The sequence below is a fragment of the Mycobacterium persicum genome (genome assembly GCF_002086675.1).
GTDB classification, from domain to species: Bacteria; Actinomycetota; Actinomycetes; order Mycobacteriales; family Mycobacteriaceae; genus Mycobacterium; species Mycobacterium persicum.
Map to the genome: position 1 here is coordinate 1 of NZ_MVIF01000004.1, position 56590 is coordinate 56590.

Consider the following 56590-nt stretch of genomic DNA (forward strand, 5'->3'; position numbering starts at 1 on the left):
CCTCTCCTTCAACGCCAAACCGCAATCCGGGCACGCTTAAACGACTTAGGCATACCCATAGAGGGCGAACCCGCCCTAGGCCCCACGCAGCCGGGTACACCCGGTTCCGAGCCCCCGCCAAACCAACCGGGTACGCCGCCAAGCCAAGAGCCAGTCCCTCCAGCACAGGAAACACCGCCATTCCCACCGCCTAACAGAATCAACGGAATCACCGATCATGGAGCAGGAAGGATCGCCGGACGCGACGGCGGTCATGGCGTCAGCGACAAGGCAATGCAAGATGCTGTTGCGAATCCTGTTGGGCCGCCCCAGTTTAAAGTAGACGAGCTTGGTAGAGGCGCTTACGTCTACGTTGGGAAAGACGCAACAGTGGTCCTAAACAAAGATGGCCAAGTGGTAACCGCCTGGGCGAACAGCCGGGCTGGATGGAGAAATCCGTGAGCAACGTTCTCGATGCTATTTCACCGGAGCACCGTCCCGTGATCGCGCAAGAATTAGAGAATCGTAATCCCGCTCTCTTCGACGAGCTTCGGCGCACAGAGAAGCCGACCAACGAACAGAGCGACGCTGTTATCGACGTGCTTTCCGACGCCTTGATGAAGACCTTTGGACCTGATTGGGTTCCGAATGATTATGGGTTGAAAATCGAACGAGCAATTGACGCATATTTAGAGACGTGGCCGATATACCGGTAATCGCTTGACACCAACTGTTGCCAGCACCAGGCGCGTACCGGGCATCGGGAGCGCGGTCGGGCTGGCATCCGCGTGGGACTGAAGGAACTTAGGCAGGAACGCACATGACGTACGCAGCCAGGGACGAAACGACGCTCCCCAAACTGCCTGAACAGATGCGGTGGGTGGTACTGGTGGACAAGCGTCAGCTCGCGGTGCTGCTGCTAGAAAACGAGGTACCGTCGCTTCCGCGACGGACACCTTGGAGGCGCGCGGTGATATCGACTACGAAAGCCAGCCGGTCGACGCAGTGGAGCGGCTATGTCGGCGTTTGGCCGACCAGGCGGTGCGTCAGTGGGGTTTTATGCAGGGTCTCAAGCAGAAGCTAGGACCAGGTGTCGACGTGCGGATGAAGCTGGTGGAGTGGAACCGGTGAGCTTAATGCCCCACCTGTGGGGGTAGCTTACGGATTTGCGACCAATCTCAAGTGTCTGTGCCGAAAACATTACCGAACGGCTAAAGACATTTCGCGGCGGCATCGCCGGATGGCGCGACGAGCAGCTGCCCGACGGCGTCGTGATCTGGACATCGCCGACCGGCAAGACATAACGAACGGTACCCGCGGGTGCCAAGTTGTTCTCGGATCCGGCGCCGCGCGGATCGCGCGAGCACACAACCGCAATCACGTTCAACGCCGCGTCAACACCGCCGAACAAGAGTTGCGGCAGGCGCGGAAAGCGGAGATCGAAGCACGCAAGTTTCGAAACCACATGCGCGACATGCTGCTTCTCTTCAAGGGCGAACCGAGCACCAGCCCGTTTTGCACCTGGGTGAATGATCCCCGGGAATCCGAGGAACTCCCACCGGACTGGCGACCACCGCCGGTACCCCCAGTGCCCGACGATCCACCATTTTGACGAGCATTAACCCGGGCCTGGCGGTACCCTCATTCGGCTATGGCAGCTATGACTGAACCGGCACAGGGCGAGCTCATCATTCTCAACGGCGGATCCAGCGCGGGAAAGACGTCACTCGCTATGGCGTTCCAAGACTTGGCCGCCGAATGCTGGATGCACCTGGGGATCGACCTGTTCTGGTTTGCACTGCCGCCGGCGCAGCTGGACCTCGATCGAGTGCGGCCCGAGTACTACACGTGGGACTGCGTGGTCGAAGACGACGGCCTCGACTGGTTCACCGTGCATCCTGGTCCGCTCTTGGATCAGGCCATGCATGCCCGTTACCACGCCATCCGGGCCTACCTGGACAACGGCATGAACGTGATCGCCGACGAGGTGATCTGGAAGCGGGAGTGGCTGGTGGACGCCCTCCGAATTTTCGAGGGCTGCACAGTGTGGATGGTCGGAGTCCATGTCTCCGACCAAGAGGGTGCTCGCCGGGAGCAAGAACGCGGCAACCGCTACCCCGGCTGGAACCGGGGCAGCGCCCGCGCCGCACATGCCGATGCCGAGTACGACTTCGAACTGGACACCACGGCCACCCCGGTCCAGATGCTGGCCCGAGATCTGCACGATCGCTACCGGGCCTGCCGCGAGCCCACCGCCTTCAATCGGCTACACAAGCGCTTTCTGTCCTGAGCCCGACGCGTTAAAGTTTTTGTGTCACTTGATCTTTCGCCCAGCGATAATCGGCCTTGCCCGACGGCGAACGTTGCACCCGGCTGCAGAAGACAATGTCCTTGGGAAGCTTGTAGCGCGCAATGTGGCGCGCGGCCTCGGCGATGATGCTGTCCGGGTCGGCATCCCGTCCCTGCGCCAATTGGACGATCGCGACGACTTCGCTTCCCCACCGGACACTGGGACGACCAGTCACCACGACGTCGTACACGGCGGGGTGCTCGGCAATCGCGGCCTCGACCTCCTCGGCAAAGATTTTCTCCCCGCCGGAGTTGATGGTGACCGAATCACGGCCGAGCAACTCGATTCCGCCATCGGCGGCCCAGCGGGCCCGGTCACCGGGAACGGAATGGCGAATCCCTTCGATGACCGGAAACGTTCGCGCGGTCTTCTCCGGGTCCCCGAGGTACCCGAGCGGAATCAGACCCTGCTGAGCCAACCAGCCGATTTCGTCGTCCCCGGGCGACAGGATCCGGGTCATGTCTTCGCTGACCACCACCGCCCCCGGGTTCGGAGCGAACCGGCCGGAAGCACCCTGCAGGCGAGTGGACACCTGGCCCATCTGTGACCCCGACTCCGAGGATCCGCCCGCGTCCAGGATTGCCAGTTGCGGCAGCAATTCCACGAAGCGCTGCTTGATCGGCGCGCTGAGCGCCGCACCGCCGGTGACCAGAATCAGTAGCCCGGACAAGTCATAATCACCGGACTCGAGTTCGTCGATCAACGGCCGGCCGAACGCGTCGCCGACAATTGACAGCGACACCACCTGTTCCCGGCTGGCCAGCGCCCACACTTCGGCAGGATCGAAGTGGGTGGTCGTCGGCGCCATGACAAACGTCCGTCCGCCGCACAGGTTGATGAATGCCGCCCACTGCGCCGCGCCGTGCATGAGCGGCGCCGCCGTCATCGAGCCCGGCCCGTCCGGCCGTGACCGCTCGACGATCTCCTGCAGGCTGGTGGCCAACTCGCCGGTGCCGAAAGCCCTTCCGCCCATTGCGTTCATGTAGATGTCGTGCTGACGCCACAGCACCGCCTTGGGCATTCCGGTGGTGCCGCCGGTGTAGAGCACGTAAAGGTCGTCGGGCGACGGGGTCACGTCGAGCGGCTCTTCGGACGTCCCAGATATCGACGCCAGCAGTTCCTCGTAGCGCACCGCCCCCGGCAACGGATCGTTTCCCGAATGGTCGTCGACATGGATCAGGCGCGGGAGGTGGTCGTATCTCTCCAAGGCCTCGGCCAGCGTCGGGCCGAACCGTGCGTGGTACATGACGGCGTCGGCGGCGGCATTGCCGAGCAGATACACCAGTTCGTCGGCGACATAGCGGTAGTTGACGTTGAACGGGGCGACCCGGGCTTGGTAAGCCCCGATCATCGCCTCGAGGAACTCGTTACCGTTCGCCAGGTACAAACCGAGGTGACTTTGTCCCGATTCGTAAGGTGCCAACTCGGAGCGTTCCCGACGAACGCCGAGCCCCCACCGGTGTAGGGCGCGGGCGAAACGTCGGGCGCGTTCGTCGGTCTGCGCGTAGGTGAATCGCCGGTCCCCGAACACGATGCAGTCGCGATCCGGGTTGGCCGCCGCCACCGCCGAGAACACCTGCGCGATGTTGAATTCCACTAACGGCCTCCTGGCGATGTGACGGCCGAATATACGCCATCCTGGGGGCCCTCCCGTCGCGGGCGTCGACGGCACCCGGGTTGGGCACTCCTGGGGCAGATGTGACGACAAATTCGGCGCCGGCCCGGTCACAAGCCTGGTTACACGGCGCGGTGAGCATGCGTCAGGCATCCTTTAGCAATGGATGTGGAAGCGCTGCTGCACTCGGTCCCGCCGCTTGCCGTCTACCTGGTAGTGGGCGGCGTGGTCGGGGTCGAGAGTCTGGGCATTCCCCTTCCCGGGGAGATCGTGTTGGTCAGCGCGGCGCTGATGTCGTCGCATCACGATCTGGCCGTCAACCCCATCGGTGTTGGCGTTGCCGCCGTCATCGGCGCGGTAATCGGTGATTCGATCGGTTACTCGATCGGCCGCCGATTCGGCATGCCGCTGTTCGACCGGCTTGGCCGGCGATTTCCGAGGCACTTCGGCCCCGGACATGTCGCGCTCGCCGAGCGGCTGTTCAACCGCTGGGGAGTTCGCGCGGTGTTCTTCGGTCGCTTTATCGCGCTGCTGCGGATCTTGGCCGGGCCGCTCGCCGGCGCCTTAAAAATGCACTACCCACGATTTCTGGCCGCCAATGTGTCGGGTGCCATCTGTTGGGCCGGTGGCACTACCGCGCTGATCTACTACGCCGGGATGGCGGCGGAACGCTGGATGCAGCGCTTCTCCTGGGTCGCGTTGGTCGTCGCCATCGTGGTCGGGATCATCGCGGCCATCCTGCTGCGCGAACGCACGTCGCGGGCGATCGCCGAACTCGAGCAAGAGCACTATCGCAAGGCGGACACGGCGGCCTGATAGGCGACTGAGCCAGTGCCCCGCCGCGGGTGCCGGGCGACCAGCGGGCACGCCATTTGCTGCCCCGCGACTGGCGGCGCCTGGCAATCGTCTTCCAGGCCGACAGCCGGCGAACGCTAACCGGCCGCTTCGGATTGGGGACGATGCCGTTCGATGAGAACGCGGGCCATCTGCTGCGCACGGTGAGCCGCCTCGGAGTCCCCGACGGCCGCCATGATGATGGCGCCCTTCATGAGGATGTGCCACGAACAGGCGAAATCCTCCACCTCGAGGAGACCGGCTACCACCGCACGTTCCCGCACGACGTCACGCACATGGTCGATGTGGGCGACGCAAGCCTGGCCGACGGGATGATCACGCCCCAACTCGAGCAGCACATTGATGAACGCGCAGCCTTCATATCCGTCGCGACTTTGGAACCAATCGTGCAGGACGTCGAAGATCGCCAGCAATTGTTCCTCGGGGGTGTTGCCCAGCTCGCGCGAGTGCGCCTCGATCAGACCGTACGTCCAGAGTTCCTCACGCCGCTGCAGGACCGCCAGCACCAGGTCGTTCTTGGTCGCGAAATGCCGGTACAGCGTGGCCCTGGCCACACCCGCCCGCTCGATCACCTCGTCGGTGCCTACCGCCCGGATACCGCGCCGACTGAACAGTTCGTAGGCGGCCCCCAGAATGCGGTCACGAGCCGGTGCAGCCGGCGTGGCGGACTCCGGTACGGCCATAGCGAACCCTAACCATACTCTCAGACCCCGGATGTAGACAGACCGTCCTGTCTCGTTATACAAATGAGACCTAACGACGAAGTCTGTCTTCAGACGCGCAGGACGGGCATCCATCGCGGCGCTGCGGCGCCAGTCGATTAGGAGTGCGCCATGAGCGTGGTTACAGCAGAACCGATCACCCCACATCTGATGCTCAGCACGCGGCTTGTCAGCGAGTTGGGCGACCCGCGGAGCACCTTGCGGGCGACCACCGACCGCAACGGAGCGGCGGTGTTGATACACGCGGGCGGCGAGGTCGATGCCTGCAACGAGCACACGTGGCGCCAGCTGATTACCGAGACGGCCACCAGCGTCCCCCGGTCGGGGTTGTTCGTCGTCGACGTCACCGGCCTGGATTTCATGGGCTGTTGCGCCTACGCCGTGTTGGCCGAAGAGGCCGATCGGTGTCGTCGCCGCGGCGCCGAGCTACGCCTGGTGAGCCCGCAATCGACCGTCGCCCGGATCGTGGCGGCCTGCGGGTTCAACGACTTATTGCCCGTATACCGGACGGTGGAATCCGCTCTGCGGCCGAGCTGGTAGTCCCAGGCAGCCCTGCCGTCGCGTGCGCGGGGCTCCCCACGTTCACTCGCGGGGCCTTAGGGGACTTCAGCCTCTTCTCTTAACCGGTGCACTGGTGGTGCGATCCCTGGGTGAGCGACTCACGCTTGGGAGGTTGAGATGACCGAAATGACCGGTGGCGAGCTCTTCGCCCGTTCGCTTCAGGCCGAGGGGATCGAGTTCCTCTTCGGGCTGCCGTCCCCGGAGATCGACCCGCTGTTCGCGCAATTGCAGGCGTACGGTATCCGGCTAGTGCCGGTGCGTCACGAAGCGGCCGGGGTGCACATGGCCGAGGGCCTGTACAAGACGACGGGCAAAGTCGCGGCTGTGCTGGGCAATCCCGGCCCCGGCTCGGCGAACCTGCTGCCGGGGGTGGTCACCGCGCTGCACGAAGGTGTTCCGGTGCTGGCCATCACCTCCCAGCACCGGCTCGGCATCGTCTATCCCTCACCGCCTTCGACCTTCCAGGGCCAAGACCAACTCGACCTTTTCCGGCCCGCGGTCAAATGGGGCGGCCCGATCTTCGAATGGGCACGCATACCCGAGGTGCTACGGCTGGCGTTCCGCGAGATGCACAACGGACGGCCAGGTCCCGTCCACGTCGAGCTGCCGGCACCGATTCTGTATGAGACCGGCGATCCGCGGACGGCGCCGGTATGGTCGCCCGTCAGCTACCGCGTCGGGCCGCCGCAGCCGTCGGACCGCCAGCTCGACGAGGCCGCGGTGCTGCTGGCGGCCGCCCAGCGTCCGGTGGTGATCGCGGGCCAAGGCGTCGACCGCGCCGACGCCCGGGGTGGTCTGCTGGATATCGCCGAACTGCTCGGCTGCCCCGCCATCGCCTCGATGGCCGGGCGCGCGTGCGTCCCGGCCGATCATCCCAACTACGTGTTCGGGTTCGGCCCCGCCGGTGACCTCGCGCGCAGCGAGGCCGACGTGTTGCTGGTGGCTGGCTCCCGGATGGGAAACCTCGACGTCCCCTACGACAGCTACTGGGGCGACCCGGCGGGCAAGCGGCTGATCCAGATCGACATCGACCCAAGGCATTTCGGCGTCACCCGGCCACTGCACCTGGGCATCCTGGCCGACGCGCGAGTCGCGCTCGACGGCATTGCCGCGCGGCTGCGTGCGACGGATCTCGGCCCCCGCGACGGCGCCGACCTGGCCCGCTACCGGCGGCTCGACGAGCAGGTCCGGATGCAACTGGCTACCCCGATACTCGAATGGCAGGGCCCGGGCATCCACCCCGCGCATGCGGCCGGTGTGATCGGCGCCGCGTTCGGTTCGGATGCGGTGTACACCGTCGACGGTGGCAACACGTCGCTGTGGGCCTACAACGTACTGCCCCCGACACGGCCGCGGTCCTATCACTCGATCCTCGAGCTCGGGATGCTCGGCACCGGGATCCCGTCGGCGATCGGCGCCAAACTCGGCGCACCTGAACGCGAGGTGGTCTGCGTCACCGGCGACGGGGCCGCCGGATTCAACATCATGGAGTTACAGACCGCCGCCCGTGAGGGCATCGACGTCACCGTCGTGGTGTTCGCCGAGGGCTCCTGGACGATGGAGGAGCTGAACGAACTTCAGTTGTACGGAACAACATTCGGCACCGCGCAGGGCGAGATCCGGTGGGACATCGTCGCGCAGGGACTCGGCTGCCACGGCGAATACGTGGAGCGGATCGAGGACCTCGACGGCGCCCTGCGGCGTTCTCGCGAGCACGGCGGCCCGAGCCTGGTGTGTGTGCGGACCGATCACGCCGCCAACCTCGCCATCCCGGCCGAGATGACGGCCCGGTTCTTCGAGGTCTACTCCGGCCCCGCCAAACCCGCCGTTGTCTGAGGTCGGCGTCGTTGGCCTGAGCGAGTGATGCGAGACTATCCAGATCCTCCGTCGTCGGATTGGTTGGCGATGCAGGTCCGGTAGGCCTCCCAGCACATCGCGGCAGCGTCCGGCGGCACATACCTCTCCCCGTAGATGCCTATTTGCACGCTGGCCGACATGCAGGCCTGCTTTTCGCTGGTACAACTCGTTGTGGGCGCGTCCTGTTGCTGCAGCGGTAGGGTACCCAGGTCTCCGGCGGTCTCCCCGCTGATGCAGGGTGTTGTCGGCGACTCGGCCGCCGCTGGGCTGGCTAAGACGCCGGCGATCGGGCAGAGCAGAACTGTTGCCAACGCCAGCCGGGCAACGGGTTTGAAAGACATCAGCGACTCCTCACGACAGAAATGTCAGGGGTTTCAGAATTGCGCCCGTCGTCTTGTCGGGTTAGGGCATTAGTGCCCACAAGGCGGGGGAAGAAGTCCCTAAGAGCTTCGCCGGTTACCGCGGATCCGCCGGGCAACCCGATGGGCATGCTGCCCGCGGACAAAGAGCAACACAAGCGTGCCCGTTATCGTCCCGGGCGTCGAGCATCGCGGCCGGCGCCTGTGCGGGGTGAGACGGGCGCTGAGCGGTGGCGTGATGACGATTTGCCATCACGAATCCGAGGGAACACAGCAACACAGCGATCACCGCTATCAGCACCGCCGCTTTGCCAGCCCGTGCCCTTGCGGCGAACCTGCCGGGACGGCAAGCCCGTTGGACATGTGGGAGCCACCCCGGCCCGGCGGCCTGGGTCGCCTCGGATTGGCGCGCTGCGGCTGAATCGCTTTGGACGGCAGGGGGATTCGCAAACCGCAGACGCGGGGCGCAGCCGACCGCCGAAGCAGCGCGTACCGCCCGGGCGAATTCGCCCGCAGTCTGGTAGCGGTCACCGGGGTCTTTGGCCATCGCGGTGGCGACGACGCCGTCGAGTGCGACCGGCAGCCCGGCCACGTAGTCGCTGAGCCGGGGCGCGGGGTGCTGGATGTGAGCCATCATCACCGCAGCCAATCCGGGTCGGTCGCTGAATGGGGCATGACCGGTGAGCAGGTGAAACAGCGTGCACCCAAGGGAGTAGATGTCGGTGCGGGCGTCGAGAGGCCAGCCCTGCAGGAGTTCCGGGGAGGCATAGGCCACCGTCGTGATCACGTCGCCGGTGCGGGTCAGCCCATAGTGGTCATCGCAGCTGCGGGCGATGCCGAAGTCGGCCAGCACCACCCGCTCGGGCTCCCCCGGCAGGCCAGGAGATAGCAGGATGTTCGCCGGCTTGACATCGCGATGAAGCAGGTTGCGGCGATGCAGATGATCGAGGGCCATGGCCACCTCGCCGACGATGCGCTCGGCCCGCGCCGGCGGCATCCGCCCGGCAGCGGTTTCGACATCGGCGTCCGTGCCGCGCACATACTCCATCGCGATCCACAACGCGCCGTCCGGCGTGTCCCCGCGATCGTAAACCGCAACGATATTGGGGTGATGCAGCCCGGCCGCCAGGTCGGCCTCCCGCATGAACCGAACACGGAAGCGCGGATCCCGGGCGAGCGGACCGTCGAGAATTTTCAGCGCGTCTCGCCGAGGCAAGCTTGGATGACGGGCCAGATATACCGTGCCCATGCCTCCCGACGAGACCACGGCTTCGACCCGATAGTTGGCGACCTGCGTGCCCACCCGCCGTGCCGGATCTGCGCTTGCGCACGTCGTGCCACGCGTGCTGGGTGCGTACACGGTTGCCAATGCCGACGCCCGCTGCATCGGCAAGCCGGCGATGGCGCGCCGCGTCACCCGATCACCGCCGCCCCCATAACCGAGTACGGCGACCATGGGAAACCGAAACTGGGTGCGGCTATCCCGCGCCGAGGGCACGATCGGTGGCTTGCGGAACGCTTCGACGCGACGAGTCTTCATCGGCGAGATCTTCCGGACGCGGCGCCCAACAAGCGGTCAGACCACCCGGACAGCCAGATCCTCAACAGCTGGACACTCGCCGCGGAAAATTGCTCCAGCCAGACCGCCGGGCCGGTCTGCACCACGACGAACCGGGCCAGCAGCACCAGCATCCACACCGCGCCCGTCGCCGTCCCCAACACGAGCACCTCCCAGGGCGGTGCTTGAGACACCGGAATGATCGCCTCAGCCACACCACTGATCATGTCGAGGTACAACCGTGGACTGGACACAGCCGCATCACCTCCAACGTGATGTGCATCCAAGCAAGCGCAATTCCTTGCCCGCTGCCGAGACGAATTCCTTGCCGCTGCCCACAATGCGGGTGAGGCGTTCGGAAACCGTTTGCAAACTATGAAATGCGCAGGTAAAAGGGCATTATTACGGCACCCGACGGGTTCCGGGGGCTACTGCAGCGGGTCCGTAACACCGCTGCAGGCTCGACCGTGCCCGCGTCACCGCATCGGAAATGCCGGCAGGTGCGCTGAGCGCGTCAAGGCGAGCAGCGCCCAGCGAATCGACGAGCACCGCCATCTGGGCCGCGGCCAGCGGCATAGGCTTGCCGGCATTGACGAAGGCCCAATACAGGACGGCGGCGTCCTCGTGGCAGCCGAGCCGGACCAACAGCCGGGTGATGTAGCGCAGCGTAAGCCACTGCTGGGTCAGGTCGGCGAAGCGTTCCCAGTGCTCGAGCACGCCGATGAACATCTGCGCGGCCACCCGTGGATCGCCGTAGACGGCACGGATGGCAGCGGCCTCCATCAAGGCGCTGCCGTATACCCAGAAATTCTGCACGTCGGCGGCCAGCCGCGCCGAGTCGTCGAACAGAGCCAAGGCGCGCTCCGGTTCGGACCTCCTCAGCAGGTAGCCGAGCACGAAATAGGCCATTGACTGTGCGGTCGGGTTGCCGGTGTCGTCGGCCGCCCCGACGGCCTCCTGCGCCGCAGGTATCGCAGCCTCGTCATTGCCGAGTACGCCCTGGCAGATCGCCAACGTGAACAGCGTCCACCCCAGGCGAATCGGATCCGCGTCACGGCGGGCACGCTCGGCCTCAGCCGTCCAGTAGGCCAGCGCCGCCTCTGGATGCCCTTCGAAAAGGGCGACATCGGTAAGAACATCGACGGGGTTGACCACGCGGGCGCTGCCCCTCGCCGGAGTCCGTCCGTGCGCCAGCGATGCCAACGACTTGGCCCGCGGGAAATCAGCCCGGGCCCACGCAACCCGGGCTGCCGTCCCGACGACCGCCGGGAACAACGGATGGTCAGGATCGGCGACGGCGATGACGCGCTCGGCCCATTCGGCTACCTCGTAGCCCACCCGCCAACCGATCAACTCCGGTACCGCAGCGACGATCCGCATCGCAAGGCCGATGTCGTGCTCGTCCATCGCGTGTCCGAACGCTGCGCGCAGGTTGTCGTAGTCGGGCAGCGCCCGCTCCACCCAGTTCCGCTCCTCGGCGGTGAGCATGCCAGCTCCGGCCCGCTCGGCCAGCCCGGTGTAGTAGCGCGCATGCCGGATCGAGCATTGGCGCTCAATGCCGTTTTCCCGCAACCGATCTCGGCCATATGCCCGCATCGTTTCCAAGACGGCGTAGCGGGCTCGTTCCTCGATGCTGCGCACCACCACCATGGATTTGTCCACCAAACCCGTCAGCAACTCCAGTGTGTCGGCCTCACCTGCGCCGTCGAGCCCGCAGATTCCGTGGGCGGCGTCCAAGTCGAAGCTGCCGGCGAACACCGAAAGACTGGCAAATAACGACTGTTCGGATTCGGTGAGTAGCCGATACGACCACGCGATCGTCTCGGACAGACTCTGCTGTCGCGGCAGCGCGCCCCGGATCCCGCCGCGCAGCAGCCGCAAGAAATCCGGGCGCCGGGCCACGTCCATACTGCTCATCACCCGCATCCGCGCCGCTGCCAACTCCACCCCCAGCGGCAGGCAGTCGACCCGTCGACAGATTTCGACGACGGCGCCCATCGGCTGGTCTTCGAGCGTGAAGTCCGAACGGCTTGCCAGGGCTCGGTCGACGAATAACTCGGTCGCGTCCGCCTCCTCCAACGGAGGCACGCCGATAATTCGCTCGCCTTCCAGGCCGAGAGGTTGCCTGCTGGTGGCCAGCACCGATACTCGCGGGCAATGCCGCAAAATCTGGTCGATGAATTTCCCGGCGGCTTCGAGCACGTGCTCGCAGTTGTCGAATACCAGTAGGACTTCACGTGACCTGAGGTACTCGATCACCGATTCCTCGATGTCCATGCCTTGCTGTTGCCGCAACCAGACACTCGCCGCCACGGCGTGCCCGACGGCGTCAGCGTGCTCCAACGGTCCCAGTTCGCAGATCCATATGCCGTCGCCGAACCGCTGTTGCACACGTTGTGCGGCCTCCAGACCCAGCCGGGTCTTGCCGACACCACCGACCCCGACCAAGGTGACCAGCGGGCCATCGCTCAGGGCGTCAATCGTTTGCGCCAATTCACGCTGCCGGCCAACGAAACTCGTCACCCGGCGCAGCAGCCCCGACCGTGGCCGGTGCATGCCCAGCGGCGCGGGCGCGGCGACCTCGTGTGAGACCGGCTGCGGCACCGGGATAGCGGCCTCGCCGGTCAGTATCTGCTGATGCACCTCGCGCAGGCTGGGCCCCGGATCGATTCCGAGTTCGTCGACGAGTTGCTCGCGAACCCGACGATAGGTTTCCAGCGCGTCGGCCTGGCGTCCACAACGGTACTGGGCCAGCATCAACTGGCCGGCCAACCGCTCGTCCAACGGATGCGCAGCCTGGGCAGCCGAAATCTCAACCAGCAGATCTGTGTGTTTACCGATCCGCAGGGCCGTGTCGTTGCGGTCCAGTTCCACCGAAAGCTTTTCGGCCCGCAAGGCAGTGCGGACGTCGTTCACCCACGGGGTGTCCAGGGTCGCGAACGGCTCACCGGACCAAATCGCCAACGCCTTGTCGAACAGGAGCGCGGCCTGCTGGGGGTCATCGGTCGCTCGGGCCTGTGCGGCCACGCGGCGGAAGCGGTGCAGGTCCACCGTCAGCGGATCGGCGGCAAGGACATACCCGCCCGGCTCGCGCGAAATGGAAGCGCCTTCGCTTTGGGCGAGCAGATTCCGCAGCCGCGACACATACCCGGCTAGCGAATTGCGGGCACGGTAGGGTGGACGGTCCGACCACACGCGATCGACCAGTTGACCGACCGGAATGGGCCGATTCACGTCGATCAAGAACGCGACCAGTACACAGCGTTGACGGGCATGACCGATTTCTAGCCGTCGCCCGTCAACTCGGGCTTCGACGTCGCCGAGCAACGTGAACTCGACCGTCATCCAGCAAATCCCATCTGCCGAATCGCAGCGAACGTCGCGTCCGTTCGGTGGGTAGCATACGACGGTCGGGCAGGCGCCCTTTGATGCGACAGAGGGAGTGCGTCATGGCCACCGTGCCGATCCAGGGGAAAGATCGCGCCCACGATGAAGGCGGGTGAGCGGGCAAATTACGGGTGGTCCCGGCTGGGATCGAACCAGCGACCTTCCGCGTGTGAAGCGGACGCTCTTCCACTGAGCCACGGGACCGGCGCCGAGCGGCAACGAGGTCGAAGACTAGCACGATCCCCGGCTGCACCGAACGTGCTACCTCAGCCGGTGATAGCCAAAGCGCCCCAAAGAACCTGGAGATTTGTGTGCGCCGGGTCACGTGGACTATCGTCGTGCTTCGCACCGGGCGACGATCTCGTCCGTTGCGCGCGGATGTAGCGCAGTTGGTAGCGCATCACCTTGCCAAGGTGAGGGTCGCGGGTTCGAATCCCGTCATCCGCTCGAAGGTGCAAGTGGCATCAATCCCCCGCGGTGGAGTGGCCGAGTGGTGAGGCAACGGCCTGCAAAGCCGTGCACACGGGTTCGATTCCCGTCTCCACCTCCAGATTGCAATCCCCGGCGCGATTAGCTCAGCGGGAGAGCGCTTCCCTGACACGGAAGAGGTCACTGGTTCAATCCCAGTATCGCGCACCAAGGTTTATGCAGGTCAGGGTGCGTTTATGGCTCCGGCACGTCGAGTCGGCATGCACATGAAGCACGAATCGGCACGTCGGCACGCGCAACGGCCAGCCGAAGCTGCTGGCCGATGATCACGGCTTCGGCCCTACGGCCAAGCCGCTGCAGGCATTCGTGGTACCCGTGCAGACTCCAGACGTTCCCGGGGTGCTGGCATGGCCTGGCCAACGTGGGGTCCAGACCGAGGTCGGCGGCATAGACGGCGGCCGCTTCTTCGACGTGCCCCTGCTCGAGCAGCAGCGCACCATACGCGTGCCGAGTGGGCTGCATCCAGCCCCACGGCTCGTCGTAGGGCAGCGTGTCGTCCAACTCGACGGCGCGTCGCAGGTGGCGGAACGCCTCGTCGAAGCGCACTTCGCGGTAGGCGATTTCACCGTCGAGCATGGCCGCGGCCACGGCCAGAATGTCTCGACTGGTGTTGTTGAACAGGTAACGCGAGCCCGGTATCCGCGCATAGGCCCTGGTGAACGCGCCGCGCTCGGCGTGGGCTTGCGCCAGTCGGCCGGTGGCTGCCAGCGCAACGCCGCGTCCGTAGTGGATCGTCGCGGTGGTGGTGCAGTACAGGTCCTGGTCGTCCGGCAGCGGCTGCGCGATCAGCTCGTCCCATCGGCCGAACCGGACCAGCACGTGGGTTCGTAGCGGTACGAAGGCCTCGAGCCAGTCGGCCATCGGCGGGGATTCGATCGACAGCAGCTCGGCCGTTAGCTGACCGGCGAGTTCGTCGGCGGCCTGCAACGCCATCTGCAGCTGCCCTGCCAACATCGCCGAATAGACGATGAAGTGCAGATCGTGCGCCCGGTACAGCGAGTAGAAGTTCAGCGGGCCCTCGCGGCTCACAAAGCGCCGGTCTGCTTGTACCGCAGCAAGATTGGCCGTCACCGAGCTGCGATAGTCGCCGCACAGCACGTCGATGTGGCTGGGCATGTGCTGCAGATGCCCGGCGTCAGGCACCAGGCCGCGCAACAAGTCCGCCGCAGGCAGGGCGTCCTCCGGAGTGGCCGACATCTCCATGGTGTGCAGGTACAGATGCAGGATCCCCGGGTGTTCGCGACCGGCCGGCGTGGCCAGCGCCGCATCAAGGATCCGCTTGGCCTCCAGCACCCGCGAGCCTGCCGCCGGCTTGCCGGTCGCGGTGTCCCACAGGGCCCACGCGGTGACGTTCACCAGCGCGTCGGCGGCCAGCGCTTGCACGTCGACGTCGTCGGGGTAGCCAGCGGCCAGCGACGTCATCGCGTCGGCATAGGCGATGACGCCCGCAGCCAGGTCACCGGCGGGAAAGCGGGTCCGCAGCGCGGCGATCAGGCCTTGCTCCACCGGAGTGGCCCGGCCACGCTCGGCCAACTGGAGTTCCGCACACGCGCGGGCCAGCGACCCGCTCAGGTCGACCGGGTCGAACGCCTCCCACGCCTTGTTGTAGTTGGGTCCGACCGCATAAGCGATTCCCCACCGCGCGATGGCCAGCTCCGGGTCGAGTGCCAGAGCTCGCTCGAAGCACCGCACGGCCTCTTCGTGGTTGAACGCATACGCCCAAACCAGCCCGCGGTCGAACCAGAGCTGTGCTTCCGCGAAAGAGGTCTCGATTGGCCGGTGATAGGAGCCGAGGTCGAAGTACTCGGCAGTCATTCCCGCACCCTAGCGCGCCCCAACTGCCAAAGCAGCTCCCGTCGAACGTGCATGCGACGACGCCGCAGCCGGTCGCGGCCGTTCAGCCGCCGCTGTCGGGTTTGCTGCTCGCGGGCAGTTGCTCGGGGCAGTAAACCCCGGCCGCGATCGCGGTGAATCTGGCAGCGTTGGACCGCGTCAGCTGTGGACTGAGGCCTTGCAGGTAGGTGACGACCTCGATCGCCGATTTGCCGTCCTTAGCCATATCGCACACCTTCTTGCCGGTGGCGATCGTGGCGTCGGCGTTCTGGTAGGTGATGCCGGCAGCCCCCAGTGCGACCAGGAAGGCTTGATCTTGTTTGGCATCGGCGCGCGCAGGCGCTGCCAAGCCGATGACGGCGGCGACGCCGGCCAGCACCAGTAGGAGTCTCATGACCTCGGAATTGTCCCAAAGCCACCGAGAGCATGCACGTCGCGCGGCGAATGGAAGGTGAACTTTGCATGATTTCGGGGCATCGCGAGCGTCAGCCCGCCCCGGCAGCCGGCCCCTCCCCTACCCGTTACTGCATGTGCGATCATGCGAAGGTCCCCGAACAGGGAGCCGAGGAGGCACCGATGCAGCGCTGGCTGATCATCCTTTCCACCTTCCTCGTCGCCGCAGCGGGTGTGCTCGCGTCAATCGCCCCCCGCGCGTGGGCCGGCGACGCACCCATCGGCCACATCGGCGACACGCTGCGGGTGGACACCGGCACCTACGTCGCCGACGTGACCGTCAGCAGCGTCGAGCCCGTCGACCCCCCGCCCGGCTTCGGCTACACCCGCAGCGGCGTCCCGGTGAAGAGCTTCCCCGGCAGCGCGGTCAACCGCGCCGACGTGACGGTCCGCGCCGTCCGGGTGCCCAATTCCTACATCATGGCGACCAACTTCAGCTTCGACGGAGTCACCCAGTTCGCCGACGCGTACAAGCCACGACCCTGCGACGCACCCGATTGGCTGGACGCCGCGCTGGGCAACGCCCCGCAGGGCGCGATCGTCCGCGGCGGAGTCTATTGGGATGCCTACCGTGACCCGGTCTCCGTTGTCGTGCTGCTGGACCGCAAGACCGGCCAGCACCTCGCCCAGTGGAACCTGTGACCTGAACGTTCAGATCACCCCGACGGATCCCGCAGACGCGGCCGAGTTGGCGGCCGTTGCCGCACAGACCTTTCCGCTGGCCTGCCCGCCGTCGGTGGCCCCGCAACACATCGCGTCCTTCATCGACGCAAACCTGTCCGCGCCCCGGTTCGCCGAGTATCTGACCGATCCGGGACGTGCCATTCTGGCCGCCCGCGACCAGGGCCGAATTGTCGGTTACGCCATGCTCGTTCGCGGTGCCGACCGTGATGACTCAGCCGAGTTGTCAAAGCTGTACGTAATACCCGACTTTCACGGCAAGAGTGTGTCCTCGTCGTTGATGAATGCCGTGCTGTCGAGGGCCGCCGGGTGGGGTGTTCCCCGGGTGTGGCTGGGAGTGAACCGGAAAAATGTTCGCGCCCAACGTTTTTACCTCAAGAATGGCTTCATCGTCAGCGGGGCCAGGACGTTTCAGCTGGGCGATCACCAGGAACACGACTACGTCATGAGCCGACCCGTCACCGGGCAGTCAGCGCTAACAGGCGTGACGTGGCCCGCAGATACTTCTTCCGGTAGCCACCAGCCAGCATCTCCTCGCTGAAGATGGTGTCCAGCTTCGTCCCGGAGGCCACCACCGGGATGCCGGCGTCGTAGAGGCGATCGGTGAGCGCAACCAGCCGCAGCGCGACGTGTTGGTCGTCGATGCCGTGCACGCCGGTCAGGAATACCGCAGACACCCCCTCGATCAACGTCAGATAGCGCGACGGATGCATGGTGGCCAGGTGCGCACACAGGGCGTCGAAGTCGTCGAGGGTCGCCCCCCGGACGGAGGCCGCCCGCGCGGCGACGTCCGCATCCGACAACGGCGGCGGCGCCGGCGGCAGGTCACGATGGCGGTAGTCCGGCCCCTCGATCCGTACCGTGGTGAAAATGCTTGCCAGCGTGTGGATCTCGCGTAAGAAGTCCTGGGCGGCAAAGCGGCCCTCGCCCAGTTGCTCGGGCAGCGTGTTGGACGTGGCGGCCACCGACACACCGCGTTCGACCAGCGCGGAGAGCATCCGCGAGATCAGCGTGGTGTTACCCGGGTCATCCAGCTCGAATTCGTCGATGCACACGGCGGTGTAGTGCGCCAGCAGATCGATGCATTCGACGAAACCGAACACCCCGGCCAGCTGGGTCAACTCCCCGAAAGTCGCGAACGCCTTGGGGCGCTCCCCCGGCAGTTGGTAATAGGACGACGCCAGCAGATGGGTCTTGCCCACCCCGAACCCGCCATCCAGGTACAGGCCTACCCCGGGCAACACCTCACGCTTGCCGAACAGCTTCTTGCGGCCCGCCCGCCGCTCGACGGCGTGCCGGCAGAAGTCCTGACAGGCGAGCACGGCGGCAGCCTGAGTCGGCTCTGCCGGATCGGGCCGATACGTCGCAAAGCTCACCTCGGCGAAGGTGGGCGGCGGCCGCAGCTGGGCGATCAGCCGTTCCGGCGACACCGAGGGATGCCGATCCACCAAGCGGCCCACCCGGCCGCCGGCGCCCGCAGGGGTGGACCCGTGCATGCTGGCACTGTAGCGGCGTGCTGCAATCACACTCATGCCCGACTTCGGGGCCGGCCCGGCCGCCGGCCGATCCGCCGGCATCCGCCTGACGCTGCTCGGATCGGACCGCACACTCGAGGAAGCCGACCTACCGGAGCTCTACGGATACCCGGCGGACACCGACCGCACCTGGGTACGGGCCAATTTCATCAGCAGCGTCGACGGCGGCGCCACCGTCGCCGGCACCAGCGGCGGACTCGGCGGCCCGGGTGACCGGACAGTGTTCCGGCTGCTGCGTGAACTGGCGGACGTGGTCGTGGTGGGCGCGGGCACCGTGCGCGTCGAGGGCTACTCCGGCGCTCAGCTCGGCGTCGTCGCGCGCCGCCAGCGACAGCTGCGCGGCCAAAGTGAGGTCCCGCCACTGGCGATCGTCACCAAGTCCGGTCACCTCGCCCGGGATCTCGGCGTGTTCACCCGCACCGAGGTGCCACCTCTGGTGCTCACCACCACGACGGTGGCCGACGAGACACGACGGCGCCTGACCGGCCTCGCCGAGGTGGTCGACTGCTCCGACACCGATCCCGCCAAGGTCGACGAGGCAGTGCTGCTGGCCAGGCTTGCCGAGCGTGGTCTGCGTCGTATCCTCACCGAGGGCGGGCCGGTACTGCTCGGATCGTTCATCGAGCTCGGCTTGCTCGACGAGCTGTGCCTGACGATTGCACCGTTCGTGGTGGGCGGTCTGGCCCGGCGCATCGCCACCGGACCGGGGCAGCTGCAGACCCGAATGCGCTGCGCCCACCTGCTCACCGATGACGCCGGTTATCTGTACACCCGCTACGTCAAAGCCTGACGTTACTGTGGTCGGCATGAGTCGGCGCATCACGTCCGCAACAGTCCTGGTCTCGATGGCCTGCTCGGTGACCACGGCGCTGACCGGCTGCGTCCCGGTCCTGGGCGCCAACCCGCGCTTTGCCACCTATAGCGGCGCCAAACCCCAGGGCGTCGCCACCACCACACCACCTCCCAGTGGCCCGCCGCCGATCGCCGCTCCCAAAAACGATCTGTCCTGGCGCGACTGCACGTCTCAGGTCTACGGAAACGCGGCAATCCCCGCCGCGCCGGGCATCAAGCTGGAATGCGCCACCTTCGACTCCGACCTCGACCCGGTCAACGGTGGGTCCGGTTCTGTCACCATCGGCGTGGTCCGCGCTCGCTCGGGCCAAACCCCGCGTGACGCGGGACCGCTGGTTTTCACGACCGGTTCGGATCTGCCGTCGTCGACGCAATTGCCGGTTTGGTTGTCGCATGCGGGCGCCGACATACTGCGCAGTCACCCGATTGTCGCCGTCGACCGCCGCGGCATGGGCATGTCGAGTCCGATTGACTGCCGCGACCACTTCCAGCGCGACGAGATGCGCGATCAATCGCAGTTCCAGACCGGCGACGACCCGGTGGCCAACCTCTCGGCGATCTCGAATGAGGCCACCACCAGCTGCACCGACGTCATCGCACCCGCCGATTCCGCCTACGACAACGGACACGCCGCCTCCGACCTCGAGCGACTGCGCAATCTGTGGGATGTGCCCGCACTGGCGCTGGTCGGCATCGGCAACGGTGCCCAGGTGGCGCTCACCTATGCCGGTTCCCGCCCGGATAAGGTGGCCAGGCTGATCCTCGACTCCCCGGTCGCTCTGGGTGTCAGCGCCGAGGCCAAGGCCGAGCAACAGGTCAAAGGCCAGCAGGCGGCACTGGACGCGTTCGCCGCGCAATGCGTCGCGATCAACTGCGCACTGGGCCCGGATCCGAAAGGCGCCGTCACCGCGTTGCTGAATACGGCTCGCTCGTTGCGGGGTCCCGGGACCTCGGTCGCGTCGATCGTCAACGCGATCACCACCACGCTGGGCTTTCCGACCGGCGACCGCATCAGCACCACCACCACGCTGGCCAACGCATTGGCGGCTGCGCGCGCCGGTGACATGAATCAGCTGTCCAACCTGATCAATCGCGCCGACGGCCTTCAGGACACCGACGGCCAATTCGTCAATTCGTGCAGCGACGCGGTCAACCGCCCGACCCCGGACCGGGTACGCGAGCTGGTGGTGGCCTGGGCAAAGCTCTATCCCCAGTTCGGCACGGTCGCCGCGCTCAATCTGGTCAAATGCGTGCATTGGCCAACTGGTTCGCCGCCGCAATTGCCCAAGGAGCTGAAGGTCGACGTCTTGCTGATGGGCGTGCAGGACGACCCGATCGTCGGCGTCGACGGGGTTGCGCAGACGGCGGCCACCGTCATCAACGCCAACGCCGCGAGCAAGCGGGTGATGTGGCAGGGCATCGGCCACGGTGCCAGCATCTATTCCTCCTGTGCGGTGCCGCCGCTGGTCGGCTATCTCGACGACGGCAAGCTGCCCGGCACCGACACCTACTGTCCCGCCTGACACCTGCCGGCCGGCAGCCCCGGTGTACGGTGCGCTGGTGACGGCAGCTGACTCCACTCGAACCCGCCTCCGCGAATCGATGTTGGCCGCATTCCGTCCCCGCACCGGCGCACCGAGTACGGCGTCGATCGTGCGGGCGGCGCTCTGGCCGGCAGCCATTCTGTCGGTGCTGCACCGCAGCATCGTGTTGACCACCAACGGCAATATCACCGACGACTTCAAGCCGGTCTACCGCGCGGTGCTGAACTTCCGGCATGGCTGGGACATCTACAACGAGCACTTCGACTACGTCGACCCGCATTACCTCTACCCGCCCGGCGGCACGCTGTTGATGGCGCCGTTCGGGTATCTGCCCTTCGCGCCGTCGCGCTACCTGTTCATCTCCATCAACACCGTGGCCATCCTGGTCGCGGCGTACCTGTTGCTGCGGATGTTCAATTTCACGCTGTCCTCGGTGGCCGCGCCCGCCTTGTTGTTGGCCATGTTCGCCACCGAGACGGTGACCAACACCCTGGTGTTCACCAACATCAACGGCTGCATCCTGCTGCTCGAGGTGCTGTTTCTGCGGTGGCTGCTCGACGGCAGAGTCAGCCGTCAGTGGTGGGCCGGGGTGGCCATCGGGCTGACGCTGGTCCTCAAACCGCTGCTGGGTCCGTTGCTGTTGCTGCCCGTGCTGAACCGCCAGTGGCGGGCAGTGGTGGCCGCCATCGTGGTTCCCGTCGTCGTCAATCTGGCCGCGCTGCCGCTGGTGAGCCACCCGATGGACTTCTTCACTCGCACACTGCCCTACATCCTGGGGACCCGCGACTACTTCAACAGCTCGATCCAGGGCAACGGCGTGTACTTCGGTCTGCCGACGTGGTTGATCGTGTTCCTGCGGTTGCTATTCACCGCACTCGCCGTGGGTGCGCTGTGGCTGCTATACCGCTACTACCGCACCCGCGACCCGCTGTTGTGGTTCACCACCTCGTCGGGCGTGCTGCTGCTGTGGTCGTGGCTGGTGATGTCGCTGGCCCAGGGCTACTACTCGATGATGCTGTTCCCGTTCTTGATGACAGTGGTGCTGCCCAACTCGGTGATCCGCAACTGGCCGGCATGGCTGGCGATCTACGGGTTCATGACGCTGGACCGCTGGCTGTTGTTCAACTGGATGCGGTGGGGCCGCGCCCTGGAGTACCTGAAGATCACCTACGGTTGGTCGCTGCTGTTGATCGTCACGTTCACCGTGCTCTACTTCCGTTACTTGGATGCCAAGGCCGAAAACCGGCTGGGCGGTGGTATCGACCCGACCTGGCTGACGGCCGAGCGGGAGCGCGCGCGGTGATCGCAAGCGCGGGGGACGCAACGGGTCACCGCCATTGGCGCTAGCGTGGACGTATGACGCGTCCGAAGCTGGAACTGACCGACGACCAGTGGCGCCAAAGGCTCACCCAGCAGGAATTCGACGTCCTGCGCAGGGCCGGCACCGAGCGACCCTTCACCGGCGAGTACACCGACACCAAAACCGAGGGCATCTACCAGTGCCGGGCCTGCGGTGCCGAATTGTTCCGCAGCACAGAGAAATTCGAGTCGCATTGCGGCTGGCCGTCGTTCTTCGACCCGGCGAGCTCCGAAGCGGTCATCCTGCGTCCCGACCACTCGCTGGGGATGACGCGCACCGAGGTGATCTGCGCGAACTGTCACAGCCACTTGGGTCATGTGTTCGCCGGTGAGGGTTATCCGACGCCAACGGATCAGCGTTACTGCATCAACTCCATCTCGCTGCGGCTGGTCCCGACGGGCTAGCTTTCGCCGAGGCGGTAATTTTGCAGACCCTTACTCGCACTTTCACTGCAGAATTACAGTTTCGGCGGATCCGCCCAGCGGCATCCGTCAGTCCAGCCGAGTGGCGTGCACTTCCCAGAACGGAGCGTGTACCCGGCCGCCAACCAGCCATGGTTCCATCGCCCGGAACCGTTCCAGCATGGGCCGCACCTCGTCGGCCATGTCGGGATTTCGCGCGGCCATCATCTCGATCGATTCGACGCTCAGATTGATCTGGTAGCTCGTCGGCCCCAGGTAGGTGATCACCCAGCCGCCGACCGGCAACACGTCGCGAAAGTCGCTCTCCGACAACGACCGCGCCATGGTGAACCCGTTGATGTCGTGCTCGCCGAACTCGAACATGTACAGGCGAGCGCCCGGTTTGGTCGCCCGGTGCAGCGCCTGCACATAGGACTTCTGTAGCTCCGGCGCGGTGCTGAAGGTGTGGTAGAAGGCGCAGTCGACGACGGTGTCGAACCGGCCGTCCAGCCCTTCCAACTTGGTGGCGTCGGCCACCCGGAAGTCCACCGACACGCCGGCGTTGCGCGCGTTGTCCCGGGCACGCTCGATGGCGGCCGCCGAACCGTCGATGCCGGTGGCCGAGAGGCCCTTGGCGGCGTAGTAGATGGCATGGTGGCCCGGCCCGGTGCCCGGGTCGAGCACCTCCCCCTTGATCGCGCCGAGGGCGACGAGCTGCTGGACCACCGGCTGCGGGCCGCCGATATCCCACGGCGTGGCCGCCGGAAGGCCGTGCGCGACGCGGTCGTCGCGATACATCTCCTCGAAGCGGGTGGGATCGGCCGGGTCAGGAGCGGTCATGGCAGCGATCCCACGAGCTGCTCCACCGGCACCCGCGGCCCGCTGAAAAACGGCGTCTCGGCGCGGGTGTGCCGCCGGGCGTCGGTGGCCCGCAGCTCCCGCATCAGGTCGACGATGCGGTGCAATTCGGGGGCCTCGAACGCCAGGATCCATTCGTAGTCGCCCAGCGCGAACGCCGGCACCGTGTTGGCCCGCACGTCCTTGTACTCGCGGGCGGCCATGCCATGCTCGGCGAGCATCCGGCGACGCTCCTCGTCGGGCAGCAGATACCACTCGTAGGACCGCACAAAGGGATATACGCAGATGTAGGCACCCGGCTCCTCGCCGGCCAGAAACGCCGGAATGTGACTCTTGTTGAACTCCGCCGGCCGGTGCAGCGCCACACTGCTCCACACCGGCGTGCAGACCCTTCCCAGGGCGGTGGTGCGCCGGAAGTCGGCATAGGTGGCCTGCAGTGCTTCCACCCGCTCGGCATGGGTCCAGATCATGAAATCGGCGTCGGCGCGCAGACCGGCGACGTCGTAGAGGCCGCGCACCACCACGCCGCGTTCCTCCTGCTGCTTGAAGAACATTGCGGCGTCATCAATCACGGCGTCGCGTTGCTCACCGAGTTCGCCGGGACGCACCGCGAACACCGAGAACATCAGGTAGCGGATGGTCGCGTTCAAGGCGGCAAAGTCTAGTTTCGCGTCTAGTTTCGCGTCGGGGCGTGCCATGGCACCTATCGTGCCACTTGTGCGACCGGGCCTGCCCCGGGCCTCACAAGGCGTCGACGATGCCGGTGACCGCCCGGCCCGCGGCCGCCACACAGGCCGGCACCCCGATCCCGTCGAGGTAGCTGCCCGCCACGGCCAATCCCGGAGACAGGCCGGCACGCACCTCGGCGACCAGATCCGCGTGACCCGGCCCGTATTGCGGCATCGCCTGGATCCAGCGCTGCACGCGATATTCGATCGGGTCCACGGTCACGCCGAACACCGTGGCCAGGTCGTCGACTGCCCAGGCCAGTAGCTCCTCGTCGGACTCGCGCTCGGCCAGGTCGTCGCCGAAGCGGCCGAACGACAGCCGCAGTAGTTGCGTGTCCCCACGGGGGCCCCACTTGCGTGACGACAGCGTGATCGCCTTGGCGCGTAACCGCTCGCCGCTGGCCACCAGCACACCGGAACACTGCGGAAACGGGGTGTCGAGCGGCACCGCCAGCGCCACCACGGCCGACGAGGCACTCCTGATCCGGCGGGCGGCCGCGGCGCTACGCGGCGCGATGTCGTCGACCAATGGCACCAGGCGCGGCGCCGGGATGGCCAGGATCACCGCATCGGCGTCCCAACGACCTCCGGTGTCGTCGTGCAATTCCCAGCCCTCACCGCTTCGGCCGATCTCAACCACCGCGGCGCGCACCCAATTCAGTCGGCTACCGGCGACCAGCTCGTCGACCAGCACCCGGTAGCCGCCGTCCAGGGCACCGAATACCGGTCCAACACCGGCAGGCGGCAACGCCTGCCGAACCGCGTCGGTCACGCTGGCGGCGCCGCGATCGAGCGCCGCCGCCACGCCGGGGGCCGCGGCGCGCAACCCGATCGTCGCCGCCGAGCCCGCATACACCCCGCACAGCAGCGGATCCACCGACCGTGCCACCGTCTGCTCGCCGAACCGGTCGGCCACCAACTCGGCCACCGCGGGATCGCTACCCGGACGCCAGCAAAACGGCCGACCGGGCTCGCTCTCGATGCGTGCGATCGTGGCCTCGTCGACGAGGCCCGCCAGCGACGACGCCGACGACGGAATTCCCACCACCGTGCCCGACGGCAGGGCATGCAGCTGCTGCCCGCTGTAGATCAGCGGCCGAGCACCGGTGGTGGCCCGTTGCCGGCCGGCCAGGCCGAGCTCGGCCAGCAGCGCCGGCACCTCGGGCCGGCGCAGCACGAACGCTTCGGCGCCCAGATCCATGGGTTGTCCGCCGACCAGCTCGGTGCGCAGTATCCCGCCGAGCCGGTCAGCGGGATCGAACACCGTGATCGTCGCGTCGTCACCGCCGGCCGCCCGCAACCGATAGGCCGCCGTCAAACCCGAAATACCGCCGCCCACAACACAATATGTGCGCCGACTCATAGCGAGTGGACCAGCGAGACCAGTTCGGTCAGTACCCCCGGATCGGTCTGCGGCAGCACTCCGTGGCCAAGGTTGAAGACGTGCCCGGCGGCGCCCGCGTCGACGGCACGGCGTCCGTCGTCGACGACGGCGCGGGCGGCGCGTTCCACCACCGGCCAGCCCGCCAGCAGCAGCACCGGATCGAGGTTGCCCTGCAGCGCGGTACTCGGCTGCACCCTGGCGGCCGCGTCGGCCAGCGCGGTGCGCCAGTCGACGCCGACGACGGTCGCCGTTGCGGGTTTGAGGGCCTCCGACATGGCGCCCAGCAGCTCGGCCGTGCCGACCCCGAAATGCGTCATCGGCACGCCGTGTTCGGCCAACGTGGCGAACACCCGTGCGCTGTGCGGCAACACGTATTGGCGGTAGTCGACCAGCGACAACATTCCCGCCCAGGAGTCGAACACCTGAATGGCGTCCACGCCGGAGTCGATCTGTCCATGCAGAAACGCGATGGTGAGGTCGGTCAGCTTGCTCATCAGCGCATGCCAGCTGGCCGGCTCGGCCAGCATCATCGCCTTGGTGCGGACGTAATGGCGGCTGGGTCCACCCTCGATCAGGTAGGACGCCAGTGTGAACGGCGCACCGGCGAAGCCGATCAGCGCGACGTCGCCCAGCGCCGCCACCAACAGCCGAACGGTTTCCATCACCGGCTGAATCGCTTGTGGGTCAAGGGGTTTGATGCCGTCGATATCGGCGGCGGTGCGCACCGGGTGGGCGATCACCGGACCGACGTCGGCGACGATGTCCAGCTCCACGCCGGCCGCACGCAACGGCACCACGATGTCGGAGAACAGGATCGCCGCGTCCACACCGTAGCGCCGTACCGGCTGCAGAGTGATCTCGCAGGCCACGTCCGGCTCCAGACAGGCGTCCAGCATGCTGTGGCGTTGGCGCAGCGCCCGGTACTCGGGCAGCGACCGGCCGGCCTGCCGCATGAACCACACCGGCACTCGGCTGGGTTTGCGGCCGGCCACCGCCGCCAGATAGGGCGAATGCGGAAGCTCGCGTCGGGTACGCGCAGGAGTATTCACTGGCCCCAATGCTGCCATGACGGGCCCGTAGGCAGGTGTGCCCTCCGGGTTGTTTGGGTACTGCCCAATACGGCGGTCGCCGCATTGCGCGGAAATCCGCCCCTCGAAGACCCATAGATGGCAGGCAAGGAGACGGGTTCATGTTGCTGACTCGAGATTCGGCACCTCGCGGGCATGTGGTCGAGGAGGCGGAGTATTTCGTCGACCGGGTGTTGCGCAATATCGCCCACGGTCGCTTCGAGCGGTCGCTGTCGGGCTTGACGGCGTTTGCGGCTCTGGTGACCACCGCGGAGGTGTACTTCGAGCACTATCGCGCCAGCTTCGGCAACAAATGGATGTGGAGCCCGATCGTCGTCACCCCGCCGGTGGTGGTTGCCGGGGTGGGCGGAGTGTTCTCCAAGCGCTGGGCCAAGCGGTGGCTGCCGGTGACCGCGGCGGTATATGCGGCGAACGGCCTGTTGGGCGAATACTTCCACGCTCGCGGTGTGGCGCGCCGCCCCGGCGGTTGGCGGCTGTACAACTACAACGTGCCGATGGGTCCGCCCATCGCCGCGCCCGGCCTGATGAGCATCGTCGGGGCGATGGGTCTGCTGGCGGCGGTCCTGCGGCGGGAGAAGTAGCGCCGTGCCTGACATCTCGGACGGGCACCACCTGCCCAAACTGCGACCGGACGGCAAGCCGCTGCATCCGTCCTGGCTGCCGCGCCAGCGCCGCGGCACCACCCCGCAGATGATCGGCCGCTATCCCGACTACGACGTGCTGTCGACCGCCGACACCTGGGACGAGGCCACCCGAAAAGTGGTGCTGGCCCGCCTGGAGAAACCGGGGCCGTTACGGTTCTTCGACGAGTCGCAGGAGTCGACGCTGCGCGCGTTCTGCGACACCGTGTTGGCTCAGGACGCCGAGCCGCGGATACCGGTGGCCGAATTCGTCGACGCCAAGCTCGCCGATGGCCGGCTGGACGGCTATCAATACGCCGACATGCCCGACGACCGCGACACCTGGCGGCTGGTGCTCTCGGGTCTCGACGAGGCAGCCCGCGCCGCGGGCGCGGAGTCGTTCGCGGCGGCCGACCTCGCGACCCGCGAATCGGTGGTGCAGCGGTTCGCCGACGGCGAGCTATCCGGCGGCAGTTGGGAGAAGTTGAACGTCTCCCGGGCCTGGTCGGTGGTGATGCGGATGACGTTGAGCGGCTTCTACAGCCATCCGTGGGCCTGGAACGAGATCGGCTTCGGCGGCCCGGCCTATCCCCGCGGCTTCATGCGACTGGGCGGAGTGGGCAGCCGTGAGCCCTTCGAAGCCCCGGGAGCCACCTCCGAAGACCCCGTCAGGACCGTCGAACAGGAACACATCAATGGGTGATTTCTGGCGCGGGCTGCTCAAGGGCTCGCTCGGGCCGCGCGACAACGATTCGCGGTTCCTGCTCGACGTGCACTCCCGTGATCTGCCCGGCGAGTCCACCATGCGCCGCTACTCCGACGACGAGGAGGTCGATCTGGTGGTCGTCGGGGCCGGCGCGGGCGGTTCGGTGCTGGCCCAGCGGCTGGCGCGGGCCGGCTGGCGCATCGTCATTTTGGAGGCCGGCCCGTTCTGGCACCCGGACGAGGACTGGGTGTCCGACGAAACCGGCTCCCACGAGTTGTACTGGACACAGAAACGGATCATCGGCGGATCGGATCCGGTCGAGCTGGGCAAGAACAACTCCGGGCGCGGCGTCGGCGGGTCGATGGTGCACTACGCCGGCTACACGCCGCGCTTCCATCCCAGCGACTTCGAGACCTTCACCCGCGACCGGGTCGGCGCCGACTGGCCGATCAGCTACGCCGACCTGCGGCCGCACTACGAACGCCTGGAACTCGAGCTGCCGGTGGCCGGTCAGGACTGGCCGTGGGGTGATCCGCATCGCTATCCGCATGCGCCGCATCCGGTTTCGGGCGCCGCGATGAAGCTGTGGGAAGGCGCGATGCGCCTCGGCATCGAGATGCGGGTCGGCCCGGTCGGCATCGTCAACGGCACCTTCGGCAACCGGCCGCACTGCATCTACCGCGGTTACTGCCTGCAGGGGTGCAAGGTCAATGCCAAGGCCAGCCCGTATGTCACTCACCTACCCGACGCGCTGGCCCACGGCCTCGAGATCCGGGCGAACTGCATGGCCAGCCGGATCGAGCTCGACGCAAACGGAAATGCAAGCGGGGTAACGTATTTCGACGAGGTCAGGGGCCGTGAGCGGTTTCAGAGGGCCAAGGTGGTCGCGGTGGCCTGCTATTCGATCGAAACTCCGCGGTTGTTGCTCAATTCCACCAGTGCGCGGTTCCCCAACGGCTTGTGCAACAACCACGACCAGGTGGGCCGCTACGTGATGGTGCAGGGCGCCTCGCAGACCGCGGGCCGCTGGCCGGAGGAACTGCGGATGTACAAGGCGCCGCCGCCGGAGGTGTCCTCGGAGCAGTTCTACGAAACCGATCCCGACCGCGGTTTCGCCCGGGGGTTTTCCATCCAGACCGTCTCGCCGCTGCCGATCGGCTGGGCCGAGCATGTGCTCGCCGACGGGCATTGGGGCGCCGCACTGCGCGAATACATGCGTGACTACAACCACTGGTCCACGATCGGTGTACTCAACGAGCTGCTGCCACACGAAGACAACCGCGTCACCCTCGCCGACGAGACCGATCAATACGGGCTGCCCGTGGCCCGATTCGACTACAACCTGTCGGACAACGACAAGGCCAACATGGAGTACTCCACCCAGGTGATCACCAATATCCTGCACGCCGCCGGCGCACAGGACGTGTTGACCATCCAGCGTTTCGCTCACCTCATCGGTGGTGCCCGGATGGGCAGCGACCCCGAGAGCAGCGTCGTCAACTCCGACCAGCGAAGCTGGGCGGTGCCCAACCTATTCATCGCCGACGGTTCGGTGTGCCCCACCCAGGGCAGCGCCAACCCGGCGCTGACCATCATGGCGCTGGCCTCGCGGCTGGCCGAGCGGATCGTGCGCGGTGACGTGCAGGCAGACACCCTGGTCGGCAGCCGATCGGCCCGTGCGTAACATCCAGGTATGTCAGTGCGCCACCCGCCTGTCGACTACGGCGAGTTCCCAAGTCTGCGAATAGAACCCGCCGATAACGGCGTCCTGAACCTGGTTCTGGACTCCCCCGGGACTGAATTCGGTCGGGCCGCAGATGCATCGCGACCTGGCCGACATCTGGCCGGTGATCGACCGCGACCCGGCCGTGCGGGTGGTGCTGGTCCGCGGCGAGGGCAAAGCATTTTCCTCCGGCGGCAGCTTCGACCTGATCGACCAGACCATGGGCGCCTATGAAGACCGGGTCCGCATCATGCGCGAGGCCCGCGATCTAGTGCTCAACCTGGTCAACCTCGACAAACCGGTGGTCTCGGCGATCCGCGGTCCGGCCGTCGGCGCGGGTCTGGTAGTGGCGCTGCTGGCCGACATCTCGGTGGCGGGCCGGACGGCGAAGATCATCGACGGTCACACCAAGCTCGGGGTGGCCGCCGGCGACCACGCCGCGATCTGCTGGCCGCTGCTGGTGGGTATGGCCAAGGCCAAGTACTACCTGCTGACCTGTGAGCCGCTTTCCGGTGCGGAAGCCGAGCGCATCGGCCTGGTCTCGACGTGCGTCGACGACGACGACGTGCTTGCCACCGCGACCCGCCTTGCCGAGAATCTGGCGCAGGGCGCCCAGCACGCGATTCGCTGGACAAAACACAGTCTCAATCACTGGTACCGCATGTTCGGGCCCGCCTTCGAAACGTCGCTGGGCCTGGAATTCCTCAGCTTCAGTGGCCCTGACGTGCGCGAAGGACTGGCCGCGCACCGCGAGAAGCGCCCGGCGCGATTTGGCGCCGGTTCCGGGGGCTGAGCATGATTCGGCGCGCCTGTCTGCGCGTGTCGGACGTTAGGTCTACCGTCGGATTTTGTGACCCGCGCCGACGATATTGCGGAGCGCAGCGACGAGCAGGAGCCAAGCTCGTGACCGCAGCCGAACCGGCCCCCTTCCGCGAGGCGGTCGCGGCCATGAACGCTGTCACAGTACGCCCGGAGATCGAGCTCGGCCCCATCCGTCCGCCGCAGCGGCTGGCGCCCTATAGCTACGCACTGGGCGCAGAGGTCAAACATCCCGATCTCGACATCGTCCCCGAGCGGTCCGAGGGCGACGCGTTCGGCCGGCTCATCCTGCTCTACGACCCGGAGGGCTCCGACGCCTGGGACGGCACCATTCGCCTGGTCGCCTACATCCAGGCAGACCTGGACTCACAGGAAGCCATCGATCCGTTGCTGCCCGAGGTGGCGTGGAGCTGGCTGGTGGAGGCTCTCGAGTCGCGCACCGAGCACATGACCGCTCTGGGCGGCACCGTCACCGCCACCACCTCGGTGCGCTACGGCGACATTTCCGGACCGCCGCGCGCCCACCAGCTCGAGTTGCGGGCGTCGTGGACGGCGACCACGCCCGAGGTGGGCAGCCACGTCGAGGCGTTCTGCGATGTTCTCGAGCATGCCGCGGGCCTACCCCCAGCCGGGGTCATCGACCTGAGCTCGCGGTCACGCGCCTGACATGTGCCCCGACCCGTCTCCCGCGGAGACCGAACCGTCGGGCAGCACGGCATCCGGGCCCACGCCGCTGCTGCGGCCGGCGCACGGGATGCCGGACCTCTCGGTGACCGTCGGCCAGATCGAGGCGGCCGCCGAGCTCTTGGACCGCGGCCACGGGCCTTTTGCGGTGGACGCCGAGCGGGCATCCGGTTTTCGCTACTCCAACCGGGCCTATCTGATCCAGATCCGGCGGGCCGGCGCCGGCACCGTACTGATCGACCCGGTCAGCCACGGCGGCGACCCGCCGGCCGTGCTGGCACCGGTCGCCGAGGTGCTCAGGGACGACGAGTGGATTCTGCACTCCGCCGATCAGGATCTGCCGTGTCTGGCCGAGGTCGGCATGCGACCCTCGGCGCTCTATGACACCGAACTGGCCGGACGGCTGGCCGGATTCGATCGGGTGAACTTGGCGACCATGGTCGAGCGGCTGCTGGGGATGGGGCTGGCCAAGGGCCACGGTGCGGCCGACTGGTCCAAGCGTCCGCTGCCGCCGGCCTGGCTGAACTATGCCGCCCTCGACGTCGAGCTGCTCATTGAATTGCGCGCAGCGATCTCGCAGGTGCTGACCGAACAAGGCAAAACAGGTTGGGCCGCAGAGGAATTCGAGCATCTGCGGACATACGAATCGCGGACGGCCCCGGCGGCGGCGCGGCCGGACCGCTGGCGCCGCACCTCCGGTATCCACAAGGTGCGCGACCGTCGGGGTTTGGCCGCGGTTCGCGAGCTGTGGCTGGCCCGCGACCGAATTGCCCAGTTGCGCGACATCGCGCCGCGCCGGATCCTGCCGGACTCGGCCATCATCGAGGCGGCCGTAGCCGACCCGAGATCGGTCGAGGACCTCGTCGCTTTGCCGGTGTTCGGCGGGCGCAACCAGCGTCGCAATGCCGCGATCTGGCTGGCGGCGCTGGAAGCGGCCCGGGAAAACCAGCATCCGCCGGAGGTCACCGAGTCGGCCAATGGGCCGCCGCTGCCGGCGCGGTGGAGCAGGCGGAAACCCGATGCGGCCGCACGGTTGGAGGCGGTGCGGGCGGCGCTGGCAGAACTGTCGCAGCGGGTGCGGGTACCGACGGAAAACCTTGTTGCACCCGAGTTGGTGCGACGGCTGTGCTGGGAATGGGCCGGCCCCCGGGATGGCGCCGCCGACGCGATCGACGAGTTCCTGCGGGCCGGCCACGCGCGGGCGTGGCAGCGTCGACTGGTGGTGCCGGTGCTCGCCGCGGCGGTGGCCCGGGCCCATGCCGAACCCTCGAGCGACGACAGCTAGTCGAGATGCTCGCTGATCTCAGACGCCGGCCCGAGCGTCCGGCCGTACCCGCCCGTTTCTGAGTTCCCCAGCGCGGCGACCCAACCGGTGATGCGCCGGGCCACGTCCTGGTCGGTCAGCCCCAGATCGGCCAGCACCTCACCCCGTGAGGCGTGATCGAAGAACTCCTGCGGCAGCCCGACGTCGCGGCATGGCACGTCGACCTCCGCGCGCCGCAACGCGGCCGACACCGCCGAGCCGACGCCGCCGTTGACCCCGTTGTCCTCGAGCGTGACCAGCAGCTTGTGCCGCACCGCCAGCTCGCGAACACTGTTGGAGACCGGCAACACCCAACGCGGGTCGATCACCGTCACCCCGATGCCCTGAGTATGTAGCCGCTTGGCCACCGCCAACGCCATCGAGGCCAGCGGGCCCACCGCCACCAGCAGCACATCGTGGTTCAGGCTGTCGGCCGGCACCGCCAGCACGTCCACCCCGGCCCGCCGCTCCAGGGCCGAAATATCCTCGCCCACATCGCCTTTCGGGAACCTGAGGGCCGTCGGCCCATCACTGATGTCCAGCGCCTCACCCAGTTCCTCACGCAGCCGGGTGGCGTCGCGAGGTGCGGCCACCCGGATGCCGGGCACGATGTTAAGCATCGACAAGTCCCACATGCCGTTGTGACTGGGGCCATCCGAGCCGGTGATGCCGGCGCGGTCCAGCACCATGGTGACCGGCAGCTTGTGCAACGCCACGTCCATCATGATCTGGTCGAATGCGCGGTTCAGGAACGTCGAATAAATCGCGACCACTGGGTGCATCCCGCCCATCGCCAGCCCGGCGGCCGAGGTGATCGCGTGCTGCTCGGCGATACCGACGTCGAACAACCGATCCGGAAAGCGCTGCCCGAATGCCGTCAGCCCGGTCGGCCCGGGCATGGCCGCGGTAATGGCAACGATGTCGCGGCGTCGCCGGCCGTAGTTGATCAGCGCGTCGGAAAAGGTGGCCGTCCAGCCCGGGCCGGCCGCCTTGGTGGCTTGCCCGGTGACCGGGTTGATCGGGACCGTGGAGTGCATCTGCTCGGCCTCGTCGGCTTCGGCCGGGGCATAACCCATGCCCTTACGGGTGACCACATGCACGATCACCGGGCGGCCGAAGCCACGCGCCTTGCGCAGCGCGACCTCCACCGCCCGTTCGTCGTGCCCATCGACGGGTCCGACGTACTTCAGTCCGAGGTCGGTGAACATCAGCTGCGGCGACAGCGAATCCTTGATGCCGGCTTTGACGCTGTGCAGGAAGTGGTAGCACACCTCACCGACCAGCGGCACCGCCCGCACCACGTCACGGCCCTTCTCCAGCATCTGCTCGTAGGCCGGCTGCAGCCGCAGCGTGGCCAGATGATCGGCGACGCCGCCGATGGTCGGGGCGTAGCTGCGGCCGTTGTCGTTGACCACGATGATCACCGGCCGGTGCGACCCGGCGATATTGTTCAGCGCCTCCCAGCACATACCGCCGGTGAGCGCGCCGTCGCCTACCACCGCGACCACGTGCCGATTGCGGTGCCCGGTCAACTCGAACGCCTTGGCCAGGCCGTCGGCATACGACAATGCCGCGCTGGCATGGCTGGACTCCACCCAGTCGTGTTCGCTTTCGGCGCGGCACGGATACCCCGACAACCCACCCTTTGTGCGCAGGCTTTCGAAATCCTGGGCACGTCCGGTCAGCATCTTGTGAACGTAGGCCTGGTGGCCCGTGTCGAAGATGATCGGGTCGTGCGGTGAATCGAACACCCGATGCAGCGCCAGCGTCAGTTCCACGACCCCCAGGTTCGGCCCGAGGTGTCCCCCGGTCGCGGCAACCTTGTGGATCAGGAACTCGCGGATTTCCTGGGCCAGCTCCCGTAGCTGGGCCTGGGAAAGGTGCTGCAGATCGGCGGGCCCACGGATCTGTTGCAGCATCTCGCCAGTGTACGCAGCAAGGGCCCATTTAGCCCTCGTGCGCGACCTTGATAACGTCAGTGGCCGGTGAGCCGGGAAGCCTGGTCGGCGTCGAGTGGTACCAGCAACGTCCGACGACGCGAAAGAACATCATGGCCACAACAGAGCTGACCGCGACCAGAAAAGCGACGTATCGTCGCCATATGCGGGCCGAGGATATCGCCGAAGATTTTCCGGTTATCGACATCAATTCGAACGCGCTGGACGCGGCTCGCCTGCTGGCCGAGCACGGCCTGCCCGGGCTGCTGGTCACCAAGCCGTCGGGCACGCCCTACGCGGTGTTGCCGGCCTCCCAAGTGGTGCGATTCCTGGTGCCCCGCTATGTCCAGGACGATCCTTCGCTGGCCGGCGTGCTCAACGAATCAATGGCCGACCGCTGCGCCGAAAAGTTGAGCGGCAAGACGGTTCGCGATGTGTTGCCCGACCACCTGGCCGAAGTTCCGCCGGTCAATGCCGACGACACCATCATCGAGGTGGCCGCGATCATGGCCCGACTGCGCAGCCCGTTGCTCGCGGTGGTCAAGGACGGCAAGTTGCACGGGGTGATCACCGCATCGCGCCTCCTAGCAGCGGCGCTGCAGCGTTGATCGCACGGGATTCGGCGACAGCACAGGCAACTATCCGATGAGCGTGTTCGCGCTCGCGGTCTTTGTGGTTGCCTACGCACTGATCGCCAGCGAACGCGTCAACAAGACGCTGGTGGCACTGACGGGCGCAGCAATCGTGGTCGCGCTGCCGGTCATCAACTCCGAGGACGTCTTCTATTCCCACGAGACCGGAATCGATTGGGACGTAATCTTTTTGCTGCTGGGCATGATGATCATCGTCGGTGTGCTGCGCCAGACCGGGGTGTTCGAGTACGTGTCGATCTGGGCGGCCAAGCGGGCCCGGGGGTCGCCACTGCGAATCATGATCCTGCTGGTCCTGGTCACCGCGATCGCTTCGGCCCTACTCGACAACGTCACCACGGTGTTGCTGATCGCCCCCGTCACGCTGCTGGTGTGCGACCGGCTGGCAATCAACGCCGCTCCGTATTTGATCGCCGAAGCGCTCGCCTCCAACCTCGGCGGCACCGCGACATTGGTCGGCGATCCACCCAACATCGTGATCGCCAGCCGAGGAGGCCTGAGCTTCAACGACTTTCTGATCCACTTGGCCCCGATCGTCGTGATCGTGGTCGCGGTCTTCACCCTGATGCTGCCGCGGCTGTTTCCCGGTGCGTTCGCCGCCGACCCGGATCGGGTCGCCGATGTCATGCAGCTGGAAGAAAAAGAGGCCATCCGCGATCACGGGCTACTGATCAAGTGTGGTGTCGTCCTGGTCGCGGTGTTCGCGGCGTTCATCGCCAACGAACCACTGCATATGAAGCCGTCCATGGTGGCGCTGGTCGGCGCCGGGATCCTGGTCGTCGTCTCCCGGCTGGAGCAGTCCGATTATCTGTCCAGCGTCGAATGGGACACGCTGTTGTTCTTCGCCGGCCTGTTCATCATGGTCGGCGCTCTGGTGAAGACGGGTGTCGTCAAGCAACTGGCGGAGTTGGCGGTCACCGCGACCGGCGGCAACGCGTTGTTGGCCACGATGGTGATCCTGGCCGCTTCGTTGCTGATCAGCGGGGTCGTCAACAACGTTCCCTATGCCGCGACCATGACCCCGATCGTCGCCGAGCTGACACCGGTGCTCATCGACCGGGGAAACCCGGACGTGCTGTGGTGGGCCTTGGCGCTGGGCACCGACTTCGGCGGCAACCTCACCGCCATCGGCGCCAGCGCCAACGTCGTCATCCTGGGCATCGCCAAAAGGGCGGATAATCCCATCTCGTTCTGGGAGTTCACCCGCAAAGGCATTGTGGTGACGACCATGTCGCTGGCGCTGGCAGCGCTATACCTCTGGGTGCGCTACTTCGTATTGGGATGACCGAATCGGAGCGGAAACGATGAAGGACAGCCGATGAGCGTCATCGCCATCGCGATATTCGTGGTCGCCTACGCGCTGATCGCCAGCGACCGGGTCAGCAAGACCCTGGTGGCGCTGGCGGGGGCCGGGGTCATGCTCGCGGTTCGAGTCGTCGGCTCGCACGACGCGTTCTATTCGTCGGAGACCGGGATCGATTGGGACGTCATCTTTCTGCTGCTCGGCATGATGATCATCGTCGGTGTGCTGCGCCAGACCGGTGTCTTCGAGTACGTGGCCATCTGGGCGGTCAAACGCGCGAAAGGTTCCCCGCGCCGGATCATGATCCTGCTGGTGCTGGTCATGGCGGTCGGCTCGGCCATGCTGGACAACGTCACCACGGTGTTGTTGATCGCGCCGGTCACGCTGCTGGTATGTGACCGACTGGCGATCAACGCGTCGCCGTTCCTGATGGCCGAGGTCTTCGCAGCCAACATCGGCGGCGCGGCGACGCTGGTGGGCGATCCACCCAACATCATCATCGCCAGCCGAGCGGGGTTGACGTTCAACGACTTCCTGATCCACATGGCGCCGATCGTGCTGATCGTGCTCGTCGTCTTCGTCGCCCTGCTGCCCGTGCTGTTCGGCTCCATCGCGGTCGCTGCCGACCGCGTCGCCGACGTCATGTCGCTGGACGAACGGGAAGCCATCCGCGATACCAGATTGCTGATCAAGTGCGGCGCGGTGCTGCTGCTGGTCTTCGCGGCGTTCGTCGCCCATCCGGTGCTGCACATCCAGCCGTCGGTGGTGGCGTTGCTGGGCGCCGGCGTCCTCGTCGTGATCTCGGGACTGGGACGCTCAGACTATCTGTCCAGCGTCGAGTGGGACACCCTGTTGTTCTTCGCGGGGTTGTTCGTCATGGTCGGCGCTTTGGTGAAAACGGGCGTCGTCGACAAGATGGCGCGGGCCGCGACCGAATTGACCGGCGGCAACGAAACACTCACGGTGTTTTTGATCCTGGGCGCCTCAGCGCCGGTGTCGGGCATCATCGACAACATCCCGTATGTGGCCACGATGACCCCGATCGTCACGGAGTTGGTCGCAGCCATGCCGGGTCACGTCCACCCCAACACGCTGTGGTGGGCGCTGGCGCTGGGCGCCGACCTCGGCGGCAACCTGACCGCGGTGGGAGCCAGCGCCAACGTCGTCATGCTCGGAATCGCCCGGCGCGCAGGCACTCCCATCTCGTTCTGGGAATTCACCCGCAAAGGCGTTGTGGTCACTGCGGTTTCGATCGCGTTGTCGGCAATCTACTTGTGGCTGCGTTACTTCGTGCTGGGTTAGCCGGGGGCCAGTGAGCGCCCGCCGAGACTGTACTGATGGCGTCGAGACCGCGCCCACGGCGCGCCAAGTGCCTTGGCGCGCACGCTCATCGCAGTCTCGGCGCGGGATCGAGCCTCGGCAGCGCAATGACGACTACCGGTGCGGTTTGCGATCTTCTTGTTTGACACGAGTTGCTTCTCGGCCGCGCTGTCCGGTTCGACCGATGCGCCGCGTCTGAATGCGTGCTCCACTGATTCGGTATCTGGACATTGACCGGGTTTAGTGTGCCGGTCAGCGGGTATCTCACTCACCCTAAGCGTGCAAGGGCAGCACGGCTGCCCTGGTTGCACGCGGTGCCGAGCGATAGGGCATGGGGGCCGATAGTGTGCGAGATGGCAGAGAAGGTACGGCGGGCGATAGCGGCCTATTCCGGTTCTCGGTACTCGCCGTCAACAGCGTGGCGCGCTGGAGTTCAACACAACCGCAACGTTGAAGGGTATCTGCAGCGGCGGCAACACCGGCCATGGCGTAACCGCGGATCATGACGTAACCGCGACCTTTACGCCGTCGACAAACGCAAGCACTTTGCTTTGCCGACCCGCTTATCACTGTTGGCATCACACCGCATAGTGGTTCACTCACCGACCAACGGGCTGGCCAGACTCACGCCGCTGCGGCGCCAAGCTGGACGCAAAACATCGTGATGACTTAAACGCCCTGGGCCAGAAGCTGTTTCGGCTATGTGCGGGTTGTTTCACATCACTTAGCGGGAACGACGCTTGCCCGCACACGCCAAACCGAATCGCAGCCCATTCGCTAACCGGAGGTTGCAAAAATGGATTTTGGGTCGTTGCCTCCCGAGGTCAATTCCAGCCGCATGTATGCCGGCCCCGGATCGGGACCGATGGTGGCCGCGGCCACGTCCTGGGACACGCTCGCCGCCGAACTGCGCTCGATGAGCACTGTCTACCAAGCGGTGATCTCAGCGCTGACGAGCCAGGGGTGGCAGGGGTCGGCATCGGCCGCGGTGTTGGGCGCGGTCGAACCATATATCGCATGGCTGTCCGCCACTTCGGCGCAAGCCGAACAAACCGCCGCTCAGGCCAGGGCCGCGGCGGCGGCCTACGAGACGGCGTTCATGCTGACGGTGCCGCCGCCGGTGATCGCCGCCAACCGGGCACAGCTGGCCACGCTGGTGGCGACCAACTTTTTCGGCCAGAACACTGCCGCGATCGCAGCCACCGAAGCCCAATACGGCGAGATGTGGGCCCAGGACGCGACCGCGATGTACGGCTACGCCGGCTCGTCGGCAACGGCGGCGAAGGTGACGCCGTTTACCGCGCCCCCGCCGACCACCAACCCAGCCGGCCTCGCGGGCCAGGCCGGCGGGGTTACCCATGCGGCGAGCATGGCTGCGGGCAGCCACCCCCAGCTGCTCTCCAGCATGCCTGCGGCGTTACAGGGACTTGCTTCGCCGACGGCGCCTGCGCCGAGTTCACCGTCACCGTTGTCGATGCTGAAAATGCTGGAGACCGCGGTTTCCATCGCTGTCTCGGGAACCGCTGCAGCGCTGACGGCGACCGCGATCCCGGTCGTGCTAACAAATATCGGTTTCGTGTCAACCAATATCGGACTCACGTCACAGAGCATCCAGCAAAAGGAGCAGCAACAGCGTCAACAGTCCCAACCGCCGCCCGGGTCAACGTCAGCTTCGGAAAGCAGGCTGGTGTCGGGAGGCTCGGCGGCCAGCGATAGCGCGGCGGGCATGGGGCGGGCGAAAGTCGTTGGCGCGCTATCGGTGCCGCCTAGTTGGACCACGGCAGCGCCGGTCAGACTGCTCGCGGCGGCGTTGCGGGACGCCGGACTCAGCGCCGCCCCGGCCGCATCGGTACCCGACCTGCCCGGTGGCCCGGCTCTTCCGATCGCGGGCATGGCCGGCGCCGGCCTCGGCGGTGCCGCCGGGGGCAGCCTGGCTGCAGCAGCGCGCGGCGACAAGTCGGGCGGCGACAAGTCGGGCGGCCGCAACGATTACCGCTCCGCAATCGCTGCCACCTTGGGGCTGCCGGCGGAGCGGGCCGGCGATGCCGCCGCCCCGGATTTCACCGCCGGGTCCGCAGGGAACCAAGATCCCGAGAGCGTGATCCTGACCGGATTCGAACGCGAAATCGTTGCGCTGGTGCGCCGTTACACCGAAGGCCATCGACCATGACGCGCCGGGCCATAGATAACACCGCCGAAATCACCGTCGAGATCTGTTGATGCGATCCGAATGGAGTCTGAAATGTCCCTTGTCAGCACGCAACCGGAGAGTCTGGCAACAGCGGCGGGCGATTTGCCGGCCATCGGGTCTGACATGGCCGCTCGGAACGCGGCGCCGGCAGGTGCGTTTCATCCTTTGGGTACGTCGCCTCGTTGACCCGCCGGTGCGGGTGCTGATCCGCTGTGGTCACGTTGATCAACGCAACTTAAGACGTTGCAGGCTCACCCGCGACGACCTGGACCCGATCCTGCGTGAACATGGTCACGACACAACTGATGACATTCAGTTGGCCCTTTTCGAGACCAAGGGAGTGGTGTCGATCCTCACCGACGACCACTGTTCACATGGGCCCGCGTAGGCAGCGGTACTGTCTTGTCCCCACCAGCGATGGTCTGCCGCCAAATGAGAATGGTTCTGCCGTATGGACTTTTGTGGCGTCGCTGTTCGCGCCAGACGGACCGATCAACCGCAACCAAGTCGGTGCGCTCGCGCCGCGGCAGTCGCACCGAGCTCATGAGTCGCCGAGGTCGCCAGCGCGGCCGCAGCCTACCGCCGGCCGAGCGGAGCAAACCGCCGGCCAAGCCATGGCCGCCGCTACCGCCTACGAGGAGGCGTTCGCGACGACGGTCCCGCCCGCCGTGATCGCCGCAAACCGCGCCCACCTGGCCGTGCTGATGGCGACAAACCTTCTCGGCCAAAACACTCCGGCGATCGCCGCTACGGAAGCCGATTACGCCGAAATGTGGGCCCAGGATGCCGCCGCCATGTACGGCTATGCCAGCAGCTCGGCCGCCGCCACGGCGTTGACGCCCTTCACCCCGCCAGCCCCGGCCACCGACCCCGGAGGAGTGGCCGGTCAAGCTGCCGCGGTAGCCGATGCCACGGCTACCGGCGCCACCACCCAAACGACCGCCGTGCCTATCTCAGCCGTGCCGCAAGCGCTGCTGAGCCTCGCATCGCCTGCGGCGTCGACGGCCGGGTTGCAGCAGACACTGCTCAGTGCGACGTCGATTCCGGCAGTGGGTGCGATGTCTTCCTTGGCGGCACCGGCCGCAACCGCCGACCCGGCTTTGACCGTAGCGCTGATCGGTTTGGGGGTAGATCTTTTCGCTGCGTTCATCATCAATTCGGCCGGCTCGTTCGGTATCGATTCGGCCGGCTCGTTCGGTATTGATTCCGCTGGCATAGGAATCGCCTTGCAGGCAGCAGAGATCGAGACAAAGGGCGCATTTCCGGGCTTGGGCATGCCGACCGCGGCGAGTGTGGGTCAGGCCGTCCCGGTCGGCGCGTTGTCCGTGCCGCCTGGATGGGCCACGGCAGCCCCGGCATACCGGCCCGTTGCCCTGGCGCTACCGGCCAGCACCGCCGGGCTTGCCAGCAACGTGGCGGCAGGCAGCTCGGCAGGCCCGCTCAGTGACATGGCGCTGGCCGGTATGGCCGGCCGGGCTCTCGGCAGCACTGCCGGTTTGCGCCGCCGTGATCGGGGGGTGTTGAGTGCTGATGAGCCCGCGGAACCCAGCTACCGGGCAACCAAAAGCCCGATAACCGGCATCGCTGCCGAACTGCGCGAGCTGGCCGGCCTGCGGGATTCCGGAATCCTCACCGATGAGGAATTCGCCCGGCAGAAGCAACGCCTCCTCGATCGGTAAGCCGTGTTCGCGGGCGAGGACATGTCATGAGGCCGACGACCAACTCCCCAGCGAGGTGACGACCGGACTGCTGGACTTCCACTAGCCAAAGCTGATGCATTTTGCATAGAAGCGCCAAAACAGCACCCAGGCGATGACCACGTTATAGCCAGCACCCGCAACGAGATACGGCCACCAGATGCCGTGGTCACATGCCACCCAAAACGCCTTGGCGGCCCAGTACGGCGGCAAGACTCCGAACGCGATATTCCAATACGAGTGGACAAACCAAGCCAGACAGGGCAAACCCGCGATCAGCATACCCAGTCCACGAACCGCGGCCAGACCCTGAATCTTGTTGTGCGCCAAGCTCAGAATCAGCAGCAAGGTCACGACCGCCGAGAGCCCGGCCAGCAGTCCGATCGGGATCAGCGACGGCACCAAGCCGGGCTCGAGTATTCCACTGAACGACAGCGTGACGATGACATAGCCGGTGGTTAGCACCATGACGGTCGCTGCGCGATAGGCGAGGAAGGCCCACAGTGGGACCGGGGTCACCCGCAGCGCGGTCAGGGTGCCGGCGTCGAGCTCGTCCAGGACCAGGAACGCCGCCAGGCCGCCCACGATGATGATGCTCGTCAGCAGCAGGAAGCCGGTCAAGATCAGCGGGTAGTAGGGGACCAAGTCGAAGCCGTTGCGGTTGGCCAACATAGCGGTAACTCGCGGAGTCAGCAGCGCGACAGCGCTGGTCCAGATGACCGGAGCGACGACGATCATCACCAGCAACGGATCGCGGTAAGTACCACGAAGGTCGTTGCGCCCGAACGCTACCAGCGCCCGCGCTGCCTGGGACCGCGCCGTTACCATCCGCCGGCCGTTGCGACGACGTAGCGGCCGAACATCGCATCGGCCGCCCAATACAACGCAGCCACGCAGGCCGCCGGGTACACCACCGCGTACCCGATCTGCCAGGGCGCCAGCCGAAGCTGATCGAAGGCCGCACCCAGCAACAGCAGCGGTCCCTGGGTAGGCAGCAGATACAACACCGGGTTTGGCCAGACACCCGAGTAGTACAGAACGGGCAGGTTCATCACCGCCAGCGGGATGGTCGCCACCAGAAACCAGTCGCTGATCGAGGCAAACGGCAACGAGCTGACGAAACCTACCAGCAGCATCAGCAACGTCCCCAGCCCCACCCCGACGATCATCGGCGCCGGATGATACGAGAACCCGTGCACGATAGTGGCTACCACTACCGCCACCCCAAGCGAGATCATCAGCAGGACAATAAGTTTGGCAGCCAGATATTCGCTGAACCGCAGCGGGCTGGCGACAACCGCGCTCAGCGTGCGTTCCTGTTTCTCGAAGAAGACGGTGCCGGCGATGAAAAAGAACCCGATGATGGTGATGTCGCCGGCGAGCACATAGGGCTCGGCGACCGCACGCAGATGCTCTGACATCGGCAGCAGCACCGCTAGCCAGATCAACCCCGAAAATATCGCCGCGTGCAGAAACCGTTGCCGGGTCTGCAGCGTCACCTCCAGCCGCAACGCCTGTGCCAGCCGCGTCACAACAACCGCCGGCCGGTGACTTCGACGAAGACGTCGTCGAGGCTGGCTTCCCTGCTGTGGATGGTCTCCACGTGGTGGTCACGCAGCACCGCGTAAAACGCTGGGTCGTCGGCCAGGGTGTCGAGCGGAAACTCGGCAGCGCGCAGGCCGCCGCCGTCGCGTCGATACTCGACCTTGACCAGGCGCCGGCTCCGGGCGATCTTCAGCTCGGCGGGGCGGTCCAACACGACGATCCTCCCGTCGACCACGAAGGCCACCCGATCACACAACTCGTCAGCCGTCGCCATGTCGTGCGTGGTGAGAAACACCGTGCGGCCACGTGCTTTCAGATCCATGATCAGGTGCTTGACGGTGCGGGCGTTTACCGGGTCCAGGCCGGCGGTCGGTTCGTCGAGAAAGAGCAATTCGGGGTCGTTGATCAACGCCCTGGCGAACGTCAGGCGCATCTGCATGCCCTTGGAGTACTTGCCGGCCCGGATATGGGCGTGGTCGGCCAGACCGACGGCATCCAGCAGCTGCATGGGGTCCAGGGTGGGCTGTGCATACAACGAAGCGAAAAACCGCAAATTCTCCAGTCCGGTGAGCTTCTGATAATGGTTGGGCAGCTCGAACGACACGCCGATGCGTTCGTAATAGTCAGATCCCCAGGCTGCCGGGTCCTTTCCCCAGACCGCGACCTCACCGCCGTGCCCGCGCAGCAGGCCGATGAGAAGCCGCTGCGTCGTCGACTTACCCGCGCCGCTGGGGCCTAGGAATCCAAAGATTTCCCCGCGGCCCACGGTGAAATTCATCCCGCGGACCGCCGCGGCGGACGCTCGGGGATAGGTATAGGTGAGCCGACGGACCCGGATCACCTCGCCCACAACATCCGACACTGCCGGCTCGGGGTCCCGCATGCGCGTCCTTCCGTCGTCCCGCGTCAATACGAATACGAACATCCGACCAGACTTCCCGGAGCGCCGTCGCCAGCATAATCAAGATTGCGGCCGCTCGGCATGGGCCTAGCAGGTCAACAGCGCAACGCATTCCACGTGATGAGTCAGCGGGAACGCGTCGAACACCCTGATCTTCTCGACCAGGTAGTCATGACTGCGGTAAAGGCCGATGTCGCGCGCGAAAGATGCTGCCTCACAACCGATATGCACCACGCGCGGAACCCGCGCGGCGGCCAGCAGGTTGATCACGTCGCGTCCGGCCCCGGTGCGCGGCGGATCGAGTACCGCGATGTCGGCGCCGGGCGGTTGCCCCTCGAGCACCCGCCGCACCGAATCGCTGACGACGGCTACCTGCGGCAGATCGGCCAACGCGGCATGGGCCGTCCTCGACGCCGCACGCGCGCTGTCGACGGTCCATACCCTTCCCGACTCCCCCACCGCCTCACCCAGCACCGCGGCGAAAACACCGGCACCGCCGTACAGATCCCACGCCGTCATGCCGGGAGCAGCCTGCGCCCAATCGGCGACCAGGCCGCTGTACACCTCCGCCGCATCGCGATGCGCCTGCCAAAAGGCCGTCACCGGCACCCGCCAAATTCGCCCGCCAACCCGCTGCACCGCGCGAGACTCACCCTCGACCGCGCTGGTGGCGACCCGCCGGCCATGGCGCACCGTGAGCATCACGTGACGCTGGCCGTCGTCGTCGAGCACCACGTTCACCTGGCCGCCCGGTGGCCAGGCACGACCCGAATTCAAGCCGTCCAGCATCCTCGCGGGTAGCTGCCCGCAATGCAGATCGGTCACCAAGGAGCTGCTGTGGTAGCGGTGAAATCCGACGCGACAGTAGGGTCCCACCTCCAGTCGCACCCGGGTGCGCCAACCGGTGGGACCGGCATCCGAGAGCGGTTCGACCGCGCCGAACCAGTTGTATCCGCCGAGCCGTTTCAGTTGATCGGCCACCACCTGCGCCTTGAGCGCCCGCGCCGCTTCCGGGGCGGCAAAAGCCAGATCACAACAACCGGCGCCAGTCACCCCGGCAATCGGGCACAACGACTCGATCCGGTCCGGGGACGGATCGAGAACCTCGATAACCTCTGCGTGCCAATAGGATTGACGCTCGGCGGTCACCCTTACCCGCACCCGCTCGCCGGGTAAGGCATAGCGGACGAAGACCACCCGGCCTTCGTGGCGCGCCACACAGCTACCGCCGTTTGCCGGCGCACCGGTGACCAACGTCAGTTCGGGTGCCAAGTTCAATCGAAGATGCCTCGCCGCGCATCGCCGGGAGCCACATGTGGCTGCAGCGTCTTCACCCGCTCCGACGAAGTCAGTTGCCAGGGAACCGATGTCACCATCACCCCCGGCATGAACAGCAACCTGCCCTTGAGCCGCAGCGCGCTCTGGTTGTGCAACAGCTGCTCCCACCACCGGCCCACCACGTACTCCGGAATGAACACCGTCACCACGGTCCGAGGGGATTCCTTGCTGACCCGTTTGACGTAATCCAGAACCGGACGGGTCACCTCACGGTAGGGCGAAGCGATGACCTTCAGCGGCACGCTGATATCGCTTTCCTCCCACTTGTGCACCAGGTCACGGGTTTCGGCGTCATCGACGCTGACCGTGACGGCCTCGAGCACGTCGGGACGGGTCGCCCGCGCGTAGGCCAGCGCACGCAGTGTCGGTAGATGCAACTTCGACACCAGTACCACGGCATGATTGCGGCTGGGCAATACGATTTCGTTGTCCTGGGCTGCGGCCTGTTCCGCCAATTCCCGGTTGACCGCGTCATAGTGGCGGCGGATCAGCTTCATGAGCATGAACAGGGCGCCCATGGCGACGATCGCAATCCAGGCGCCCACAAGGAATTTCGTGACCAGGACGATCAGCAGGACGGTGCCGGTAGACACCAATCCAACCGAGTTGACCACCCGCGAGCGGATCATCTTGCGCCGGCCCGCGGGATCGGTCTCGGTGCGAAGTAACCGAGTCCAATGCCGGACCATCCCGATCTGGCTCAGGGTGAACGAAATGAACACACCGACGATGTAGAGCTGGATCAGCGCGGTGAGTTCGGCGCGGAAGGCCATCACCGCGGCGATGGCGGCTGCCGCGAGGAACAAGATCCCGTTGGAGAACGCCAGCCGGTCTCCGCGGGTGTGCAGCTGGCGCGGCAGGTAGCTGTGCTGCGCCAGCACCGAGCCGAGCACCGGGAAGCCGTTGAACGCGGTGTTGGCGGCCAACACCAAGATGAGCGCGGTGACCGCGGCGATCAACAAGAACCCCACGTGGAAGCCGCCGAACACGGTCTGCGCCAATTGAGCAACCAACGTTTTTTGTTGATAGCCCGGCGGGGCGCCGGTCAGCTGCGTCTCCGGATCGTCGACGACCTGGACCCCGGTTTCGACGGCGAGCAGGACCATGGCCATCAACAAGGTCACCGCGATGGTGCCCAGCATGAGCAGTGTCGTGGCGGCGTTGCGGGACTTGGGCTTCTGGAAAGCCGGGACCCCGTTGCTGATTGCCTCCACACCCGTCAGTGCCGCGCAGCCCGAGGAGAATGAGCGGGCCACCAGAAATGCCAGTGCGGCACCGACGACTTTGCCGTGTTCAGCGTGCATTACGAATCCGGCGGACTCGGCGCGCAGCGGGTTGCCCAACACGTAGATCCGGAACAGCCCCCAACAGAGCATTGCGCCGACTCCGATGATGAACGCATAGGTCGGAACGGCGAATGCCAGCCCGGATTCGCGGACTCCCCGCAGGTTCATCGCCGTCACCAACACAATGGCGCTCACCGCGAAGAACACCTTGTGCTCATACACGAAGGGGATCGCCGAACCGATGTTCGACATCGCCGATGCGATCGAAACGGCAACCGTGAGAACATAATCGACCATCAGGGCGCTAGCGACCACGAGACCGGCGGTGGGGCCCAGGTTGGTGCTGACGACCTCGTAGTCGCCGCCCCCGGATGGATACGCGTGCACGTTCTGCCGGTAGCTCGATACCACCACCAGCAGCACAGCGGCCACCGCCAGTGCGATCCACGGCGCCATGGAGTATGCGGCGAGACCGGCCACCGACAGCATCAGAAAGATCTCTTCGGGGGCGTAGGCCACCGAAGACATCGCATCCGAGGCGAACACCGGCAACGCGATCCGCTTCGGAAGTAGCGTGTGGCTGAGCCGGTCGCTGCGAAACGGCCTGCCGATCAGCAGCCGCCGCGCGGCGGTGGAAAGTTTGGACACGAGAGCCAAGGGTAAGCCCCGACGGCTTTGACGGTAGCGTTCCCTGGGCGAGAATTTTGCACACCCGAATCAGCTACAGCCGAGAGGACGTCACGTGCGAGTGGTAGTGATGGGGTGCGGCCGGGTCGGCTCGTCGGTGGCCGACGCGCTGTCCCGCATCGGCCACGACGTCGCGGTCATCGACCGTGACAGCACCGCTTTCAACCGGCTCAGCCCCGAGTTTGCCGGTGAGCGGGTGCTCGGCCAGGGATTCGACCGAGATGTGCTGCTGCGGGCGGGCATCGAAGGTGCCGACGCATTCGCTGCGGTGTCCTCCGGTGACAACTCCAACATCATCTCGGCACGGTTGGCCCGGGAAACCTTCGGTGTGCCGCGAGTGGTCGCCCGTATCTATGACGCCAAGCGCGCCGAGGTCTACGAACGCCTGGGTATTCCCACGATCGCCACGGTGCCCTGGACCACCGACCGGCTGCTCAACGCGCTGCTCCGGGAAACTGAGACCGCCAAATGGCGCGATCCCACCGGTACCGTCGCGGTCGCCGAGGTCATCTTGCACGAGGACTGGATCGGCCACCGGGTCACCGACTTGGAGCAGGCCACCGGCGCCCGGGCGGCGTTCCTGATCCGATTCGGAACCGGGGTGCTGCCCGAGCCGAAGACGATCCTGCAGGCCGGCGACCAGGTCTACGTCGCCGCCATCTCCGGCCGGGCGGCCGAGGCGGTGGCCATTGCGGCCCTGCCGCCCAGTGAGGACTTCGAGTCAGGGCCGCGCAAATGACGCGCGCCGACGACGAAGACCCCGGCTCGGCCCGGCTTCGAGCCGGGGTTAAGGAGTGGCGCAAATGAAGGTAGTCGTCGCCGGGGCCGGCGCCGTCGGCCGCTCAGTCACCCGTGAGCTCATCGGAAATGGGCACGACGTGACCCTGATCGAGCGCAATCGCGACCACCTCGACCCCGATGCCATCCCGACCGCGCATTGGCAATTGGGCGATGCCTGCGAGCTGAGCCTGCTGGAGTCGGTACACCTCGAGGATTTCGATGTCGTGGTCGCCGCTACCGGCGACGACAAGGTCAACGTGGTACTCAGCCTGCTGGCCAAGACCGAATTCGCGGTGCCGCGGGTGGTGGCCCGTGTCAACGATCCCCGCAACGAGTGGCTGTTCACCGACGCCTGGGGCGTTGACGTGGCCGTGTCGACGCCGCGCATGCTGGCCTCGCTGATCGAGGAGGCCGTCGCCGTCGGCGACCTGGTACGGCTGATGGAATTCCGCAAGGGCCAGGCAAACCTGGTGGAGATCACGCTGCCCGACGACACACCCTGGGGCGGCAAACCGGTGCGCAGGCTGCAATTGCCGCGGGATGCGGTCCTGGTCACGATCCTGCGCGGACCGCGAGTCATCGTGCCGCAAGCCGATGAGCCGCTGGAAGGGGGCGACGAATTGTTGTTCGTCGCGGTCACCGAGGCAGAGGAGGAGCTGAGCCGGCTGTTGCTGCCGCCAACTTCGCCGGCGGGCGAGCCCGGTCCTCGAGCGTGAGCTAACGCTTCTCCCGGTGCGGCCCACGACTGCCCAGTCGGTAGCGTCCCCCCAATGAGCGCCTTCACCACACCGACAAACGAGCGCACACCCGCAACGCGCTAGAACTCGCGACCGGCGTCAGTATCGAGGTCTGCCACCCCCGCCACCGCAGGGCCTTCGACGATCGGCATCGCCCGCTGAGCGGCCTTTATCGCGGCGTATGTCGCCAGCGCCGCCATCGCGGTGAGCGGCCAGCCCATCCCGATGCGCGCGACGCCCAGCCAGCCGGTCTTGTCGGCATCGTAGAGGAGCCGCTGGACGATGAACCGGGCGGCGAACACCAGCGTCCAACCCAGCGTGGCGATGTCAAACGCGTAGCGGGCGCGGGCTACGTCGCGCCAGCCGCGGTCCCGCCCGGCGGCCCAGCTCCAGAGGACACCGACGGCGGGCCGGCGAATCACCACCGACAGGGCGAAAATCACCGCCCATAGCAACGACATCCAAATGCCCAACAAGAAATAACCCTTGGACTGACCCACCAGGTAGGCGATCAGTGCACACACGGCGACCCCGAAGAACCCGGAAACGGCGGGCTGCGTGGACTCCCGCCGAATCAGCCGCAATAGCAACACCAATGCGGCCACACCCACGGCAGACCCGATTGCGGGCAACAATCCGGCCACACCGGACACCGCGACAAAGACGATCACCGGCAGCGACGAATAGACCAGACCACTGACGCCACCGGCCTGTGCCAGCAGGCGCTCTGCGCTGATGCGGTGCGTACTCATGCCGGGGCCGCTGCCGCTAGCCGGCTCAAGACTGCGTATCCCAGACAAACCCGGATAACGGAAATGGTCACCGCTGAATTTCGTAGTGCGGGTTGTAGATGGCCTTGCTCCCGTTTTCGAGCTTGCCCAGCCGGCCGCGTACCCGCAGCGTGCGGCCGGAGTCGATGCCGGGGATCCGGCGCTGGCCCAACCACACCAACGTCACGGTGTCGCTACCGTCGAACAACTCCGCGCGAACACCGCCGGCGCAACCCTTGCCGTTGGTTTCGACACTACGCAGCGTGCCCACCATCGTGACTTCCTGACCACGCTGGCAATCTATGACGCGCTGCGCGCCGGTAGTGAGGACTTCGTCCGACAATTCTTCGACGTCGCGCTGCTCCGGATCTTCCGTCAATCGACGGGTCAGCCGGCGCAGATAACCTTGGGCGCCCATGCCCTCTCCTGACACTCCAACGTCGTAACGGAAGCTCTTCTTGCGATCAGCATTCCACCTATGCCAACGGTCACCGTAGACCTGTTGGTTCCCGTCCGCCACACGTATCGATGCACCGGGGTCGGAGTACCCGCGATGGCGGAGCACTATCAAGGAATGCCAGTCGATTTTCGCGGAGTCACGGCCGTGGTGTTGCCCGGAACCGGTTCCGACGACGACTACGTCTACCGGGCGTTTTCCGGCCCCCTGAACGCGGTCGGTGCGACGCTGCTGACACCTGCACCACAACCAGAGCACTTGATCGCCGGGTACCTGTCCGCCCTGGACGACGCCGCGCGGGCAGGCCCGGTGGTGGTCGGCGGCATCTCGATCGGAGCCGCCGTCGCCGTCGCGTGGGCGCTGGCCCATCCCGACTTGACCCTGGCGGTCCTGGCCGCGTTACCTGCGTGGACGGGCCCGCCCGAATCAGCCCCGGCCGCCCACGCGGCGCGACACACGGCCTCACAGCTGCGCCGTGACGGCCTGGCGACGACGACGACGCAGATGCGGGCATCCAGCCCCGCCTGGTTGGCCGACGAGCTGGCCCGATCCTGGCGGGTTCAATGGCCGCAATTACCCGACGCCATGGAGGAAGCCGCAGCCTATATCGCGCCTGGCCGCAGCGACCTCGAGCGGCTGACCGCGCCGTTGGGGGTCGCTGCCGCCATCGACGATCCGATTCACCCGCTGCAGGTCGGTGTTGACTGGGTGACCGCGGCGCCGCATGCCGCCCTACGAACGGTGACGCTCGATGAGATCGGCGCGGATCCGGCCGCACTGGGAGCTGCCTGCCTGGCCGCGCTGGCCGAGGTCCGAGACGCCTCCTAGAACGCTCGCCAAGTCCTAGCCGCTGGTGCTGCTGCGCAACTGCTGCATCGCCGACCCGCCGGCGCCGCGTCGCGCCGCCGGCTGGTTGGATTGTTGCTGCTCCAGCTCCTGCGCCTGTGCCTGCGCCTGTGCGGCCGCGGCCTCGCGCAGCTGCTCCACCATCGGCTCGGGCAACTGCACCGGCAACGGGGTACGTACCGGCAGGGGGGTGTCTCCCCGGCGCACAACGGTGTCCGCCAACGCCTCGCGAGCCTCGTCGGTCAACGCATCGATCGTCTCGTGCGGGCCGTTGACCACACATCGGATCATCCAGCGGTAGCCGTCGACGCCGATGAAACGCACCACGCCGGAGGCCGTGCCGATCACTTCCCGACCCCATGGGCCGTCCTTGATGGAAACCTGAGCGGAGTCCTTGCGCAGCGAGTCGGCCAGCTCGCCGGCCACCTCACGCCACAGGCCGGCGGACTTGGGCGCCGCGTAGGCCGCGATGGTGAAGCGGCCGTTGGGCGTGACAATCCACACCGCGCTGGGGACGCCGTTCTCGGTCAGTTCGACCTGCACCTGGCCTGCCGTCGGCATCGGAATCAACACCGAACCCAGGTCGAGTCTGGCCAACTCCGCGACCGAAGGGTCGTCGAAGTCTTCGATGTCGAACGGTCCCACCAACTCGTCGCCGTCTTCGTCGGCCAGTTCCGATGCTTTCGGCGCGGCGGCGGCCGGTGCTTCCGGCTCAGCCGAACTCGATCCGCTGTCCCTGTTGCGTGTGCGTCTACCGAATGCCATCACAAACTCGCATGTCCGCCGGAGGAGCCGTGGCCACCATCACCACGGGATGTCTCGGCCAGCCCGGCCTCGTCGAATGACGCGACCTCGACCAGCTCGACTAACTCGACCCGCTGCACCAGCAGCTGGGCAATACGGTCACCACGATGCACCACGATCGGCGTGGCGGGGTCGAGGTTGATCAGCGCGACCTTGATCTCGCCACGGTAACCCGCGTCGATGGTGCCGGGGCTGTTGACGATCGAAAGACCCACCCGGGAGGCCAAGCCCGAGCGCGGATGGACCAGACCCACCATCCCGAACGGAATGGCAACCGCCACGCCCGTCGGCACCAGGGCGCGCTGCCCGGGGGCCAGCTCCACGTCTTGCGCACTGTAGAGATCTACTCCCGCGTCGCCGTGATGAGCGCGGCCGGGCAGCGGGAGCCCGGGGTCGAGACGGACAACGGCCAGACTGGTCGACACGGGGCCACAGACTACTCTCGATCGAATGTCGGGTACCCGCGTCGCGCCGCACAGTGTGCGATACCGCGAACGACTCTGGGTGCCGTGGTGGTGGTGGCCGCTGGGGTTTGCGGCGGCGGCGCTCATCGCTTTCGAAGTCAACATGGGTGTCGCCGCGCTGCCCGACTGGCTGCCGTTCGCGACGTTGTTCGCCGTCGCGGCTGGCACCCTGCTGTGGCTGGGCCGGGTGGAGATCCGAGTCACAGCCGACCAGACCGGCGTCGAACTGTGGGCCGGTGCGGCGCACCTGCCGGTCGCCGTCGTGTCCCGATCGGCCGAAGTGGCGCGCACCGCCAAGTCAGCGGCACTGGGCCGACAGCTCGACCCGGCAGCATTTGTACTGCATCGCGCATGGGTCGGCCCCATGGTTCTGCTGGTGCTCGACGACCCGGAAGACCCCACCCCGTACTGGCTGGTGAGCTGCCGTCACCCCGAGCGGGTGTTGTCGGCCCTGAAAAGCTGAGTGCAGCGATCACGCCGCGCAGTCGGTACAGATCATCACGCCGTTCTTCTCGCTGGCCAGTCGACTGCGGTGTTGCACCAGGAAGCAGCTCGAGCAGGTGAACTCATCCGCTTGCTTCGGGATGACACGCACCGACAGCTCTTCACCGGACAAGTCGGCGCCAGGCAGCTCGAATGACTCGGCGGACTCGGACTCATCTACGTCGACCACGGCCGACGCCGCCTCGTTCCGTCGAGCCTTCAGCTCCTCGAGCGAATCCTCCGACACATCGTCGGCCTCGGTGCGCCGTGGAGCGTCATAGTCGGTAGGCATTATTCCGTCCCCTCGCATGCCCTCTCATAAGTTCAAGCATCGCTTTGTACCAGCGTCGAACGCATCCACCAAACGATTCGTGCCCAGAACTCGGCTCAATCAACTGTGATTTACGTCACACTCTCTTCGGCGACCTCGTGATCGGGCCTCAACGCGGCAATCCAGGCGCGGACTACAGTGCACGTGTGGTCGCACAAATCACCGAGGGCACCGCCTTTGACAAGCACGGTCGGCCATTTCGGCGGCGCAATCCCCGCCCCGCGATTGTCGTCGTGATCCTGCTGGCGATCGCGACGGCGGTGGCGTGGACGGTGGCCCTGACCCGACCGGCGGACGTCCGCGAGGCCGCGACGTGCAATCCCCCGCCGCAGCCGGCCGGGTCGACGGCGCCGCCCAGGCTCGGTGAGCCGGTGTCGCGGACCGAAATGACCGACGTCGCCCCGGCCAAGCTCAGCGAGACGAAAGTGCGCGTTCTCAACGCCAGCGGACGAGGAGGTCAAGCCGGCGACATCGCCGGGGCCATGCAAGATCTCGGTTTCGCCCAGCCGACGGCCGCCAACGACCCGGTCTATGCCGGCACCCGGCTGACCTGCCAGGGCCAGATCCGGTTCGGCACCGCAGGTCAAGCCGCGGCCGCCGCGGTATGGCTGGTGGCGCCGTGTACCGAGCTGTTCCACGACAGCCGTGCCGACGACTCGGTCGACCTCGTCCTCGGCACGGACTTCACCACGTTGGCCCACAACGACGACATCGACGCGGTACTCGCGAGCCTGCGGCCCGGTGCCACGGAGCCGACGGATCCCACGCTGGTGGCCAAGATCCACGCAAGCAGTTGCTGAGCAGCTCAGTCCGGCATCGGCTCGAGAGCATCGAATCGCGTCAGCACCGCCACCAGCTCGTCGGCAATGCCGGGCGCGGCGGCGAGCACCAAGCCCCCTTCCTGGGCATTCGCGGCGGGTAACAGCACCCGGGCTCCCGCTTCGGCTGCTATCAGGGCGCCCGCCGCTCGGTCCCACACCTGCAGCCCGTGCTCGTAGTAGGCATCCAGCTGGCCGGCGGCGACCATGCACAAGTCCAAGGCCGCAGACCCGATCCGGCGCACATCTCGGACCACCGGCAGCATCCTGGCCAGCAGCGCTGCCTGGGTAGCGCGGCGCCGCGTCGAGTACGCGAAGCCGGTGCCCAACAGGGCCATCGACAAACTGTCGACAGCGGTGCAGCGCAACCGGCGAGTCCCGTGCTGGTCGGTGACACGCGCGCCCAGCCCGGCGGCAGCCGAATACACCCTGCCGCCGACGACATCGGCGACCGCGCCGGCCACCGACACGCCGCCGACTTGGGCTCCCACCGACACCGCGTAGGCCGGAATGCCGTAGACGAAGTTCACGGTGCCGTCGATGGGGTCAAGCACCCAAGTCACGGCGTCCGCCGCGGCCGTCGAGTCTGCTGGGCCCCCGCCCTCCTCCCCCCAAATCGGGTCACCGGGCCGAAACTGAACCAGCCGTTCACGCAGCAGTCGCTCGGTATCGGTGTCGACGACGGTCACCGGATCGGTCGGAGTGGTCTTGGTCCGGACCGCGTCACCGGCGTCCGTGACCGCATGCAGACCGAATATCTCGGCGCGCCGACCACGGACGAACTCGGCCGCCTCCGCGGCGAGCGTCTCGGCCACCGCACGCAGCCGCGCGGGCTCGTTGTCGGATCGTGTCACCGCACTATCGCATCACAATCGCCCGGAGACGCGCGCGTCGTCGCCGGGCCGAGCCATAATCGCCCGGCTCCACAACAGGCCTCAACAGACAGAGCGCGTATCGTCGCCGAGCCGGGCCAGAATGCCCGGTCTCGGTAAGCATGCGGGCTAAGGTATTCGGACACATATGTCTCGCCGAGGAGAACCGATGACCAGCGCCGACCCCCTGCCCCACACCGCCGATGACACACCACAACGTCGCGGGTTCGGCATCGATGTCGGGGGTAGTGGCATCAAGGGCGGAATCGTCGACCTGGACACCGGCCAGCTGATCGGGGACCGGATCAAGCTACTGACTCCCCAACCGGCCACGCCGTCAGCGGTCGCCAAGACCATCGCCGAGGTGGTTCACGGCTTCGGCTGGACCGGACCACTCGGAGTGACCTATCCCGGCGTGGTCACGCACGGCGTCGCGCAGACGGCGGCAAATGTGGACAAGTCATGGATCGGCACCAACGCCAGCGAAGTCATCGCCGCCGAACTGGGCGGTCAAGCGGTGACGGTTCTCAACGACGCCGATGCGGCCGGGCTTGCCGAAGAACGCTATGGAGCCGGCAAGGACAACTCCGGGCTGGTCATCCTGCTCACCTTCGGAACAGGTATCGGGTCTGCGGTCATCCACAACGGCAAGCTGATACCCAACACCGAGTTCGGGCATCTCGAGGTCGGGGGTAAGGAGGCCGAGCAGCGGGCCGCGTCGTCGGTCAAGGAACGGAAAGGCTGGAGCTACGAAAAGTGGGCCAAGCAGGTGACGCGGGTTCTGGTCGCTATTGAGAACGCGATGTGGCCCGACCTGTTCATCGCCGGCGGCGGCATCAGCCGCAAAGCCGACAAATGGGTGCATCTGCTGGAAAATCGCACCCCGGTAGTGCCGGCAACCCTGCAGAATGCCGCTGGGATAGTTGGCGCAGCAATGGCCTCCATCAGGGATGTGACCCACTGAATTTTTCCCGCTCGGGCGGTACGGGCGCGCGGTGAAGTTACAATGGTCGTCGGCGACCGCCCGACTGATAGAGCGCACGTTTTCACGCCGATATCGACGCCGACATTCGACATAGCAGACACTTTCGGTTCAGCACGCCCAGACTCATACCGGAAGCGAGTACCACCGAAGGGGTGTATGTGGCAGCGACCAGGGCCAGCCAGGCGACCGGTGAGCCGGTGAAGCGCACCGCCACCAAGTCCCCGGCCAAAGCCGGCGCCAAGCGACCGGCGGCAAAGACAGCCAATGGCGCTGCCCCCGCGAAGCGGGCCACTAAGGCGGCGGGCCGGTCCACAAAGGCGGCCGATGCCGCCAACGACGCCGAGGACCCCACCCCGAAGAAAAGCCGTACCGCGGCCAAGGCCGCAAAGGCCCCGGCCCGTGACGCCGGCACGTTCGGCGACGAACTTGCAGGCGCGGCCACCGACCCGGCGGCTGCGCTCGATGCCGCCGAAGACCTCGACGATGAGCCCGACCTCGACGTCGACGCCGTCGAGGACCTCGACCTCGATGCTGGTCTGGGCCTAGACGACCTGGGAGACGACGTGGAAGACGACGTCGTCGCCGCCGTCGTCGACGACGCCGACCTCGATCCAACCGACGTCGAGGACACCGACGAGGTTGAATCTCCGGCTGTCGCTGCGCCCGGCAGCGCTGTCGATGACGAGGAGGAGATCGCCGAGCCCACCGAGAAGGACAAGGCCTCAGGCGATTTCGTATGGGACGAGGACGAGTCAGAAGCGTTGCGCCAGGCACGCAAAGACGCCGAACTCACCGCCTCCGCGGACTCCGTTCGCGCCTACCTCAAGCAAATCGGCAAGGTGGCGCTGCTCAACGCCGAGGAAGAGGTCGAGCTGGCCAAACGGATCGAGGCCGGCCTCTACGCCACGCAGCTGATGGCGGAGATGGCAGAGCGCGGCGAGAAGCTACCCGCCGCGCAACGTCGCGACATGATGTGGATTTGCCGCGACGGCGATCGCGCGAAGAACCATCTGCTGGAGGCCAACCTGCGGCTGGTGGTTTCACTGGCCAAGCGCTACACCGGGCGCGGGATGGCGTTCCTGGA

At 66.4% G+C, this 56590-nt stretch carries 53 protein-coding genes, 4 tRNA genes and 5 pseudogenes (1 of these 62 cut by a window edge); 36 read left to right on the plus strand and 26 right to left on the minus strand.

The genetic code is table 11. The features are described from left to right. Positions 1-437: 437 nt before the first annotated feature. The 4 genes and pseudogenes from BST40_RS02490 (at position 438) to BST40_RS02505 (ending at position 2269) form a co-directional block, all read left to right on the plus strand. Positions 438-695 (plus strand): hypothetical protein, encoded by a 258-nt coding sequence (locus BST40_RS02490; RefSeq protein WP_089024984.1) that lies wholly within the window; start codon positions 438-440, stop codon positions 693-695. 104 nt (positions 696-799) lie between these two features. After that, positions 800-1110: pseudogene (locus tag BST40_RS02495) on the plus strand (hypothetical protein). Positions 1111-1147: 37 nt separating this feature from the next. Then, positions 1148-1591: pseudogene (locus BST40_RS31380) on the plus strand (HNH endonuclease signature motif containing protein); the annotation flags it as partial. A gap of 39 nt (positions 1592-1630) precedes the next feature. Beyond that, positions 1631-2269, plus strand: coding sequence for a phosphotransferase-like protein (locus BST40_RS02505; protein ID WP_176357482.1), 639 nt, complete (start codon positions 1631-1633; stop codon positions 2267-2269). Between the two features lie 10 nt (positions 2270-2279). Here the strand turns inward: BST40_RS02505 and BST40_RS02510 are convergent, their stop codons facing one another. Next, positions 2280-3926: an acyl-CoA synthetase gene (locus BST40_RS02510; protein WP_075550019.1), complete on the minus strand. Its 1647-nt coding sequence runs from the start codon at positions 3924-3926 to the stop codon at positions 2280-2282. 180 nt (positions 3927-4106) lie between these two features. Between BST40_RS02510 and BST40_RS02515 the strand changes: the two genes are divergently transcribed. Continuing rightward, positions 4107-4760, plus strand: coding sequence for a DedA family protein (locus BST40_RS02515; protein WP_075550018.1), 654 nt, complete (start codon positions 4107-4109; stop codon positions 4758-4760). Positions 4761-4876: 116 nt separating this feature from the next. Here the strand turns inward: BST40_RS02515 and BST40_RS02520 are convergent, their stop codons facing one another. After that, positions 4877-5482, minus strand: coding sequence for a TetR/AcrR family transcriptional regulator (locus BST40_RS02520; protein WP_075550017.1), 606 nt, complete (start codon positions 5480-5482; stop codon positions 4877-4879). A 150-nt stretch (positions 5483-5632) separates the two neighbouring features. On the opposite strand from BST40_RS02520, the gene BST40_RS02525 reads away from it, so the two are divergent. Together BST40_RS02525 and BST40_RS02530 are read left to right on the plus strand one after the other, a co-directional pair. After that, entirely contained in the window at positions 5633-6061 is a 429-nt protein-coding gene (locus tag BST40_RS02525; protein ID WP_075550016.1) for an anti-sigma factor antagonist, read from the plus strand. Positions 6062-6199: 138 nt separating this feature from the next. Then, positions 6200-7918 carry a thiamine pyrophosphate-binding protein gene (locus BST40_RS02530; RefSeq protein WP_075550015.1) on the plus strand — a complete coding sequence of 573 codons (1719 nt, stop codon included), beginning with the start codon at positions 6200-6202 and terminating at the stop codon, positions 7916-7918. 35 nt (positions 7919-7953) lie between these two features. Here the strand turns inward: BST40_RS02530 and BST40_RS02535 are convergent, their stop codons facing one another. From BST40_RS02535 to BST40_RS02555, 5 genes are all read right to left on the minus strand, one after another. Next, a complete protein-coding gene (locus tag BST40_RS02535; protein ID WP_075550014.1) occupies positions 7954-8280 on the minus strand; it encodes a hypothetical protein in 327 nt (108 codons plus the stop codon). Between the two features lie 115 nt (positions 8281-8395). After that, positions 8396-9838, minus strand: coding sequence for a serine/threonine-protein kinase (locus BST40_RS02540; protein WP_244174265.1), 1443 nt, complete (start codon positions 9836-9838; stop codon positions 8396-8398). Then, positions 9835-10110, minus strand: coding sequence for a hypothetical protein (locus BST40_RS02545; protein WP_131808390.1), 276 nt, complete (start codon positions 10108-10110; stop codon positions 9835-9837). Before BST40_RS02545 ends, BST40_RS02540 begins: the two co-directional genes overlap by 4 nt. 148 nt (positions 10111-10258) lie before the next feature. Beyond that, on the minus strand, positions 10259-13201 hold the full coding sequence (locus BST40_RS02550; protein ID WP_083153337.1) for an ATP-binding protein: 2943 nt from the start codon (positions 13199-13201) through the stop codon (positions 10259-10261). Positions 13202-13375: 174 nt separating this feature from the next. Then, positions 13376-13447: transfer RNA gene (locus BST40_RS02555), tRNA-Val, on the minus strand. 170 nt (positions 13448-13617) lie between these two features. On the opposite strand from BST40_RS02555, the gene BST40_RS02560 reads away from it, so the two are divergent. The 3 genes from BST40_RS02560 (at position 13618) to BST40_RS02570 (ending at position 13882) form a co-directional block, all read left to right on the plus strand. Continuing rightward, a tRNA-Gly gene (locus tag BST40_RS02560) sits at positions 13618-13690 on the plus strand. A 29-nt stretch (positions 13691-13719) separates the two neighbouring features. Then, positions 13720-13793, plus strand: a tRNA-Cys gene (locus BST40_RS02565). Positions 13794-13807: 14 nt separating this feature from the next. Next, positions 13808-13882, plus strand: a tRNA-Val gene (locus BST40_RS02570). 24 nt (positions 13883-13906) lie between these two features. Here BST40_RS02570 and BST40_RS02575 read toward each other — a convergent pair. Beyond that, positions 13907-15547 (minus strand): tetratricopeptide repeat protein, encoded by a 1641-nt coding sequence (locus BST40_RS02575; RefSeq protein WP_083153338.1) that lies wholly within the window; start codon positions 15545-15547, stop codon positions 13907-13909. Positions 15548-15629: 82 nt separating this feature from the next. Then, entirely contained in the window at positions 15630-15959 is a 330-nt protein-coding gene (locus tag BST40_RS02580; RefSeq protein ID WP_075550009.1) for a DUF732 domain-containing protein, read from the minus strand. Positions 15960-16141: 182 nt separating this feature from the next. Between BST40_RS02580 and BST40_RS02585 the strand changes: the two genes are divergently transcribed. Together BST40_RS02585 and BST40_RS02590 are read left to right on the plus strand one after the other, a co-directional pair. After that, positions 16142-16660, plus strand: coding sequence for a hypothetical protein (locus tag BST40_RS02585; protein ID WP_075550032.1), 519 nt, complete (start codon positions 16142-16144; stop codon positions 16658-16660). Next, positions 16581-17153: pseudogene (locus tag BST40_RS02590) on the plus strand (GNAT family N-acetyltransferase); the annotation flags it as partial. The gene BST40_RS02585 and the pseudogene BST40_RS02590, both read left to right, overlap by 80 nt. 4 nt (positions 17154-17157) lie before the next feature. Here the strand turns inward: BST40_RS02590 and zapE are convergent. Next, entirely contained in the window at positions 17158-18231 is a 1074-nt protein-coding gene (zapE, locus tag BST40_RS02595) for a cell division protein ZapE (protein ID WP_083153340.1), read from the minus strand. On the opposite strand from zapE, the gene BST40_RS02600 reads away from it, so the two are divergent. The 4 genes from BST40_RS02600 to msrB are packed head-to-tail and all read left to right on the plus strand — an operon-like array spanning position 18230 to position 22394. After that, positions 18230-19024: a pyrimidine reductase family protein gene (locus tag BST40_RS02600; RefSeq protein WP_083153342.1), complete on the plus strand. Its 795-nt coding sequence runs from the start codon at positions 18230-18232 to the stop codon at positions 19022-19024. The two genes, zapE and BST40_RS02600, sit on opposite strands and share 2 nt — an antisense overlap. Continuing rightward, a complete protein-coding gene (locus BST40_RS02605) occupies positions 18984-20609 on the plus strand; it encodes an alpha/beta hydrolase (protein WP_176357477.1) in 1626 nt (541 codons plus the stop codon). The genes BST40_RS02600 and BST40_RS02605 overlap by 41 nt, the downstream gene beginning before the upstream one ends. Before the next feature lie 22 nt (positions 20610-20631). Beyond that, on the plus strand, positions 20632-21933 hold the full coding sequence (gene aftC / locus BST40_RS02610) for an arabinofuranan 3-O-arabinosyltransferase (protein ID WP_083153345.1): 1302 nt from the start codon (positions 20632-20634) through the stop codon (positions 21931-21933). 53 nt (positions 21934-21986) lie between these two features. Then, entirely contained in the window at positions 21987-22394 is a 408-nt protein-coding gene (gene msrB, locus BST40_RS02615) for a peptide-methionine (R)-S-oxide reductase MsrB (RefSeq protein ID WP_075550004.1), read from the plus strand. Between the two features lie 87 nt (positions 22395-22481). Here msrB and BST40_RS02620 read toward each other — a convergent pair whose 3' ends face one another. Genes BST40_RS02620 through hemE form a run of 4 tightly spaced genes read right to left on the minus strand, consistent with a single transcriptional unit; the run spans position 22482 to position 26428 of the window. After that, entirely contained in the window at positions 22482-23231 is a 750-nt protein-coding gene (locus BST40_RS02620) for a class I SAM-dependent methyltransferase (RefSeq protein ID WP_075550003.1), read from the minus strand. Continuing rightward, positions 23228-23947: a hydrogen peroxide-dependent heme synthase gene (gene hemQ, locus BST40_RS02625; RefSeq protein WP_075550002.1), complete on the minus strand. Its 720-nt coding sequence runs from the start codon at positions 23945-23947 to the stop codon at positions 23228-23230. Before hemQ ends, BST40_RS02620 begins: the two co-directional genes overlap by 4 nt. 43 nt (positions 23948-23990) lie before the next feature. Further along, positions 23991-25340, minus strand: coding sequence for a protoporphyrinogen oxidase (locus BST40_RS02630; RefSeq protein WP_075550001.1), 1350 nt, complete (start codon positions 25338-25340; stop codon positions 23991-23993). Next, the gene (hemE, locus tag BST40_RS02635) at positions 25337-26428 is read right to left on the minus strand and encodes a uroporphyrinogen decarboxylase (protein WP_083153347.1); all 1092 of its coding nucleotides are present in this window, start codon (positions 26426-26428) and stop codon (positions 25337-25339) included. The genes BST40_RS02630 and hemE overlap by 4 nt, the downstream gene beginning before the upstream one ends. A 122-nt stretch (positions 26429-26550) precedes the next feature. Here hemE and BST40_RS02640 point away from each other — a divergent pair, with 122 nt between their 5' ends. From BST40_RS02640 to BST40_RS02665, 6 genes and pseudogenes are all read left to right on the plus strand, one after another. Beyond that, entirely contained in the window at positions 26551-27030 is a 480-nt protein-coding gene (locus BST40_RS02640) for a hypothetical protein (protein ID WP_075549999.1), read from the plus strand. 4 nt (positions 27031-27034) lie between these two features. Next, on the plus strand, positions 27035-27772 hold the full coding sequence (locus tag BST40_RS02645; RefSeq protein WP_075549998.1) for a gluconate 2-dehydrogenase subunit 3 family protein: 738 nt from the start codon (positions 27035-27037) through the stop codon (positions 27770-27772). After that, positions 27765-29459 (plus strand): GMC family oxidoreductase, encoded by a 1695-nt coding sequence (locus BST40_RS02650; RefSeq protein ID WP_083153349.1) that lies wholly within the window; start codon positions 27765-27767, stop codon positions 29457-29459. The genes BST40_RS02645 and BST40_RS02650 overlap by 8 nt, the downstream gene beginning before the upstream one ends. A gap of 9 nt (positions 29460-29468) precedes the next feature. Then, positions 29469-30291, plus strand: a pseudogene (locus BST40_RS02655) (enoyl-CoA hydratase/isomerase family protein). A gap of 57 nt (positions 30292-30348) precedes the next feature. Beyond that, positions 30349-30983, plus strand: a pseudogene (locus tag BST40_RS02660) (DUF3000 domain-containing protein). A gap of 1 nt (position 30984) precedes the next feature. Beyond that, positions 30985-32286, plus strand: coding sequence for an HRDC domain-containing protein (locus BST40_RS02665; protein ID WP_075549994.1), 1302 nt, complete (start codon positions 30985-30987; stop codon positions 32284-32286). On the opposite strand, the gene dxs is transcribed toward BST40_RS02665, so the two are convergent. After that, a complete protein-coding gene (gene dxs, locus BST40_RS02670) occupies positions 32283-34223 on the minus strand; it encodes a 1-deoxy-D-xylulose-5-phosphate synthase (protein WP_075549993.1) in 1941 nt (646 codons plus the stop codon). The genes BST40_RS02665 and dxs overlap by 4 nt on opposite strands. A gap of 182 nt (positions 34224-34405) precedes the next feature. Between dxs and BST40_RS02675 the strand changes: the two genes are divergently transcribed. The 7 genes from BST40_RS02675 (at position 34406) to BST40_RS02700 (ending at position 41384) form a co-directional block, all read left to right on the plus strand. After that, positions 34406-34849 carry a CBS domain-containing protein gene (locus BST40_RS02675; protein WP_075550031.1) on the plus strand — a complete coding sequence of 148 codons (444 nt, stop codon included), beginning with the start codon at positions 34406-34408 and terminating at the stop codon, positions 34847-34849. Positions 34850-34886: 37 nt separating this feature from the next. Next, complete coding sequence (locus BST40_RS02680; RefSeq protein ID WP_075549992.1) at positions 34887-36176, plus strand: ArsB/NhaD family transporter; 1290 nt, start codon at positions 34887-34889, stop codon at positions 36174-36176. 33 nt (positions 36177-36209) lie between these two features. Continuing rightward, positions 36210-37496, plus strand: coding sequence for an ArsB/NhaD family transporter (locus BST40_RS02685; protein ID WP_075549991.1), 1287 nt, complete (start codon positions 36210-36212; stop codon positions 37494-37496). Positions 37497-38310: 814 nt separating this feature from the next. Next, positions 38311-39684, plus strand: coding sequence for a PPE family protein (locus BST40_RS02690; RefSeq protein WP_083153351.1), 1374 nt, complete (start codon positions 38311-38313; stop codon positions 39682-39684). A 72-nt stretch (positions 39685-39756) separates the two neighbouring features. Then, positions 39757-39891 (plus strand): PE domain-containing protein, encoded by a 135-nt coding sequence (locus BST40_RS31385; RefSeq protein WP_142276700.1) that lies wholly within the window; start codon positions 39757-39759, stop codon positions 39889-39891. Continuing rightward, a complete protein-coding gene (locus BST40_RS02695) occupies positions 39857-40093 on the plus strand; it encodes a YetF domain-containing protein (RefSeq protein WP_176357461.1) in 237 nt (78 codons plus the stop codon). The genes BST40_RS31385 and BST40_RS02695 overlap by 35 nt, the downstream gene beginning before the upstream one ends. Continuing rightward, the gene (locus BST40_RS02700; RefSeq protein ID WP_279629010.1) at positions 40080-41384 is read left to right on the plus strand and encodes a PPE family protein, SVP subgroup; all 1305 of its coding nucleotides are present in this window, start codon (positions 40080-40082) and stop codon (positions 41382-41384) included. The genes BST40_RS02695 and BST40_RS02700 overlap by 14 nt, the downstream gene beginning before the upstream one ends. A gap of 81 nt (positions 41385-41465) precedes the next feature. Here BST40_RS02700 and BST40_RS02705 read toward each other — a convergent pair whose 3' ends face one another. The 5 genes from BST40_RS02705 to BST40_RS02725 form a co-directional block, all read right to left on the minus strand. After that, on the minus strand, positions 41466-42230 hold the full coding sequence (locus tag BST40_RS02705; RefSeq protein WP_075549988.1) for a fluoroquinolone transporter permease: 765 nt from the start codon (positions 42228-42230) through the stop codon (positions 41466-41468). After that, positions 42224-42934 carry a fluoroquinolone export ABC transporter permease subunit gene (locus BST40_RS02710; protein WP_083153356.1) on the minus strand — a complete coding sequence of 237 codons (711 nt, stop codon included), beginning with the start codon at positions 42932-42934 and terminating at the stop codon, positions 42224-42226. The genes BST40_RS02705 and BST40_RS02710 overlap by 7 nt, the downstream gene beginning before the upstream one ends. Next, positions 42931-43830, minus strand: a complete 900-nt coding sequence (locus BST40_RS02715) for an ABC transporter ATP-binding protein (protein WP_083153357.1) — start codon at positions 43828-43830, stop codon at positions 42931-42933. Before BST40_RS02715 ends, BST40_RS02710 begins: the two co-directional genes overlap by 4 nt. A 105-nt stretch (positions 43831-43935) precedes the next feature. Continuing rightward, the gene (locus BST40_RS02720; protein WP_371687085.1) at positions 43936-45126 is read right to left on the minus strand and encodes a class I SAM-dependent RNA methyltransferase; all 1191 of its coding nucleotides are present in this window, start codon (positions 45124-45126) and stop codon (positions 43936-43938) included. Next, positions 45123-47120, minus strand: a complete 1998-nt coding sequence (locus BST40_RS02725) for an APC family permease (protein ID WP_063468685.1) — start codon at positions 47118-47120, stop codon at positions 45123-45125. The genes BST40_RS02720 and BST40_RS02725 overlap by 4 nt, the downstream gene beginning before the upstream one ends. 94 nt (positions 47121-47214) lie before the next feature. Here BST40_RS02725 and BST40_RS02730 point away from each other — a divergent pair, with 94 nt between their 5' ends. Next, a complete protein-coding gene (locus BST40_RS02730) occupies positions 47215-47898 on the plus strand; it encodes a potassium channel family protein (RefSeq protein ID WP_063468686.1) in 684 nt (227 codons plus the stop codon). Positions 47899-47962: 64 nt separating this feature from the next. Beyond that, positions 47963-48655, plus strand: a complete 693-nt coding sequence (locus tag BST40_RS02735) for a potassium channel family protein (protein WP_075549984.1) — start codon at positions 47963-47965, stop codon at positions 48653-48655. Positions 48656-48756: 101 nt separating this feature from the next. Here BST40_RS02735 and BST40_RS02740 read toward each other — a convergent pair whose 3' ends face one another. Together BST40_RS02740 and BST40_RS02745 are read right to left on the minus strand one after the other, a co-directional pair. Beyond that, positions 48757-49428 carry a DUF3159 domain-containing protein gene (locus BST40_RS02740; RefSeq protein WP_075549983.1) on the minus strand — a complete coding sequence of 224 codons (672 nt, stop codon included), beginning with the start codon at positions 49426-49428 and terminating at the stop codon, positions 48757-48759. 67 nt (positions 49429-49495) lie between these two features. Continuing rightward, entirely contained in the window at positions 49496-49864 is a 369-nt protein-coding gene (locus tag BST40_RS02745; protein ID WP_036411151.1) for an OB-fold nucleic acid binding domain-containing protein, read from the minus strand. A 156-nt stretch (positions 49865-50020) separates the two neighbouring features. Here BST40_RS02745 and BST40_RS02750 point away from each other — a divergent pair, with 156 nt between their 5' ends. Next, entirely contained in the window at positions 50021-50731 is a 711-nt protein-coding gene (locus tag BST40_RS02750) for an alpha/beta fold hydrolase (protein ID WP_075550030.1), read from the plus strand. Positions 50732-50746: 15 nt separating this feature from the next. On the opposite strand, the gene BST40_RS02755 is transcribed toward BST40_RS02750, so the two are convergent. Both BST40_RS02755 and dut read right to left on the minus strand, forming a co-directional pair. Then, complete coding sequence (locus BST40_RS02755; protein ID WP_371687082.1) at positions 50747-51517, minus strand: DUF3710 domain-containing protein; 771 nt, start codon at positions 51515-51517, stop codon at positions 50747-50749. Further along, positions 51514-51978: a dUTP diphosphatase gene (gene dut / locus BST40_RS02760; protein WP_075549981.1), complete on the minus strand. Its 465-nt coding sequence runs from the start codon at positions 51976-51978 to the stop codon at positions 51514-51516. The genes BST40_RS02755 and dut overlap by 4 nt, the downstream gene beginning before the upstream one ends. A 25-nt stretch (positions 51979-52003) precedes the next feature. On the opposite strand from dut, the gene BST40_RS02765 reads away from it, so the two are divergent. Then, a complete protein-coding gene (locus tag BST40_RS02765) occupies positions 52004-52480 on the plus strand; it encodes a DUF3093 domain-containing protein (RefSeq protein ID WP_075549980.1) in 477 nt (158 codons plus the stop codon). 9 nt (positions 52481-52489) lie between these two features. On the opposite strand, the gene BST40_RS02770 is transcribed toward BST40_RS02765, so the two are convergent. After that, positions 52490-52792 (minus strand): DUF4193 domain-containing protein, encoded by a 303-nt coding sequence (locus tag BST40_RS02770; protein WP_023372621.1) that lies wholly within the window; start codon positions 52790-52792, stop codon positions 52490-52492. A gap of 185 nt (positions 52793-52977) precedes the next feature. Between BST40_RS02770 and cei the strand changes: the two genes are divergently transcribed. Continuing rightward, a complete protein-coding gene (gene cei / locus BST40_RS02775) occupies positions 52978-53631 on the plus strand; it encodes an envelope integrity protein Cei (RefSeq protein WP_075550029.1) in 654 nt (217 codons plus the stop codon). A 5-nt stretch (positions 53632-53636) separates the two neighbouring features. Here cei and BST40_RS02780 read toward each other — a convergent pair whose 3' ends face one another. Beyond that, complete coding sequence (locus BST40_RS02780) at positions 53637-54503, minus strand: inositol monophosphatase family protein (RefSeq protein ID WP_083153359.1); 867 nt, start codon at positions 54501-54503, stop codon at positions 53637-53639. 187 nt (positions 54504-54690) lie between these two features. Here BST40_RS02780 and ppgK point away from each other — a divergent pair, with 187 nt between their 5' ends. Both ppgK and BST40_RS02790 read left to right on the plus strand, forming a co-directional pair. Next, positions 54691-55485 carry a polyphosphate--glucose phosphotransferase gene (ppgK, locus tag BST40_RS02785; protein WP_075549978.1) on the plus strand — a complete coding sequence of 265 codons (795 nt, stop codon included), beginning with the start codon at positions 54691-54693 and terminating at the stop codon, positions 55483-55485. 179 nt (positions 55486-55664) lie between these two features. Next, on the plus strand, positions 55665-56590 hold the 5' portion of the coding sequence (locus BST40_RS02790) for an RNA polymerase sigma factor (RefSeq protein WP_083153398.1). It continues 631 nt past the right edge of the window; only the first 926 of its 1557 coding nucleotides appear in the window; the start codon lies at positions 55665-55667; the stop codon falls past the right edge of the window.

Bases quoted from the DNA above. Each gene is read 5' to 3' on its own strand.
- BST40_RS02575 (WP_083153338.1), bottom strand. From the start codon at position 15,547: ATGACTGCCGAGTACTTCGACCTCGGCTCCTATCACCGGCCAATCGAG.
- BST40_RS02505 (WP_176357482.1), top strand. From the start codon at position 1,631: ATGGCAGCTATGACTGAACCGGCACAGGGCGAGCTCATCATTCTCAAC.
- BST40_RS02735 (WP_075549984.1), top strand. From the start codon at position 47,963: ATGAAGGTAGTCGTCGCCGGGGCCGGCGCCGTCGGCCGCTCAGTCACC.
- BST40_RS02530 (WP_075550015.1), top strand. From the start codon at position 6,200: ATGACCGAAATGACCGGTGGCGAGCTCTTCGCCCGTTCGCTTCAGGCC.
- BST40_RS02540 (WP_244174265.1), bottom strand. From the start codon at position 9,838: ATGAAGACTCGTCGCGTCGAAGCGTTCCGCAAGCCACCGATCGTGCCC.
- BST40_RS02770 (WP_023372621.1), bottom strand. From the start codon at position 52,792: ATGCCTACCGACTATGACGCTCCACGGCGCACCGAGGCCGACGATGTG.
- hemE (WP_083153347.1), bottom strand. From the start codon at position 26,428: ATGGCAGCATTGGGGCCAGTGAATACTCCTGCGCGTACCCGACGCGAG.
- BST40_RS02675 (WP_075550031.1), top strand. From the start codon at position 34,406: ATGCGGGCCGAGGATATCGCCGAAGATTTTCCGGTTATCGACATCAAT.
- BST40_RS02620 (WP_075550003.1), bottom strand. From the start codon at position 23,231: ATGACCGCTCCTGACCCGGCCGATCCCACCCGCTTCGAGGAGATGTAT.
- dxs (WP_075549993.1), bottom strand. From the start codon at position 34,223: ATGCTGCAACAGATCCGTGGGCCCGCCGATCTGCAGCACCTTTCCCAG.
- msrB (WP_075550004.1), top strand. From the start codon at position 21,987: ATGACGCGTCCGAAGCTGGAACTGACCGACGACCAGTGGCGCCAAAGG.
- BST40_RS02630 (WP_075550001.1), bottom strand. From the start codon at position 25,340: ATGAGTCGGCGCACATATTGTGTTGTGGGCGGCGGTATTTCGGGTTTG.
- hemQ (WP_075550002.1), bottom strand. From the start codon at position 23,947: ATGGCACGCCCCGACGCGAAACTAGACGCGAAACTAGACTTTGCCGCC.
- BST40_RS02690 (WP_083153351.1), top strand. From the start codon at position 38,311: ATGGATTTTGGGTCGTTGCCTCCCGAGGTCAATTCCAGCCGCATGTAT.
- BST40_RS02750 (WP_075550030.1), top strand. From the start codon at position 50,021: ATGCCAGTCGATTTTCGCGGAGTCACGGCCGTGGTGTTGCCCGGAACC.
- BST40_RS02680 (WP_075549992.1), top strand. From the start codon at position 34,887: ATGAGCGTGTTCGCGCTCGCGGTCTTTGTGGTTGCCTACGCACTGATC.
- BST40_RS02600 (WP_083153342.1), top strand. From the start codon at position 18,230: ATGCCCGACTTCGGGGCCGGCCCGGCCGCCGGCCGATCCGCCGGCATC.
- BST40_RS02705 (WP_075549988.1), bottom strand. From the start codon at position 42,230: ATGGTAACGGCGCGGTCCCAGGCAGCGCGGGCGCTGGTAGCGTTCGGG.
- zapE (WP_083153340.1), bottom strand. From the start codon at position 18,231: ATGAGTGTGATTGCAGCACGCCGCTACAGTGCCAGCATGCACGGGTCC.
- ppgK (WP_075549978.1), top strand. From the start codon at position 54,691: ATGACCAGCGCCGACCCCCTGCCCCACACCGCCGATGACACACCACAA.
- BST40_RS02580 (WP_075550009.1), bottom strand. From the start codon at position 15,959: ATGAGACTCCTACTGGTGCTGGCCGGCGTCGCCGCCGTCATCGGCTTG.
- BST40_RS02585 (WP_075550032.1), top strand. From the start codon at position 16,142: ATGCAGCGCTGGCTGATCATCCTTTCCACCTTCCTCGTCGCCGCAGCG.
- BST40_RS02745 (WP_036411151.1), bottom strand. From the start codon at position 49,864: ATGGGCGCCCAAGGTTATCTGCGCCGGCTGACCCGTCGATTGACGGAA.
- BST40_RS02520 (WP_075550017.1), bottom strand. From the start codon at position 5,482: ATGGCCGTACCGGAGTCCGCCACGCCGGCTGCACCGGCTCGTGACCGC.
- BST40_RS02740 (WP_075549983.1), bottom strand. From the start codon at position 49,428: ATGAGTACGCACCGCATCAGCGCAGAGCGCCTGCTGGCACAGGCCGGT.
- BST40_RS02765 (WP_075549980.1), top strand. From the start codon at position 52,004: ATGTCGGGTACCCGCGTCGCGCCGCACAGTGTGCGATACCGCGAACGA.
- BST40_RS02640 (WP_075549999.1), top strand. From the start codon at position 26,551: ATGTTGCTGACTCGAGATTCGGCACCTCGCGGGCATGTGGTCGAGGAG.
- BST40_RS02650 (WP_083153349.1), top strand. From the start codon at position 27,765: ATGGGTGATTTCTGGCGCGGGCTGCTCAAGGGCTCGCTCGGGCCGCGC.
- BST40_RS02665 (WP_075549994.1), top strand. From the start codon at position 30,985: ATGTGCCCCGACCCGTCTCCCGCGGAGACCGAACCGTCGGGCAGCACG.
- BST40_RS31385 (WP_142276700.1), top strand. From the start codon at position 39,757: ATGTCCCTTGTCAGCACGCAACCGGAGAGTCTGGCAACAGCGGCGGGC.
- BST40_RS02515 (WP_075550018.1), top strand. From the start codon at position 4,107: ATGGATGTGGAAGCGCTGCTGCACTCGGTCCCGCCGCTTGCCGTCTAC.
- BST40_RS02715 (WP_083153357.1), bottom strand. From the start codon at position 43,830: ATGCGGGACCCCGAGCCGGCAGTGTCGGATGTTGTGGGCGAGGTGATC.
- BST40_RS02525 (WP_075550016.1), top strand. From the start codon at position 5,633: ATGAGCGTGGTTACAGCAGAACCGATCACCCCACATCTGATGCTCAGC.
- BST40_RS02685 (WP_075549991.1), top strand. From the start codon at position 36,210: ATGAGCGTCATCGCCATCGCGATATTCGTGGTCGCCTACGCGCTGATC.
- BST40_RS02550 (WP_083153337.1), bottom strand. From the start codon at position 13,201: ATGACGGTCGAGTTCACGTTGCTCGGCGACGTCGAAGCCCGAGTTGAC.
- BST40_RS02605 (WP_176357477.1), top strand. From the start codon at position 18,984: ATGACGCCGGTTATCTGTACACCCGCTACGTCAAAGCCTGACGTTACT.
- BST40_RS02535 (WP_075550014.1), bottom strand. From the start codon at position 8,280: ATGTCTTTCAAACCCGTTGCCCGGCTGGCGTTGGCAACAGTTCTGCTC.
- BST40_RS02700 (WP_279629010.1), top strand. From the start codon at position 40,080: ATGGGCCCGCGTAGGCAGCGGTACTGTCTTGTCCCCACCAGCGATGGT.